The sequence below is a fragment of the Collimonas sp. OK412 genome (assembly GCF_900112135.1).
GTDB lineage: Bacteria > Pseudomonadota > Gammaproteobacteria > Burkholderiales > Burkholderiaceae_D > Collimonas > Collimonas rhizosphaerae.
The window spans coordinates 1-51,207 of sequence record NZ_FOLC01000030.1; the positions used below are offsets into that span (position 1 = coordinate 1).

General features: G+C 58.2%; 49 protein-coding genes, 1 tRNA gene and 2 pseudogenes. 16 read left to right on the forward strand and 36 right to left on the reverse strand.

The window, feature by feature from the left end; all coding sequences use genetic code 11:
- The 3 genes and pseudogenes from BM062_RS25810 to groES all read right to left on the reverse strand — a co-directional run.
- A pseudogene (locus tag BM062_RS25810) lies at nt 1-251 on the reverse strand (IS110 family transposase); the annotation flags it as partial.
- Nucleotides 252-541: 290 nt separating this feature from the next.
- Nucleotides 542-2,197 (reverse strand): chaperonin GroEL, encoded by a 1,656-nt coding sequence (gene groL, locus BM062_RS21745; protein WP_092400799.1) that lies wholly within the window; start codon nt 2,195-2,197, stop codon nt 542-544.
- A 101-nt stretch (nt 2,198-2,298) separates the two neighbouring features.
- Nucleotides 2,299-2,592, reverse strand: a complete 294-nt coding sequence (gene groES, locus BM062_RS21750; RefSeq protein WP_092400802.1) for a co-chaperone GroES — start codon at nt 2,590-2,592, stop codon at nt 2,299-2,301.
- A 499-nt stretch (nt 2,593-3,091) separates the two neighbouring features.
- On the opposite strand from groES, the gene BM062_RS21755 reads away from it, so the two are divergent.
- The 4 genes from BM062_RS21755 (at nt 3,092) to BM062_RS21770 (ending at nt 10,073) form a co-directional block, all read left to right on the forward strand.
- Nucleotides 3,092-3,868, forward strand: coding sequence for an APH(3') family aminoglycoside O-phosphotransferase (locus BM062_RS21755; protein WP_092400805.1), 777 nt, complete (start codon nt 3,092-3,094; stop codon nt 3,866-3,868).
- A gap of 471 nt (nt 3,869-4,339) precedes the next feature.
- Entirely contained in the window at nt 4,340-5,824 is a 1,485-nt protein-coding gene (locus BM062_RS21760; protein ID WP_092400808.1) for an efflux transporter outer membrane subunit, read from the forward strand.
- Between the two features lie 24 nt (nt 5,825-5,848).
- Nucleotides 5,849-6,991, forward strand: coding sequence for an efflux RND transporter periplasmic adaptor subunit (locus BM062_RS21765; protein WP_092400810.1), 1,143 nt, complete (start codon nt 5,849-5,851; stop codon nt 6,989-6,991).
- Between the two features lie 13 nt (nt 6,992-7,004).
- Nucleotides 7,005-10,073: an efflux RND transporter permease subunit gene (locus tag BM062_RS21770; RefSeq protein ID WP_092400813.1), complete on the forward strand. Its 3,069-nt coding sequence runs from the start codon at nt 7,005-7,007 to the stop codon at nt 10,071-10,073.
- Between the two features lie 72 nt (nt 10,074-10,145).
- Here the strand turns inward: BM062_RS21770 and cynR are convergent, their stop codons facing one another.
- Complete coding sequence (gene cynR / locus BM062_RS21775) at nt 10,146-11,036, reverse strand: transcriptional regulator CynR (protein WP_092400816.1); 891 nt, start codon at nt 11,034-11,036, stop codon at nt 10,146-10,148.
- A gap of 113 nt (nt 11,037-11,149) precedes the next feature.
- On the opposite strand from cynR, the gene BM062_RS21780 reads away from it, so the two are divergent.
- The 3 genes from BM062_RS21780 (at nt 11,150) to BM062_RS21790 (ending at nt 13,144) form a co-directional block, all read left to right on the forward strand.
- On the forward strand, nt 11,150-11,812 hold the full coding sequence (locus BM062_RS21780) for a carbonic anhydrase (protein ID WP_092400819.1): 663 nt from the start codon (nt 11,150-11,152) through the stop codon (nt 11,810-11,812).
- 52 nt (nt 11,813-11,864) lie between these two features.
- Nucleotides 11,865-12,335 (forward strand): cyanase, encoded by a 471-nt coding sequence (gene cynS / locus BM062_RS21785; RefSeq protein ID WP_092400821.1) that lies wholly within the window; start codon nt 11,865-11,867, stop codon nt 12,333-12,335.
- A gap of 155 nt (nt 12,336-12,490) precedes the next feature.
- Entirely contained in the window at nt 12,491-13,144 is a 654-nt protein-coding gene (locus BM062_RS21790; protein WP_092400824.1) for a DUF1345 domain-containing protein, read from the forward strand.
- A gap of 105 nt (nt 13,145-13,249) precedes the next feature.
- Here the strand turns inward: BM062_RS21790 and mgtA are convergent, their stop codons facing one another.
- Nucleotides 13,250-16,012, reverse strand: a complete 2,763-nt coding sequence (mgtA, locus tag BM062_RS21795; protein ID WP_092400827.1) for a magnesium-translocating P-type ATPase — start codon at nt 16,010-16,012, stop codon at nt 13,250-13,252.
- A gap of 702 nt (nt 16,013-16,714) precedes the next feature.
- Between mgtA and BM062_RS21800 the strand changes: the two genes are divergently transcribed.
- Both BM062_RS21800 and dacB read left to right on the forward strand, forming a co-directional pair.
- Nucleotides 16,715-16,897, forward strand: a complete 183-nt coding sequence (locus BM062_RS21800) for a hypothetical protein (RefSeq protein ID WP_092400927.1) — start codon at nt 16,715-16,717, stop codon at nt 16,895-16,897.
- Between the two features lie 175 nt (nt 16,898-17,072).
- Nucleotides 17,073-18,500, forward strand: coding sequence for a D-alanyl-D-alanine carboxypeptidase/D-alanyl-D-alanine endopeptidase (gene dacB, locus BM062_RS21805; protein ID WP_371326621.1), 1,428 nt, complete (start codon nt 17,073-17,075; stop codon nt 18,498-18,500).
- A 103-nt stretch (nt 18,501-18,603) separates the two neighbouring features.
- Here dacB and BM062_RS21810 read toward each other — a convergent pair whose 3' ends face one another.
- From BM062_RS21810 to BM062_RS21820, 3 genes are read right to left on the reverse strand one after another with little or no spacing between them, the layout of a single operon-like run.
- The gene (locus BM062_RS21810; protein ID WP_175501124.1) at nt 18,604-19,107 is read right to left on the reverse strand and encodes a TPM domain-containing protein; all 504 of its coding nucleotides are present in this window, start codon (nt 19,105-19,107) and stop codon (nt 18,604-18,606) included.
- Nucleotides 19,107-19,967, reverse strand: coding sequence for a TPM domain-containing protein (locus tag BM062_RS21815; RefSeq protein ID WP_092400833.1), 861 nt, complete (start codon nt 19,965-19,967; stop codon nt 19,107-19,109). Before BM062_RS21815 ends, BM062_RS21810 begins: the two co-directional genes overlap by 1 nt.
- A complete protein-coding gene (locus tag BM062_RS21820) occupies nt 19,967-20,566 on the reverse strand; it encodes a LemA family protein (protein WP_061541520.1) in 600 nt (199 codons plus the stop codon). Before BM062_RS21820 ends, BM062_RS21815 begins: the two co-directional genes overlap by 1 nt.
- A 141-nt stretch (nt 20,567-20,707) precedes the next feature.
- On the opposite strand from BM062_RS21820, the gene pyrF reads away from it, so the two are divergent.
- The gene (gene pyrF, locus BM062_RS21825; protein ID WP_092400836.1) at nt 20,708-21,535 is read left to right on the forward strand and encodes an orotidine-5'-phosphate decarboxylase; all 828 of its coding nucleotides are present in this window, start codon (nt 20,708-20,710) and stop codon (nt 21,533-21,535) included.
- 22 nt (nt 21,536-21,557) lie between these two features.
- On the opposite strand, the gene BM062_RS21830 is transcribed toward pyrF, so the two are convergent.
- The 8 genes from BM062_RS21830 to BM062_RS21865 form a co-directional block, all read right to left on the reverse strand.
- Nucleotides 21,558-22,067, reverse strand: coding sequence for a CinA family protein (locus tag BM062_RS21830; protein WP_092400838.1), 510 nt, complete (start codon nt 22,065-22,067; stop codon nt 21,558-21,560).
- An 80-nt stretch (nt 22,068-22,147) separates the two neighbouring features.
- The gene (locus tag BM062_RS21835; RefSeq protein WP_092400841.1) at nt 22,148-22,666 is read right to left on the reverse strand and encodes a phosphatidylglycerophosphatase A family protein; all 519 of its coding nucleotides are present in this window, start codon (nt 22,664-22,666) and stop codon (nt 22,148-22,150) included.
- On the reverse strand, nt 22,663-23,658 hold the full coding sequence (gene thiL / locus BM062_RS21840) for a thiamine-phosphate kinase (RefSeq protein ID WP_092400844.1): 996 nt from the start codon (nt 23,656-23,658) through the stop codon (nt 22,663-22,665). The genes BM062_RS21835 and thiL overlap by 4 nt, the downstream gene beginning before the upstream one ends.
- Nucleotides 23,659-23,904: 246 nt before the next feature.
- On the reverse strand, nt 23,905-24,459 hold the full coding sequence (locus tag BM062_RS21845; protein ID WP_092400847.1) for a hypothetical protein: 555 nt from the start codon (nt 24,457-24,459) through the stop codon (nt 23,905-23,907).
- Nucleotides 24,460-24,486: 27 nt separating this feature from the next.
- Nucleotides 24,487-25,194, reverse strand: coding sequence for a tRNA (guanosine(46)-N7)-methyltransferase TrmB (gene trmB, locus BM062_RS21850; RefSeq protein WP_092400850.1), 708 nt, complete (start codon nt 25,192-25,194; stop codon nt 24,487-24,489).
- Nucleotides 25,195-25,332: 138 nt separating this feature from the next.
- Nucleotides 25,333-25,406 (reverse strand) — tRNA-Gly (locus tag BM062_RS21855).
- A gap of 225 nt (nt 25,407-25,631) precedes the next feature.
- Nucleotides 25,632-26,801: a suppressor of fused domain protein gene (locus BM062_RS21860; RefSeq protein WP_092400854.1), complete on the reverse strand. Its 1,170-nt coding sequence runs from the start codon at nt 26,799-26,801 to the stop codon at nt 25,632-25,634.
- A 434-nt stretch (nt 26,802-27,235) separates the two neighbouring features.
- Nucleotides 27,236-28,117, reverse strand: a complete 882-nt coding sequence (locus BM062_RS21865; RefSeq protein WP_092400857.1) for a LysR family transcriptional regulator — start codon at nt 28,115-28,117, stop codon at nt 27,236-27,238.
- A gap of 354 nt (nt 28,118-28,471) precedes the next feature.
- Here BM062_RS21865 and BM062_RS21875 point away from each other — a divergent pair, with 354 nt between their 5' ends.
- Nucleotides 28,472-29,245, forward strand: a complete 774-nt coding sequence (locus BM062_RS21875) for an SDR family oxidoreductase (protein WP_092400863.1) — start codon at nt 28,472-28,474, stop codon at nt 29,243-29,245.
- Nucleotides 29,246-29,528: 283 nt separating this feature from the next.
- Here BM062_RS21875 and BM062_RS21880 read toward each other — a convergent pair whose 3' ends face one another.
- Nucleotides 29,529-29,939, reverse strand: coding sequence for a transcriptional regulator (locus BM062_RS21880; protein WP_092400866.1), 411 nt, complete (start codon nt 29,937-29,939; stop codon nt 29,529-29,531).
- A gap of 190 nt (nt 29,940-30,129) precedes the next feature.
- On the opposite strand from BM062_RS21880, the gene BM062_RS21885 reads away from it, so the two are divergent.
- On the forward strand, nt 30,130-30,477 hold the full coding sequence (locus BM062_RS21885) for a hypothetical protein (RefSeq protein WP_139220158.1): 348 nt from the start codon (nt 30,130-30,132) through the stop codon (nt 30,475-30,477).
- 243 nt (nt 30,478-30,720) lie between these two features.
- Here the strand turns inward: BM062_RS21885 and BM062_RS21890 are convergent, their stop codons facing one another.
- The 4 genes from BM062_RS21890 to BM062_RS21905 form a co-directional block, all read right to left on the reverse strand.
- Complete coding sequence (locus tag BM062_RS21890) at nt 30,721-31,026, reverse strand: DUF4359 domain-containing protein (RefSeq protein ID WP_092400871.1); 306 nt, start codon at nt 31,024-31,026, stop codon at nt 30,721-30,723.
- 36 nt (nt 31,027-31,062) lie between these two features.
- Nucleotides 31,063-31,563, reverse strand: coding sequence for an SRPBCC family protein (locus BM062_RS21895; RefSeq protein WP_092400874.1), 501 nt, complete (start codon nt 31,561-31,563; stop codon nt 31,063-31,065).
- 27 nt (nt 31,564-31,590) lie between these two features.
- Nucleotides 31,591-31,878, reverse strand: a complete 288-nt coding sequence (locus tag BM062_RS21900) for a putative quinol monooxygenase (protein ID WP_092400877.1) — start codon at nt 31,876-31,878, stop codon at nt 31,591-31,593.
- Nucleotides 31,879-32,070: 192 nt separating this feature from the next.
- Complete coding sequence (locus BM062_RS21905; RefSeq protein ID WP_371326622.1) at nt 32,071-32,580, reverse strand: nuclear transport factor 2 family protein; 510 nt, start codon at nt 32,578-32,580, stop codon at nt 32,071-32,073.
- Between BM062_RS21905 and BM062_RS26020 the strand changes: the two are divergent.
- Nucleotides 32,507-32,680, forward strand: a pseudogene (locus BM062_RS26020) (IS21 family transposase); the annotation flags it as partial. The gene BM062_RS21905 and the pseudogene BM062_RS26020 sit on opposite strands and share 74 nt — an antisense overlap.
- A gap of 140 nt (nt 32,681-32,820) precedes the next feature.
- Here the strand turns inward: BM062_RS26020 and BM062_RS21910 are convergent.
- From BM062_RS21910 to BM062_RS21935, 7 genes are all read right to left on the reverse strand, one after another.
- Nucleotides 32,821-33,606: an alpha/beta hydrolase family protein gene (locus tag BM062_RS21910; RefSeq protein WP_092400883.1), complete on the reverse strand. Its 786-nt coding sequence runs from the start codon at nt 33,604-33,606 to the stop codon at nt 32,821-32,823.
- A 97-nt stretch (nt 33,607-33,703) separates the two neighbouring features.
- Entirely contained in the window at nt 33,704-34,735 is a 1,032-nt protein-coding gene (locus BM062_RS21915; RefSeq protein ID WP_092400886.1) for an isocitrate/isopropylmalate dehydrogenase family protein, read from the reverse strand.
- Between the two features lie 62 nt (nt 34,736-34,797).
- Entirely contained in the window at nt 34,798-36,147 is a 1,350-nt protein-coding gene (locus BM062_RS21920) for a 2-hydroxycarboxylate transporter family protein (RefSeq protein ID WP_305763972.1), read from the reverse strand.
- Between the two features lie 267 nt (nt 36,148-36,414).
- Nucleotides 36,415-36,594 (reverse strand): hypothetical protein, encoded by a 180-nt coding sequence (locus tag BM062_RS21925; protein ID WP_092400889.1) that lies wholly within the window; start codon nt 36,592-36,594, stop codon nt 36,415-36,417.
- Between the two features lie 106 nt (nt 36,595-36,700).
- Entirely contained in the window at nt 36,701-36,850 is a 150-nt protein-coding gene (locus BM062_RS25710; protein WP_175501126.1) for a hypothetical protein, read from the reverse strand.
- A gap of 531 nt (nt 36,851-37,381) precedes the next feature.
- A complete protein-coding gene (locus BM062_RS21930) occupies nt 37,382-37,894 on the reverse strand; it encodes a YybH family protein (RefSeq protein ID WP_175501127.1) in 513 nt (170 codons plus the stop codon).
- Nucleotides 37,895-38,034: 140 nt separating this feature from the next.
- Nucleotides 38,035-38,913, reverse strand: coding sequence for an aldo/keto reductase family oxidoreductase (locus BM062_RS21935; RefSeq protein WP_092400895.1), 879 nt, complete (start codon nt 38,911-38,913; stop codon nt 38,035-38,037).
- 113 nt (nt 38,914-39,026) lie between these two features.
- Between BM062_RS21935 and BM062_RS21940 the strand changes: the two genes are divergently transcribed.
- A complete protein-coding gene (locus BM062_RS21940; RefSeq protein ID WP_092400897.1) occupies nt 39,027-39,935 on the forward strand; it encodes a LysR family transcriptional regulator in 909 nt (302 codons plus the stop codon).
- On the opposite strand, the gene BM062_RS21945 is transcribed toward BM062_RS21940, so the two are convergent.
- Nucleotides 39,910-40,422: a GNAT family N-acetyltransferase gene (locus BM062_RS21945; protein WP_092400900.1), complete on the reverse strand. Its 513-nt coding sequence runs from the start codon at nt 40,420-40,422 to the stop codon at nt 39,910-39,912. The genes BM062_RS21940 and BM062_RS21945 overlap by 26 nt on opposite strands.
- An 829-nt stretch (nt 40,423-41,251) precedes the next feature.
- Between BM062_RS21945 and BM062_RS26190 the strand changes: the two genes are divergently transcribed.
- A complete protein-coding gene (locus tag BM062_RS26190) occupies nt 41,252-41,578 on the forward strand; it encodes a YajG family lipoprotein (protein WP_092400903.1) in 327 nt (108 codons plus the stop codon).
- Between the two features lie 25 nt (nt 41,579-41,603).
- Here the strand turns inward: BM062_RS26190 and BM062_RS21955 are convergent, their stop codons facing one another.
- From BM062_RS21955 to BM062_RS21980, 6 genes are all read right to left on the reverse strand, one after another.
- On the reverse strand, nt 41,604-42,443 hold the full coding sequence (locus BM062_RS21955) for a response regulator (protein WP_092400906.1): 840 nt from the start codon (nt 42,441-42,443) through the stop codon (nt 41,604-41,606).
- A 60-nt stretch (nt 42,444-42,503) separates the two neighbouring features.
- Nucleotides 42,504-44,588, reverse strand: coding sequence for a PAS domain-containing sensor histidine kinase (locus BM062_RS21960; RefSeq protein WP_254785206.1), 2,085 nt, complete (start codon nt 44,586-44,588; stop codon nt 42,504-42,506).
- A gap of 123 nt (nt 44,589-44,711) precedes the next feature.
- Nucleotides 44,712-45,437 carry a Crp/Fnr family transcriptional regulator gene (locus BM062_RS21965; protein WP_092400912.1) on the reverse strand — a complete coding sequence of 242 codons (726 nt, stop codon included), beginning with the start codon at nt 45,435-45,437 and terminating at the stop codon, nt 44,712-44,714.
- A 364-nt stretch (nt 45,438-45,801) separates the two neighbouring features.
- Nucleotides 45,802-46,704 (reverse strand): hypothetical protein, encoded by a 903-nt coding sequence (locus BM062_RS21970; RefSeq protein WP_139220159.1) that lies wholly within the window; start codon nt 46,702-46,704, stop codon nt 45,802-45,804.
- 382 nt (nt 46,705-47,086) lie between these two features.
- Nucleotides 47,087-48,469, reverse strand: a complete 1,383-nt coding sequence (locus tag BM062_RS21975) for an NCS2 family permease (RefSeq protein ID WP_092400918.1) — start codon at nt 48,467-48,469, stop codon at nt 47,087-47,089.
- A gap of 302 nt (nt 48,470-48,771) precedes the next feature.
- On the reverse strand, nt 48,772-49,023 hold the full coding sequence (locus BM062_RS21980; RefSeq protein ID WP_092400921.1) for an energy transducer TonB: 252 nt from the start codon (nt 49,021-49,023) through the stop codon (nt 48,772-48,774).
- 147 nt (nt 49,024-49,170) lie between these two features.
- Here BM062_RS21980 and BM062_RS21985 point away from each other — a divergent pair, with 147 nt between their 5' ends.
- Nucleotides 49,171-49,599, forward strand: coding sequence for a DUF3574 domain-containing protein (locus tag BM062_RS21985; protein ID WP_092400936.1), 429 nt, complete (start codon nt 49,171-49,173; stop codon nt 49,597-49,599).
- Nucleotides 49,600-49,624: 25 nt separating this feature from the next.
- Here BM062_RS21985 and BM062_RS21990 read toward each other — a convergent pair whose 3' ends face one another.
- Entirely contained in the window at nt 49,625-50,677 is a 1,053-nt protein-coding gene (locus BM062_RS21990) for a M29 family metallopeptidase (RefSeq protein WP_092400924.1), read from the reverse strand.
- Nucleotides 50,678-51,207: the final 530 nt, after the last annotated feature.

Consider the following 51,207-nt stretch of genomic DNA (forward strand, 5'->3'; position numbering starts at 1 on the left):
TATTGCTTGATGGCCGTGGTATTGGCCAGGTGCAGAGAATAACCAGCCTCGATGAGACTGTCGACAAGCCAGTACCAGTTATAGGTCGATTCCACAACAACGCCAGAGAGCTCTGACCGATACGGTTCCAAGGCCGCACAAATCTCGTCCAGATTATTCGGTAATCGCCTGGAATACACGACTTTGTCCGTGTCATCGGAAATGACAATAAAATTGTTGTTCGAATGGAGGTCTATGCCGCAAAATAACATGCCGTTCTCCTTGATAAAGTTGGGTTCGCACCGTTACTTTATCGCTTGGCGTTTGCCAAGGGGAGGACGGCTAGATGATTATCAGAGTTTTTTTCGCGTCCTTTGCGAAAATTACTCTGACCCCATTTAACGGACTACGGAGCGCGGTGCGCGCGCAACAACCATCCTGTCGTCGATCACCGCCAATTGCCCGCACAATGAAAAAAGCCCACGACGGATAACCATCGCAGGCTTTTTCAAAACATGAGAACAGATGTTTTGTCAGGGCCGGAATATCCCGGCCGCGTCAATTACATCATGCCGTCCATGCCACCCATGCCGCCCATACCACCCATGCCGCCTGGCATGCCGCCGCCAGCCGATTTGTCTTCAGGCAGTTCAGCAACCAGTGCGTCGGTAGTCAGGATCAGACTGGCAACCGATGCGGCGTTTTGCAGCGCCGAACGGGTAACCTTGGCTGGATCCAGGACGCCCAGTTCAACCAGGTCGCCGTAGGTGCCGTCGGCTGCGTTGTAACCGTAGTTACCCTTGCCAGCCAGGACTGCGTTGATCACAACCGATGGCTCGCCGCCAGCGTTGAATACGATTTGGCGCAGCGGCTCTTCGATCGCGCGCAGCACGATCTTGATGCCGGCTTCCTGGTCGGCGTTGTCGCCTTTCAGGTCCTTGACTGCAGCACGTGCGCGCAGGAACGCCACGCCGCCGCCTGGAACAACGCCTTCTTCAACTGCTGCGCGGGTAGCGTGCAGAGCATCTTCAACGCGTGCTTTCTTTTCTTTCATTTCCACTTCGGTTGCAGCACCAACGCGGATCAGCGCAACGCCGCCGGCCAGCTTGGCAACGCGTTCTTGCAGTTTTTCACGGTCGTAGTCCGAAGTCGCTTCTTCGATCTGCGCACGGATTTGCTTGACGCGCGCTTCGATGGTGATGGCTTCGCCGGCGCCGTCGATGATGGTGGTGTTTTCCTTGCTGATTTCGATACGCTTGGCTTGGCCCAGTTCTGCCAGGGTAGCTTTTTCCAGTGTCAGGCCGACTTCTTCAGCGATCACTTGGCCGCCGGTCAGGATGGCGATGTCTTCCAGCATGGCTTTACGACGGTCGCCGAAGCCTGGAGCCTTGACGGCCGCGGTCTTCAGGATGCCGCGGATGTTGTTCACAACCAGGGTAGCCAGCGCTTCGCCTTCGACATCTTCCGCGATGATCAGCAGAGGACGGCCAGACTTGGCGACTTGTTCCAGGATCGGCAGCAGGTCACGGATGTTCGACACTTTTTTGTCGAACAGCAGGACGAACGGGTTTTCCAGGGCAACAACCTGTTTTTCCTGGTTGTTGATGAAGTATGGCGACAGGTAGCCGCGGTCGAATTGCATGCCTTCGACGATGTCCAGTTCGTTTTCCAGCGATTTGCCGTCTTCGACGGTGATCACGCCTTCTTTGCCGACTTTATCCATTGCCTTGGCAATGATGTCGCCGATGTCGGTGTCGGAGTTAGCCGAGATCGAACCAACTTGAGCAATTTCCTTGCTGGTGGTGGTTGGCTTCGACAGGGTCTTGATTTCAGCAACGATAGCCACAACAGCCTTGTCGATGCCGCGCTTCAGGTCGGTAGGGTTGAAACCGGCGGCAACGTACTTGAAGCCTTCGCGCACGATGGCTTGTGCCAGCACGGTAGCGGTAGTGGTACCGTCGCCGGCGTTGTCGGAAGTCTTGGAAGCAACTTCTTTCACGAGCTGCGCGCCCATGTTTTCCAGCTTGTCTTTCAGTTCGATTTCTTTAGCGACCGAAACACCGTCCTTGGTCACGGTCGGCGCGCCGAAGCTGCGTTCCAGGATGACGTTGCGGCCCTTAGGACCCAGAGTTACCTTGACGGCGTTAGCCAGGATGTTGACGCCGTTGACGATCTTGGCGCGTGCTTCATCGCCGAAAACTACTTGCTTTGCTGCCATGTTTGATTCTCCTGAATAAGGTTGAATTCGATTGTGTGGTGCGCGGACCTGATTAGAAGCGCCAGGCGCCGATCAATCAGGGAATTCCGGTTTAACCGAAATTACTTGCCTTCGACTACGGCAAACAGATCTTCTTCGCGCATAACCAGCAGTTCCTGGCCGTCGATCTTGACAGCTTGACCGGAGTATTTGCCGAACAGAACGCGATCGCCAACCTTGACTGCCAGCGCACGGACGTTGCCGTTTTCCAGAATCTTGCCGTTGCCGACGGCCAGGACTTCACCTTGATCCGGCTTTTCAGCAGCAGCTTCCGGCAGCACGATACCCGATGCGGTTTTAGTTTCTTGGTCGAGACGCTTGACGATGACGCGATCGTGCAAAGGACGAAGATTCATATGTGACTCCTTAAGATTCAACAGGTTATTTGTATTTGCAGCAATATCGCAGCAAAGTGAACTGACCGCTCTGCATTGCCTTGTTATTGCATGCGAGTGACTAGGTCGAGGAGATTGTTAGCACTCTCTCCTAACGAGTGCTAAGTATAGGGACGCTCTGTCGATTTTTCAAGCCCGCATTCGGGTTCGCCGGATAATCTGTCGGAATTCACTCAAGTTTGGATATTGTTCATCTGATCCTGAATTTCCCCATGGCTAGCCCTTGAACAACGTCCTTCTATCTAGGTGCGGCAGCTAGCAACACTAAACATCCACGAAAATATTTGAGTAGCCGCACCGGACAAATCCTGGATCAATATTGTTTTTTTATAACTATTGATGTTTAATTGCCACCACGGATTTCTTTCCTGTTCATTGAAAATAATTTTGCGATTGTGATTTCGAGCTCATGTTTAATAGGAGACGGCGATCAAAATCGACTAGATTTCTTGATCTGCGCATGAGCCTCGACCTGCCTTCCACCATTCGCCGCTTCATCGGCAATGCCGACTTGATAATCGACAAGATCGGAGAGTCTCCCTGTGCGGTGCACGAGTTCCGGCGCGGCGGCGAGCGCTTCTTCCTGAAGTCTTCGCCGACGGCCTATGCCAATACCACCTACAGCGTGCGTCGCGAAGCACAGGTGCTTGATTGGCTGTCTGGACGCCTGCACGTTCCAGAGGTGGTTGCCACTGCCGAGCGCGACGGCGAGGCGTTCATGATCACGCGGGCAGTACCGGGGCGGCCACTGGCTACCTGTATCGCTGCCGGGCTGCCTGTTTCGGCGCTGTTCGGTGAAGCGCTGCGCAATCTCCAGCAAGTGTCCGTGTCCAATTGTCCATTCGATGCCAGTGTGGCAATGCGTCTGCGAGAACTGGACATCTTGTTAGCGAAGAACCTGATCGATCCCGACCACGACCTTGATGCCTGGCCGGGACTGGGCACGCCAGCCAAACTGGTCGCCCATCTGCATGCCCACGTACCGCATCAGGATCCAGTGTTCTCGCACGGTGACCTGTGCGGCAACAACGTTTTCGTTGATGTACGCGAACGGCTGTTCTTCATCGATCTTGGCCGCGGTGGCATTGCCGATCGCTGGCTGGACATAGCCTTCGTCTACCGCGAGCTGCGCGACCGGGTCGCCGAAGCCAAGGCCGAGACGATCATGGCCGCGCTGGGTGAGCCCGACCAGCCGGACAAACGCCGTTATTTCGAGCAGTTGGACGAGCTGTTCTAATTCTCCAGTCTTCATGATCGGTTAATGGTCGTGCAAAAAAATCGGGCATCATGCATGGCGCTGCCCCGAAGCACCTGCCTTCCACCGAATTCCCGGCAGCCGTCGGCGCCTGGTTCCACGCGGCGAAAGTGGTATGGCACTTACTAAACAGGGTGGAAGCAAGTTATTATTGCTGCGCAGAAATTTGACGACGTATCTGTAGTAGATAAATTGATATTTTTTTGCTGTTATTTCTTGCGATTCGGTCCGATTGCATTTCATCCCGTGTTTTAGTCGATTGATTCCCTCGATTCTGCAGCTTGTCGCAATCGCATACCCGGCAGCAATTTTCCTCTTTACAGTGTCGATACACACTGTACATTGGAGAGTTACAGCAAATAATCACAGACAGCGCCATACCCAGTAAAGCAGCTAAAACAATTAAAAATCCCGCATTTGGGAGCCCCTCAAAAAATCATGTAAGGGAAAAGGATGCGTTTATTCAAGATGCTCGGCAGCGTACCCCTGCTGTCGGTGATCGCCGGTTGCGTTGTTGGGCCTACCTACCAGGTGCCCACGCCAGCTACCTCATCACAAGCGGTGCTGCCGCAATTTCAAAGCGCTTTGCCGAAGCCGGCGGAAGCCGATGGCGCTACTGACCTGACGCGCTGGTGGTCGCAATTCGACGATCCGCTGGTAGCGGAACTGGTCGCCACGGCCGAGGCCAGCAATCCCAGCGTGGCGCAGGCGCTGGCGCGCATCACCCAGGCACGCGCCACGGCGGGTTCTGCCGGCAGCGCGCTCTATCCTTCGGTGGCCGCCGACGCCAGCAGCACACGCAGCAAATCCCTCTCGGGCCTGACCTCAAACCTGGGCAGCGTCGCCACCGTCGCCACCAGCAGCACCGCTACCCTCGACGCCAGCTGGGAGCTTGACCTGTTCGGCGGCAAGCGCAAGACCGCGGAAGCCGCCAACGCGCGCGTGTTCGCCCGCAACGCCGACTGGTATGGCGCCAAGGTGTCGCTGGCGGCGGAAGTCGGCAGCACCCTGGTGAACTACCGTGCCTGCGTGGCCACCGCGGCGATGCTGACGCAGGACCTGAAGTCGCGCGAGCAGACCGCCCAGCTTACGGCGCTCAAAGTCAAGGCTGGATTCACCGCGCCGGCAGACGGCGCGCTGATCAACGGCTCCACCGCGGACGCCCGGCAAAAACTGGTGGTGCAGCGTACCGAGTGCGACCTTGATGTCAAGGCGCTGGTGGCGCTGACCGACATTCCCGAACCCGCCTTGCGCACCAAGCTGGCTGTCAATGAGCGCCTGCCGACGCCGCGCGGTTTTGTGGTCGAGAGCGTGCCGGCGCAGGCTTTGTCGCAGCGGCCTGACATCGCTGTCGCCGAGCGCGAGCTGGCAGCGGCCAGCGCCGAGATCAATGTCGCCCAGGCCAATCGCTATCCGAGCATTTCGCTGCTGGGCAGCATCGGCATCGGCGGCTTGCGCTTCGACGGCGGCAGTTCCCGGTCCGATACCTGGTCGTTCGGTCCTTCGCTCAAGTTGCCGCTATTCGATGCCGGACTGCGCAGGGCGCAGGTAGACCTGGCGCGCGGCCGTTACGACGAGGCGTATGCCGGCTACCAGTCGCAGGTGCGCAGCGCGGCGCGCGAAATCGAAGAAGCGCTGGTGCGCCTGGATGCGGCGGCGCGGCGTGAAGACGATGCGGCGCTGGCGGCGCGCGAGTATGAAAGCTACTTCCACGCCAACGACGACAAATTCAAGGCCGGCAGCGGCAGCCTGTTTGAACTGGAAGATGCGCGCCGCACCTTCCTGGCTGCGCAACAGACCCAGATCAGCGTGCAGCGCGATCACGTGGCGGCCTGGATTGCCCTGTACAAGGCTTTGGGCGGCGGCTGGCGCAACCAGGCGGAGCAGGTGGCCTTGCCGGCCGCGCCTGCCGCAGCGTCAAACTCCGAACGTTCTTAATATAGAAATGTAAAGAAGAGAGTCATGAAAAAGCCATCTTTGAAACTGACAGCAATCGCGGCGCTGGTCGTCGTCATCGGTTCTGCCGCGGTCTGGGCCACTACAGGAAAAAGCGGCAAACCTGCCGACAAAGAAACAAGCAAGCCTAAAGCTTCGCTGACCATCACTACCACCAAGGCGCAAAGCGCCGACTGGCCGCTGACCTTGTCGGCCAACGGCAGCGTCGCCGCCTGGCAGGAGGCAGTGGTCGGCAGCGAACTGGGTGGCTTGCAGCTGGCAGAGGTAAGGGTCAATGTCGGCGATATCGTCAAGCGCGGCCAGGTGCTGGCGCGTTTCAGCAACGACAGCGTAGAGGCCCAGGTGGCCCAGCAGAAGGCTGCCGTGGAAGAAGCGCGCGCGGCCTTGTCGGAAGCAGACGCCAATGCCGAACGGGCGCGCTCGCTGGTCAACAGCGGCGCCTTGAGCGGCCAGCAGACTACCCAGTACGAAGTCGCCGAGCGCAGCGCCAAGGCGCGCCTGCAGTCCGCCCAGGCCAGCCTGGAAATGCAGCAGATCCGGCTGCGCCAGACCCAGGTGCTGGCGCCTGACGACGGCGTGATTTCTTCACGTACCGCAACGGTTGGTTCGGTGGCGTCGCAAGGACAGGAACTGTTCAAGCTGATCCGCCAGAACCGCCTCGAATGGCGCGGCGAAGTGAACGCCACCGACCTGCTGCAGATCAAGGTCGGCCAGGCGGTCAAGCTGCGCGTCACGAACGGCGTGGTGGTGGACGGCAAGGTGCGCATGGTGGCGCCGACAGTCGATCCGCTCACGCGCAACGGCCTGGTGTATGTCGACCTGCCGGCGCCGGGCAACGTCCATGCGGGCATGTTCGGCACCGGCCAGTTTGCGCTGGGTTACGCCACGGCGCTGACCTTGCCGCAGAGCGCGGTGGTGATGCGCGACGGCTATAGCTACGTTTACCAGCTGGGCAAAGATGACAAAGTGACTCAGACCAAGGTCACCATAGGGCGCCGCATCGGCGACCGCATCGAGGTTGCCCAGGGCGCGAACGGGATCACGGCGGCGATGACGCTGGTGGAAAAGGGCGCGGGCTTCCTGGCCGACGGCGACACCGTGCGGGTAGCGCCGGAAACCAAGCCGGCGGCACCGCTGGCGATGAAATAAGCGAGGACCGGCCATGAATTTTTCCGCGCTATCAATCAAGCATCCGGTTCCCGCGATCCTGCTGTTCATCATGCTCACCGTCATGGGGCTGATGAGCTTCAAGGACATGCTGGTGCAGGATTCGCCCGATATCGATTTTCCCTTCATTTCGGTGACCACCAGCCTGCCGGGCGCTTCTCCTTCGCAGCTGGAAACCGAGGTGGCGCGCAAGATTGAAAATTCGGTCGCCACCGTCACCGACATCCGGCATATCTACACCACCATCAACGACGGGGTAGTCAATACCCAGATCGAATTCCGCCTGGAAAAGGATATCCAGGAAGCGATGGACGATGTGCACGACGCGGTCAACCGCGTGCGCAGCGATTTGCCCACCGACGTCCGCGATCCGGTTTACGGCAAGGCGAGCACCTCGGGCCGGCCGATCATCACCTACACCGTCAAGTCCGACCAGCTGGATGAAGAAGCGCTGTCCTGGTTTGTCGACAACGATGTTTCCAAGGCCTTGCTGTCGGTCCCCGGGGTCGGCAAGATCGACCGCGTCGGCGGCGTCAACCGCGAAGTGCTGGTGGAACTGGACCCAGTACGGATGGCGGCCCTGAACGTATCGGCGGCGCAGATTTCGCGGCAGCTGCAGCGCGTGCAGCAGGAGGCGCCGGGCGGCAAGGCCGACATCAGCGGCGCGCGGCAATCGGTGCGCACCATCGGCACGGTCGGCAACGTGGCGGAAGTCGCCGCCTTGCAGATGGCTTTGCCGGACGGCCATGTGATCCGCCTGGACCAGGTCGCCAAGGTAACCGACGGCATCGGCGAGCGCACCGCGCTGACGCTGCTCGACGGCAAGCCGGTGGTCGGCTTTGAAATCACGCGCAGCAAGGGCGCCAGTGAAATCACGGTTTCCGACGCGGTGCAGAAAGCCGTCGCGACGCTGAACCAGAAGGCGAGCCACGTCAAGATCGAGGAAGCGTTCAACAACGTCGATGCGGTCAAGGAGAACTACGCAGGTTCGATGTCGCTGCTGTATGAGGGCGCGCTGCTGGCGGTGCTGGTGGTCTGGTTCTTCCTGCGCGACTGGCGGGCGACGCTGGTGGCGGCGGCGGCGCTGCCGCTGTCGATCATCCCGACCTTCATGGTGATGAAATTCCTCGGTTTTACCCTCAACGGCGTGACCTTGCTGTCGCTGGCGCTGGTGATCGGGATCCTGGTGGACGATGCGATTGTCGAAATTGAAAACATCGTGCGCCACCTGCGCATGGGCAAGACGCCGTACCAGGCCGCGCTGGAAGCCGCCGACGAAATCGGCCTGGCGGTGGTGGCCACGACCTTTACCTTGGTCGCGGTATTCCTGCCGACGGCGTTCATGAGCGGCATCGTCGGCAAATACTTCAAGCAGTTCGGCTGGACCGCGGCGATCGCGGTGACCACTTCGCTGGTGGTGGCGCGTTTGCTGACGCCGATGATGTCGGCCTACCTGCTCAAGCCGCTGATGCACAAGGAAAAAGAAAGCCGCATGATGACGACCTATATGGCGGTCGCTTCGTGGTGCATGCACCACCGGCTCAAGACCATGGGCATGGCGGCGGTGTTCTTTATCCTGTCGCTGGCCATGATCCCGTTCCTGCCGACCGGCTTCATCCCGCCCAGCGACCGCGGCCAGACCCAGGTCACGCTGGAACTGCCGCCTGGCAGCATCCTGGCGGAAACCCGCGCCAGCTCTGAACAGGCGCGCCGTTTGCTGATGACCAACAAGAATGTGGCCCAGGTCTACAGCGCCATCGGCGGCGACGAGGCGCGCCGTTCGACCTTGACCGTGCTGCTCAAGGATCCGCCGGAGCGCAAGCAGAAGCAGACCGAAGTCGATAGCGAATTGCGCAAGCTGCTGACACAGTTGCCTGGCTTGCGGTTTACCGTGGGCGGCGGCGGCAACGGCGAAGAATTGCAGCTGCTGCTGTCAGGCGACGATCCACAGGCGCTGGGCGCCGTGACGCGCGCCATCGAACGCGAAATCCGCACCATTCCCGACCTCGGCAACATTACGTCCAGCATCAGCCTGGTGCGGCCGGAAATCATTGTTACGCCTAACTTCGCCAAGGCTGCGGATCTCGGCGTCACCGCTTCGGCTATCGGCGATACCTTGCGCATCGCCACCTCCGGCGATTACGACCAGTCGGTCGCCAAGCTGAACCTGCCGGAGCGGCAGATTCCGATCCGCGTGCGTTTGCCGGAAGATGCGCGGCATGACATGAGCGTGCTGGAGCGCCTGGCGGTGCAAGGCAAGAACGGCAATGTGCCGTTGAGCTCGGTGGCCGACATCCGCTTCGACAGCGGCCCGGCGCGCATCGACCGCCTCGACCGCAACCGGCGCGTGATCATCCACGTCGAGCTGAACGGCCATGAAATCGGCGAGGTGATGTCGAAGATCAACGAGCTGCCGAACCTGAAGAACCTGCCGCCCAACGTCAAGCGCGGCGAGCTGGGCGACGCCGAAATCATGAAGGAACTGTTCTCCGGCTTTGCGCTGGCGATGCTGACCGGCGTGCTGTGCGTGTACATGGTGCTGGTGCTGCTGTTCAAGGGCTTCCTGCAGCCGGTGACGATCCTGGCGGCGCTGCCGTTGTCGATTGGCGGCGCGTTCGCGGCCTTGCTGATCACGCATAATTCGTTCTCGATGCCGTCGCTGATCGGTTTGCTGATGCTGATGGGGATCGCGGTCAAGAATTCGATCCTGCTGGTGGAGTACGCCATCGTGGCGCGCCGCGACCATGGCATGAGCCGTTTCGAAGCGCTGATGGATGCCTGCCACAAGCGGGCCCAGCCGATCGTCATGACCACCATCGCCATGGGCGCCGGCATGCTGCCGATCGCCCTCGGGCTGGGTGCGGATTCCAGTTTCCGCGGACCGATGGCGATCGCCGTCATCGGCGGCCTGGTGACATCGACTTTCCTGAGCCTGCTGGTGATTCCGGTGGTGTTCACCTATGTCGACGACCTGCTGGTCTGGGCCGGCCGCAAGTTCCGGCGCAAGCCGGGAGAGAGCATGGTGCATATGGTGGCCAGCAAGCTGCACATTACCGAAACCTGATCGAAACATGATCCAGAAAACGCCCGCAAGGGCGTTTTTTCATTGCGGCGTGTTTTTGCGGCGTCTGCAGCTTTATTCAGCGGCAGCCAGATTGCCGGCGAGCTCGGCGAAAGCGCTGGCCGCAGCGCTTTGATAACTGTCCTTGCGCCACAAAAGCGAGACCGTGCGGTGCGGCAAGGCAGGGTTCAGCGGGACTTCCCGCAGCCCGGGATGTTCGCGTGCAATCGCATCCGGCAAGATGGTGGCGACGCCACCGCGGCGGACGATTTCCACGATTGCGCTAATGGTATTGGCTTCGATGGCGATGTTGGGCGAGATACCCTGCTGCTGCAGGTAAGCGTCGACAAAAGTGCGGGTGGCGAAGTCGCTGCTGAGCAGCGCCAGCGATTGCCGGCCAAGCTCGCCGGCTGCCAGCGCCGCAGCAGCCGGGCGCTTGGCCAGCGGGTGCGTCAGTCCGACCATCACGCATAGCTTTTCCACGAACAGGGGCCGGCTGCTGATTTCCTGCGAGCGGACCTGGCTGAAGGCCAGCCCCAGGTCAACCTGGTCCGCCGCCAGCGCCGTTTCAATGGCATCCAGGGTCTTTTCAATCACCTGCAGCGCGATGCCGGGGTAGCTGGCGTTGAAGCGCGCGATCAACGGTCCTGCCAGATAAGAAGTCAGGCTGGGCGTCATGGCCAGCCGCAGCGTGCCGCGCGACAGGTCGCGCACGTCGTGGATCGCCCGCTGGCCGGCTTCCAGCTCGCGCAGCGCCCGGCGGGCGTAGGCGACATAAGCTTCACCGGCATCGGTGGCGCGCACCACTCTGCCGCTGCGGTCCAGGAGCTGCACTCCCAACGTCTCTTCCAGCTGCCGTATCTGCTGCGACAAAGTCGGCTGCGAAACATACAAGGCTTCCGCCGCCCTGGTGAAGTTTCCCTGTTCGACGACGGCGAGCAGGTAGCGGATATGGCGTAATAGCATGTTTGATAACTATAGGAAATTCTTATTGAGATTATTGTATATCGGTCTTGGACCAAATAGTTCGACGCCTTCATCATGGCGCCATTACTTCAACAGCTACAAGGAGAAACGCCATGAAGTCCATCGTCGATGGGGTCTTGAAATTCCAGAAGCACACCTTCCCGGGCCTGTCCGGGCTGTTCAAGGAACTGGCCACCGCCCAGAACCCGAGTGCATTATTCATCACCTGTTCCGACAGCCGCGTCGTGCCGGAATTGCTGACCCAGCAGGATCCGGGCGACATTTTCGTGATCCGCAATGCCGGCAACATCGTTCCATCCTATAGCTCGGCGCCGGGAGGCGTCACCGCCACGGTTGAATATGCGGTCGCCGTACTGGGCGTGAGCGACATCGTGGTCTGCGGCCATTCCGATTGCGGCGCCATGACGGCTATCTCCAGTTGCAAATGCCTGGATCACTTGCCCGCGGTGGCTGGCTGGCTGCGCCATGCCGATTCCGCCAAAGCGGTGAATGCAGCCCGTATCCATGCCTCGCCTGCGGCCCGGCTGAGCTCGATGGTGCGTGAAAACGTCATCGCCCAGCTAGTCAACATCAAGACTCATCCTTCGGTCGCGCTGGCGCTGGAGCAGGGCAGCCTGAACCTGCATGGGTGGGTGTACGACATTGAAACAGGCTCGATCGTGGCGCTGGACGGCGCAAGCAATCAATTCGTCTCGCTCGCCGAATTTCCCCAAACCGTCGCTACGCCTGCCAAGCGCAGCGTGCTCGCTGCTTAACGCTTAACCATTGGCGGTTCTTCATCCGTTCTCTCACTGAAAAGGAAACATCATGCAACAAGCAAACGTATATCAAGACAACCGCGTCGCCCTCACTTCTCGCGTCATCGCCGCCAAGGCCCTCAAGGATTTGTCCTGGAAACAGCTGGCCGAAGGCAGCGGCCTGAGCGTGGCCTATGTCACGGCAGCGCTGCTGGGCCAGCATGCCTTGCCGAAGGCCGCCGCCGAAATGGTTTGCCGGCGCCTCGGCCTGGAGCCGGAAGCCGCGGCGGAGCTGCAGACGATCCCGTTGCGCGGCAGCATCCCGGGCAGCATTCCTACCGATCCGACCATTTACCGTTTCTACGAAATGCTGCAAATCTACGGCACCACCTTGAAGATGCTGGTGCATGAAGAACTGGGCGACGGCATCATCAGCGCCATCAACTTCAAGCTGGACCTGAAACGGGTAGAAGACCCTGAAGGCGGTTCGCGTGCGGTGATTACCCTGGACGGAAAATTCCTGCCGAATAAACCGTACTGACCGGGCTGCGTCGCCGTGTGTTTTCCTTAAAGCGAAAACACACGGGAATCCGCAGTTGCAATATGCTATCGATTAAGAAACGGCGAGGCTGCTCCAATGCGGCCTCGTTTTTGCAATTTCGTCTTGCATCGACACCGGATTCAAAAAGGACAAGCATGAATAATTTTCGCCGCCTGGTTTTCCATACCCACCCGCGCCTGATGATTGCATTGATCGTTGGCCTCGCGGTATGGCTGGTCCAGCCCACGAGCTCGCACCTGACGCGCCTGCTGATCGGCTGGAACGCCGGCGTCTGGACTTACCTGGCGATGCTCTGGTGGATGATGGCCAGGGCCAGCTCGGGGCAGGTGAAAAGGCGCGCCGCCATCGAGGACGAGAACGATACCGTGATACTGGTCCTGATCTGCGTCGCCGCTGTCAGCAGCATCGGCGCGGTGGTGCTGGGGCTGGCGCACACCCAGGATTTCCTGCCGGGCCCGAAAGAGCTGCGCTACATGTTTACCGGCATGACGGTGCTGGGCTCCTGGTTCCTGGTGGGCACCATCTTCGCGCTGCATTACGCGCGCCTGTTTTATGCCTGCGCGGGCGACAAGCTGCCGCTGCGTTTTCCTGACGATGAAAAAAATCCCGACTATTGGGATTTCCTGTATTTCTCTTTCACGATGGCGGTCGCGGTCCAGACTTCCGACGTCAGCATCATGACGCGCTCCATGCGCAAGATCGTGCTGATGCAGTCGGTGCTGACGTTCCTGTTCAATTCGGCCATCCTGGGCCTGTCGATCAACATCGCGGCAGGCCTGGTCGGATAAACATCGCGCCAATGCCGGGACGAAAAAAAAGCCAATCGCGATGATTGGCTTTTCTTTTTGCGGGGGCCGGGACGATGACCTGTCCCGTTCCCTTGGCGCCGCGGTTTATTGCCAGCCGTAGCGGCGGGCGTACCAGCCTTTCATTGCCTGCGTCAGCACCGCGTAAGCCACCAGGATCAGCAGCAGCCACGGGAAGTAGGTCAGCGGCAAAGCTTGCAGCTTGAAGTAATGGGCCAGCGGCGACATCGGCAGCAGGATGCCGACCAGCATGATGATCAGGGTCATGCTCATCAAGGCCCACGAAGCGCGGCTCTGGAAGAACGGTATCTTGCGGGTGCGGATCATGTGCACGATCAAGGTCTGCGACAGCAAGCCCTCGATGAACCAGCCGGACTGGAACAGGGTCTGGTGTTCCGGCGTGTTGGCGCCGAAGATGTACCACATCAAGGCAAATGTCGTGATGTCGAAAATCGAGCTGATCGGACCGAAGAACACCATGAAGCGGCCGATTTCGGCGGCGTTCCAGCGTTGCGGTTTCTCCAGGAATTCCTTGTCGACGTTATCGAAAGGAATCGTGATCTGCGAGATGTCGTACAGCAGGTTCTGCACCAGCAGGTGCAACGGCAGCATCGGCAGGAACGGCAGGAAGGCGCTGGCGACCAGCACCGAGAATACATTGCCGAAGTTGGAGCTGGCGGTCATCTTGATGTACTTCAGCATGTTGGCGAAGGTCTTGCGGCCTTCCAGCACGCCTTCTTCCAGCACCATCAGGCTCTTTTCCAGCAAGATGATATCGGCCGCTTCCTTGGCGATATCGACCGCGGTGTCGACCGAGATGCCGATGTCGGCTGCGCGCAATGCCGGCGCATCGTTGATGCCGTCGCCCATGAAGCCGACCACGTGGCCCTTGTCATGCAGCACGCGCACGATGCGTTCCTTGTGGGTCGGGCTGAGCTTGGCGAAGACGGTGGTGGTGTCGACCGCGACGGCGAGCTCGGCGTCGCTCATTTTCTCGACGTCGTTGCCGAGCAGCATGCCGTCCACGGCCAGGCCGACCTGGCGGCAGATCTTGGCGGTCACCAGTTCGTTGTCGCCGGTCAGGATCTTGACCGTGATGCCGTGTTCCCGCAGCGCGTCCAGCGCCGGCTTGGTGGATTCCTTCGGCGGGTCGAGGAAGGCGATATAGCCGATCAGGACCAGGTCGCTTTCATCGGCGACGCCGTACACTTCCTTGGTCGGCGGCAGGTCTTTGGCGGCGACCGCCACCACGCGCAAGCCTTCGGCGTTCAGGCTGGAGGTAGTCTCGTAGATTTCCTGCAGCAGTTCCTTGGTGAACGGCACCACCTGGCCGTTGTGGCGGGCGTGGGTGCAGACCGAGACGATTTCTTCGACGGCGCCTTTGCAGATCAGTTCATGATGGTCTTCGCGTTCGCTGACCACCACCGACATGCGGCGGCGCTGGAAGTCGAACGGGATTTCATCGACCTTGCGGTAGGCCGAGGCCAGCGCCATTTCGCGCTGCAGCTCGGCGTGTTCGAGGACGGCGACGTCCAGCAGGTTTTTCAGGCCGGTCTGGTAATGGCTGTTGAGGTAGGCGTATTCCAGCACCAGGTCGTCCTGCTCGCCGAGGATGTCGGTATGGCGTTCCAGGAAAATCTTGTCCTGGGTCAGGGTGCCGGTCTTGTCGGTGCACAGGACGTCCATGGCGCCGAAGTTCTGGATCGCGTCCAGGCGCTTGACGATCACCTTCTTGCGCGACAGCGCGACCGCGCCCTTGGCCAGGGTCGAGGTAACAATCATCGGCAGCATTTCCGGCGTCAGGCCGACCGCGATCGACATCGCAAACAGGAACGCTTCGACCCAGTCGCCCTTGGTGTAGCCGTTCAGCAGGAACACCACCGGCGTCATCACCATCATGAAGCGGATCAGCAGCCAGCTGACCTTGTTGACGCCGGACTGGAACGCGGTAGGCGTGCGGTCGGATGCGGTGACGCGCTCGGCCAGGGCGCCGAAGTAAGTGCGGTTGCCGGTGGTGACCACGATCGCGGTGGCGGAACCGCTGACCACGTTGGTGCCCATGAAGCACAGGTTGTCCAGTTCCAGCGGGTTGCTGGTGGCGGCGCCGCGGTGGGTGACGAATTTTTCCACCGGCAGCGATTCGCCGGTCATGGCGGCCTGGCTGATGAACAGGTCCTTGGCGGTCAGCAGGCGCAGGTCGGCCGGGATCATGTCGCCGGCGGACAGCTGGACGATGTCGCCCGGCACCAGCTTCTTGATCGGCAGTTCGATGCGGCGCGCGCCCTTCGGATGCAAGGTGACGTCGAAGTAGCGCAGGGCTTCCTCGGCGATGTCTTCGGCCAGGTCGTGGCGCAGCACCGTGGCGGTGTTGCTGACCATGGCCTTGAGCTTGTCGGCGGCGGTATTGGAGCGCGACTCCTGGATGAAGCGCATCAAGGTCGACAGCACCACCATCGAACCGATGACGATGGTGGCTTTCATGTCTTCGGTGAGGTAGGAAACGGCGGCCAGCACGGTCAGCAGCAGGTTGAACGGGTTTTTGTAGCATTGCCACAGGTGCGTCCATTTCGAGATCGGCTTTTCGTGCTCGACCTCATTCGGGCCGGCGCTGGCGCGGATATCGTCCGCCTCGGCTTCGGTCAGGCCGTCGGCGCGGCTGTGCAGAGTCTTGAACAGTTCGCTGATATCGACATGGGCGGCAGAAGACAGGTTTTCCGCCAGCGAGGGCGGCACATCCTTGGTGACCGGGGTGCTGCGGAACATGTCCGCGCCAAGGCGGCGGAAGTGGCGGTCCATGCCGTGGGTGCGGACAAAGCTAACGAATGTTTCTTTGAGGATGTTCAGATTCATGGTCTTCTTCTTTTTTCATGCAATGCGGTCGGCTGTCGTCGATCAGTGTGTCGCTTGTTGCGTGCTGTTGCGTGCTTTTAGCTTTATCGCCTTTAACTTTATCGCCTTAACTTTGTGTTAACGACTGGCAACCCATCCGGATGACAGCCTGTCGGCAAAAAGAAAAAAGTTCTAGAACGGCACCAGACTGTAAATTCGATCGGTGACATCTTGATGACAATCTCGGATCTATCTCAAGCGCTGGATGCAAGTGTTCGATGGCCGCGACAACGGCGCTAGCCATGGTCAGGGCCAGATTCAGCCAGGCGCGCTGCCGGTGCGGCGGCGCAACGCTGGATGAAACAAGATCAGGTGGTGGAATACTGCGCGCCCGGGAAAGGATTCCAGGCGCTGGGATACCATCATCCGCCGGTGGCGAGATGACGGCAGGGGAAATCCTGCGTTATCTTGCCGAGGCGGAGCCAGAACGGGTCTGGCTACAACTGTCACTCGAACAAGTGCCCATTAAAGGGACTCCATAAAATTTAGACTGGTGGATAGTAGCCGCGCGGCGGATGGCGGTCAAGAAAATTGTGCAGGACAGCACAAGTTCGATTGCATCCTGTTTCAGCTATGCCCGGCCTGTTGTCAATCAATTATTCGACCTTGTCATTGAGCATGAGAAAACTATACTGAAATTACAAGTAGACAAAGGAGATGACCATGGTCAACCTGGTGATGAACAACCTGCTGTTTTTCATACCGGCAGCCATCGCCGGCGTGGTGTTGTGCGGCGAAGTGCCGGTTGCATCCAGGTTTGCCCGCGGCAGCCTGCGCGCCATCGGCGCTGTGTGCGGCGCGCTGCTGGCTTTGATTATCCTGGAAGCCATACCGGCATTGCTCTGAGGCCGCAGCCTGGCAGTACACATCGGGATCGCCGGTGGCATCCCGCAGCGGCTCCATTTTCTGATTTTTCCAACCCTTGCCGGCGCTATTCGGCTGCCGGCTGCAGTTCCTTCCTTTGCATCGTGTGAACGCGTGGGATAATCCTGCGCAAACCTTCTTTTTCACCGGTGCCGACTTGAATAAACTCCACGCGATCAGTGTCCTCCTGTTGTCTTCCTTCCTGCTGCCCGGCGTCCAGGCGCAAGAATCCGCCGCGGCGCCGCCGCCGTCGTTCGGCAAGGCTTTGCAGCTTGCCGGGATCCCGGCCCAGAATGTAGGCGTCTATGTGCAAGAGGTCGACGGCGCCGGCAAGGTGCTGGCCTCGGCCAACGCCGGCACGCCGTTCAATCCGGCCTCGACCATGAAACTGGTGACCACCGACGCCGCGCTGGAGTTGCTGGGGCCGACCTATCGCTGGAAAACCCAGGCGTATACCAACGGCAGCCAGGTTGGCAATGTGCTGCAGGGCGACCTGATCTTCAAGGGCAACGGCGATCCCAAGCTGGTGCTGGAAAATTTCTGGCTGTTCCTGCGCCAGATCCGCGCCAAGGGCATCCGCGACATCCGCGGCAATATCGTCCTGGACCGCAGCACGTTTGACGAGAATGCCTACGATCCCTCCGAATTCGACGGCGATCCGATGAAACCGTATAACGTCGGCCCGGATGCCTTGCTGCTCAATTACAAGGCGCTGACATTCCAGTTCGTGCCGAATCCGGAAACGCGCCAGGTCAATGTGCTGATCGATCCGCCGATGAGCGGCTACCCGGTCACGCCGCCGCGCCTGGGCAGCGGCAGTTGCGACGACTGGCAGGGCAAGCTGCAGGCCGCGGTGGACGCCGACGGCGCCAGTTTCAACGGCGCGCTGCCAGCGTCCTGCGGTGAAAAGACCTGGTACGTCAATCCCTACAAGATGAGCAGCACCCAGTACTTCGGGGCAGTGTTCCGGCAAATGTGGGGCGACCTCGGCGGCACGTTCAGCGGCGTCGTGAAAAACGGCCTGGCGCCGGCCGGCAGCACCCTGGTCAGCGAATGGAGTTCGGTGACGCTGCCGGAAGTGATACGCGACATCAACAAGTACAGCAACAACGTGATGGCGCGGCAAGTGCTGCTGACCATCGCCGCCGATATCCTGAAAGTGCCGGCCACGCCCGAGCGCGGCGCGCGCGCCATCCAGAGCTGGCTCGGCAACAAGGGCATCGACGCCAGCGGCCTGGTGATCGAAAACGGTTCGGGACTGTCGCGCAACGAAAGGGTCTCGGCCCGAACCATGGGCCGCATGATGGCCGCAGCCTTCCAGTCACCGGTCATGCCGGAATTCGTCTCCTCGATGCCGCTGGTAGGCTACGACGGCACCATGCGCAAACGCCTGAAAAACCAGAGCGTCGCCGGCCAGGCCCACGTCAAGACCGGCACCCTGAACGATGTCAGGGCCATCGCCGGCTACGTGCTGGCCGCCTCCGGCAAGTACTACGCGGTAGTGTGCCTGATCAACCACCCCAACGCCCCCCGCGGACAAGCCGCACAAGACGGCCTGCTGCAATGGGTCTACGAAAACGGCTAAAGCCGCAGCCCAAAACAAATCGACTCTGACCCTAAATAATCAATTAGGGTCAGAGTCGATTTAATTGGAGTAATTAGGGTCAGAGTCGAATTAATTGAAGCGGTTACAGTACCAGCGGCTTGTCCGACAGCTCGTTTTTCTTGCGGCCTTCGTCGGGGAAGTGCTGGGTCAGCAAGCCGTTCATTTGTTCCAGCGCCGCCAGCGTGCTGTCGTGGAATGCGCCGTTGGCGAATTCCTTGGTCATGGTCTTGCACACGGCTTGCCAGTCGGCAGGCTTGGTGGCGCGGCCGATGGCGCGGTCGACGATGATTTCGACCTTGTGGTCGGCCAGGTTGACGTAGAGCAGCACACCGACGTTTTCTTCCGTGTCCCAGATCCGGTAATGCGAGAACAGTTCATGGGCGCGGTTGCGTGAAGTCACGCCGTTGAGCACGGCGGGCAGGCTGAGCGATCCTTCGACAATCATTTTGACTTCGGCTCGGTGCGTGACTTCGCCGTCGGCGATTTTCTGCTGGATAGCCTTGAGCGTGTTTGCCGGAAACGCCCGTCGCGCGTTGCGCCGGGTAGTCAGCAAATGACGCCAGATGCGTTGCAGGGTATGTGCCATCACCAGTCTCCCGAGGCGCCGCCGCCGTCAAAGCCGCCACCGCCGCCGGAAAAGCCGCCGCCGCCACCGCCGCCAAATCCGCCTCCACCTCCAAAACCGCCGCCGCCACGCCCACCCTGGCTTAGGATGCTGCCGATGATGACGCCGGCGGCGTTGCCCCAGACATTGCTGTTGAGCGAACGGCCGGAACCGGCGCTGCCGCCGCGCGCGCGGGAAATGATGGTGATCAGGATGAAGAAGCCGAAGAACAGCAGCGGCGCCAGGGCGCCCAGCCAGTCGGAGGAGGGCTCTTGGGCCGGCCCGGATTTATGGCTGGGCGGCGCAAAATTTTCCTGGTCCAGCAGCGGCATGATGGCCGAGATGCCGGCGTTCAAGCCGCCGTAATAGTCGTTCTTGGAAAAATACGGGGCGATGATGTCCTGCAGCACGCGCTTGGACTGGGCATCGGTCAGCGTGCCCTGGACGCCGCGTCCGGTCAGTATCATCATGCGCCGCAAGGCTTTCGGATTGTCTTTCGCCACCAGCAGGATGACGCCGTCGTCGATCCCTTTGCGCCCCAGCTTCCAGGCATCGGCCACCCGCACGGCATAGTCCTCGATGCCTTCCGGTTCGGTTTTGCTGAGCAGCAAGATGGCGATCTGGCTGCCGGTGCGCGTTTCGTATTCGCTCAAGGTGCTGTCGAGTGCATCGCGCTGCGCCGGCTGCAGCATGCCGGCCAGGTCGGTGACATGCGCTTGCAGGGGCGGCACCGCCACCTGCGTCTGCGCCGCGGCGGGCGTTGCCGATAATCCGGCCAGCACCAGCCACAAGGCCAGCGCCGGCAGCCAGGCGCGGATTGCCGGAATTGCCTTAAGCGACATTATTTTTTGCCGCCGAAATCGACATCGGGTGAGGTCGAGATCGCTTTTTCGTTATCCACGGTGAACGATGGCTTGACCTTGTAGCTCATCGCCATCGCAGTCAGGTTGGTCGGGAAACTGCGCGCCAGCACGTTGTAGTCCTGGACGGCGACGATGTAGCGGTTGCGCGCCACCTTGATGCGGTTTTCTATGCCTTCCAGCTGCGACTGGGCGTCGCGGTACAAGCCGTCGGCTTTCAGCTGCGGATAATTCTCGGACACCGCCATCAGGCGCGACAAGGCCGAAGACAGCTGGCCCTGGACTTGCTGGAATTTCTCGAAGGCGGCAGGATCGTTCAGCACTTCCGGCGTGATCTGGAAGCTGGTCGCCGCGGAGCGGGCCTTGGTCACGGCTTCAAAGGTTGCTTCTTCATGGGTGGCGTAAGCCTTGACGATCTGGGCGATCTTCGGCACCAGGTCGGCGCGTCCCTGGTACTGGTTGACGACTTCGCCCCAGGCAGCCTTGACGGCTTCATCCTTGGTCTGGAAATCGTTGTAGCCGCAGGCGCTGAGCAGCGAGGCGAAGGTAACAATTGCCAGCCATTTGGAGAAAGTTTTCATGGATATCCCTGATAAAAGAAACAATGTCATGCACGTTAGCAAACTATCGATAGCCGCTCAAGTGTTAAATAGCGACTTCTCCGCTTATTCCCGGCTAAATTGGAATTACAATGCGGGGGTTTGCATTATTAAGGCTTCACCGTGACTTTTATTGAAAAATTATCCGCCGCCTGGAGCGCCAACAATTCCCTGCTGTGCGTCGGGCTGGATCCGGATGTTGCCAGATTCCCATCGCATCTGCAGCAGCAACCGGACGCGATCTTTGCCTTTTGCAAGGCAATCATCGACGCCACCGCCGCCACTGCCTGCGCTTTCAAACCGCAAATCGCCTATTTCTCGGCAATACGCGCGGAAGACCAGCTGGAAGCGATCTGCGAGTACCTGCGCAAGAACTACCCGCACATCCCGATCGTGATGGACGCCAAGCGCGGCGACATCGGCGCCACGGCAGAGCAATATGCGCGTGAAGCCTTCGAGCGCTACGGCGCCGACGCCGTCACCGTCAGCCCGTACATGGGCTTCGATTCAGTCGCGCCGTACCTGGAATGGAAAGACCGCGGCGCCATCGTCCTGTGCCGTACCTCCAACGCCGGCGGTTCCGACCTGCAATTCCTGAAGGTCGATGGCGTGCCGCTGTACCAGCATGTGGCGCGCCTGGTGGCCGACAAGTGGAATACCAACGGCCAGTGCGCCCTGGTAGTGGGAGCAACCTTTCCGCAGGAGCTGGCGCAAGTGCGCAGCATCATCGGCGACATGCCGCTGCTGGTGCCGGGCGTAGGCGCCCAAGGCGGCGATATCGAGGCAACCGTGAAAGCCGGCAAAACGGCAAACGGCATGGGCATGATGATCAACTCGTCGCGCGCCATCCTCTACGCCAAACCGGACCAGGCCGCCGGCGAAGACTTCGCCCAGGCCGCGCGCCGCGTGGCCGAGGAAACCCGCGACGCTATCAATCGCTTTCGTACTTGATTGTGTTTGATCGTAGTTGAGTTTATTTCAAGAAGCGCAACAAGCCTTGCAACGCATGGATCACGGTTTGTTCGCGCACCGCGCGACGGTCGCCCGCGAACACCAGGCGCTCGGTGTGGGTGCGATGGCCGACTGACCAGCCGAAGCAGACCGTGCCGACCGGCTTGCCCGGCACCGCGCCGCCCGGGCCGGCGATGCCGGTGGTGGAGACGGTGACGTCGGCATTGCTGTTGGCCAGCGCCCCTTCGGCCATGGCGGCGGCAATTTCTTCGCTCACCGTGCCATGCTGGGCAATCTCGGCTTCAGGAATATCCAGCAGTTCTGTCTTGGATGCGTTAGAGTAAGTGACGAAGCCGCAGTCGAACCATTCCGAAGAACCGGCGATTTCCGTGATCGCTTGCGATACGCCGCCGCCGGTGCAGGATTCGGCGGTCGACAGGAACCAGTTCTTGGCTTGCAGGGCGCGGCCGACTTGGGCCGCCAGGTCGACGATTTGCTCGGTGTTGTCTTCAACTACAGTGCTGGTGTTCATGTCTCAACTCCTGTTTGCTGTTCTGCCGGCTGGGTCAGTACATACTGCCACTTGTTACGGGCAGATGCAATCGATCCATCCTAGATCACCCGCCATAGAGCCAGCGCCAGCAACGTATAAAACGCCGCCACGATGTCATCCCACATGACGCCGAAGCCGCCCTTGAAATGGCGGTCGAAATAGGCAATCGGCGGCGGTTTCACCATATCGAAAAAACGGAACACGATGAAGGCGCCGAACTGCGCCGGCAGGGTGGCCGGGGTAACCAGCACCAGCACCAGCCAGAATGCGATGATTTCGTCCCACACCATGCTGCCATGGTCCGGTGCGCCCAGGTGGCGGCCGGTGCTCTGGCAGGTCCAGATGCCGACGATGAAACCGGCGGCGATGATCACCAGCCAGTTCAGCGGCGTAAAAATTTCCGGCCAGCGGGTGGTCATCACCACATACGACAGCCAGCCGAACAAGGTGCCGAACGTGCCCGGCATGATGGGCGAGAGTCCGCTGCCAAAACCCTGGGCAATGAAATGCGCCGGATGCGACAGCATGAAACGGGCGCTGGCCTTGATCGGTTGAGGCGGGGGAGTTGTTTCTGTCATGTTGAGCGAAAGTGGTCGAAGGAAGCCAGTTGCAGGTTAAGCGGGTTATTGCCGGCGTCGTGCAGGCGCAAGCCTGGCTCGGCGTCGATGCTGCCGATGCGGGTGACGGCGGTGGCGGCAGCCTGGGCCGCGGCCAGCACGGCGCCGCGCTGGCCGGCGGCGGCGGTGAAGCACAATTCGTAGTCGTCGCCGCCGGCCAGCGTGAAATGGCGGCGGATCGCCTGGTTTTGCCGGCTCAGCACCGGACCGGCCGGCAGGCTGTCGACCGCCAGCGTGGCGCCGACCGCCGAGCGCGCCAGGATATGGCCGAGATCGCCGGCCAGGCCGTCGGAAATATCGATCGCCGCATGGGCGATGCCGCGCAGGGCCTGGCCTAGCGCGACCCTTGGCGTCGGCTGGTGCATGCGCGCCGCCGCCAGTTTGAAACTGTCGCTGCCCGGAATCAGGTCAGCGCTCAGCTCGGCGCCGAGTTCCTGCCGGTAGACCGCCAGCGCCAGGCGGGCGTCGCCCAGCGTGCCGGAGACCCAGATGTCGTCGCCGGCCTGGGCGGCGTCGCGGCGCAAGGCTTGTCCGGGGACGGTTTCGCCAAATACCGTGATGCAGATATTCAAAGGGCCTTTGGTGGTGTCGCCGCCGATCAGTTCGCATTGATGCAGGTCAGCCAGCGCCAGCAGCCCGCCTGAAAACGCCGCCAGCCATTCCTCATGCACCGCGGGCAGCGCCAGCGCCAACGTAAACGCCAGCGGCCGCGCGCCCATCGCTGCCAGGTCGGACAGGTTGACTGCCAGGCATTTGTGGCCGAGCGTGAACGGATCGGCATCGGGGAAAAAGTGGCGTCCTTCCACCAGCATGTCGGTAGAGATGGCCAGCTGCTTGCCGGCGCCGGGCGCCAGCAGCGCGCAATCGTCGCCGACGCCGAGCGCAATCTGGTCAAGATGGCTGCGCGGCGCGCGAGTGAAGTAGCGGGAGATCAGGTCGAATTCGGACAACATAGGCAGATTGTACCGAATGGCAGGCCGCTAGTGGACTGTAACAGTCAAATCAAGAGCGCTTGTCACGTATCCGACGCGCATGGCGGCGTTGCACATGCTCGCAATAGTCTCGCTATTGCTCCGCTGTGCACCTTGCCCTGCACGTCGGATACGCGCCCTTCACTCTCGATTTGACTGTTACAGCCCACTAGACGGGCATTTCGGTCATTTTGCTGAAATTGCTTACCGGCCCTGGCCGGGCTTGCTTCAAAACCCCGCGCCGCAGGAAGTGGTGCGCGAAATCGCGCCTTTCTGCATGATGTCTTCACCCTTGGTATTGCCGACCGAGATCTGGGTGACGCAATAGGTGCCGTTCGGTCCGGTCACCTTGGTGACGCGCTGGCCGTTCGGCAGCGTGATGTCTTCCATGGTGGTGTCCTTCGGCGAGCTTGGCGGCGGCGGGGCCGGAGGGGCAAGGCCCATTTCCAGTTTCTGCTGCATGGTCGGCTCGGCCGCCTTGGCGTCCTTGGGTGGCGCATCCTTGCGCAGTTCGCGGTCTATCTTGCCGATATCGCGTTTTGCGGCATCGACCATGCCCTCGGCCGACGGCCGGCTGGACGTAGCCGGCACCTGCGGCGCCGTCACGCCGGGAGCGACTGGCTTGTAATGGGTTTCCTCAACCGTTATCGTCCCGGGCGGCAGCGGCGGCGTTTGTTCTCCCGCCTGCGCCAAGGATAGATGGGCCAGGGCCAGCAGCGCCGCCGAGGCGGCAAAGCTGGCAAACCGGTTGTCGATGCGGGAAAAAAATCGGGTTATCAACATGTTGCAGGCTTCCTATGGCAATGCAGGTCAAACGCGCGTGAACACCAGGTCCCAGACGCCATGTCCAAGACGCAAGCCGCGGTTCTCGAACTTGGTCACCGGCCGGTACTCCGGCCGTTCCGCGTAAGTCTCGGCGGTATTCTTCAGCAGCGGCTCGGCGCTCAATACTTCCAGCATCTGTTCAGCATACTCCTGCCAGTCGGTCGCGCAATGCAGGTAGCCGCCCGGCGCGATGCGCGAGGCCAGCAGGCTGACCAGCGGCCCCTGGATCAGGCGGCGCTTGTTGTGCCGCGCCTTGTGCCAGGGATCGGGAAAAAACACATGCGCCCCGGCCAGCGAGCCGGGAGCGATCATGTTGGTCAGCACTTCCACCGCATCATGCTGGACCAGGAGCAAATTGCCCAGCTGCTGCTCGCCGATCAGCTTCAGCAGGCTGCCGACGCCGGGCGTATGGACTTCGACCCCAAGGAAATTCTTTTCCGGCATGCCGGCGGCAATCTTGGCCGAGGTTTCACCCATGCCGAAGCCGATTTCCAGGATGGTCGGCGCATTGCGCCCGAAAACCTGGCCGAGGTCGACCACGGCCTTGTCGTAAGGCACGCAAAAACGCGGCCCCAATTCTTCGATGGCCCGCGCCTGCGCCGTCGACAAGCGCCCGGCGCGCGTGACAAAACTGCGGATCCGGTGTTCGGTCGGATCGTAAAAAAGGGGTTTGCCGGATTTGTTTTCTGACATGCTTGATAGACGGTTAGGGTGAGGCGGGCGCTCAATTGCCATGCAACTGCCATGGACCATGGCGTCATTGTAACGCCAGGCAATCGATCGCCTCAAAAATACAAATGGCGCCCGGAGATGCTGGCGCCAACGCTGGTCTGGAGCGGGTAGAGGGGATCGAACCCTCGTCTAAAGCTTGGGAAGCTTTCGTTCTACCATTGAACTACACCCGCGAAGCCCATATTCTAAGCCATTTCTTCTTTGAATTTCTGACAATTTCGCTCCGCAAAATTGCGGATTGCTCTGTAAATCGACTCTATAGGTCTCACAACATTGTCTTTGTTAAGAAGACTTCGATTTCTATCATTGAAAGCTATCCCGCGAAATCGTCTTTCACACCAATCATGTTTTCATTAGCATTAATAGTAGTTAGCTCTACGCGCTTTGCATCAAGCGCATTACCAAATCTCAATTGTTTGCTCAAAAACATTCCCGTTTTCTGAGTGACTAGCCTTCACATGAATTCGCGATGGGACAAAGCTTGTACCTTTGTATTCTGGTTGCACATTCAAATTATTAATGAGCCCATCTTTTAATGATTTGGCTAAGGAGCTCGTGACTTGATGCTTGATTTCAACCGCGCCGGCTGGGACATACACGGTGTTTGGGAGAACATCTTGACCTCCAAACTCAGCCGGGAAAAGTAAGATTTTGACTAGTTTCCCCTCTGCTGCCAAATTCATCATCGCGTCACGCGAGTTGATATCAGAAAAGTCCAAAGCTGGATCAATCGCCGAGGTTTGTTTAGCATTGGGAGAGGTGATCTCAGTGGAGGTAACGACCGAATTTCGATTCAGAATACTGAACTGCCCGATTTCGGCAGCACTAAGAGCATTCAGTAATGCATCACGGCCGTTTTGCATTGACCATTGCATTTCATCGTCGGTTATCACCGTGGCAACGAGAAGTTCCAGCGCGCCATTGGGAAGGTCCGCAGTGGCGGCTAGGGGAGCTTTGGCCTTTGAGATTAATATATTGACTGAAGATCGATCTCCAACTTGAATTTTTTCAATCGTAAGCCCTTGATATTTTTCTACCCTACCAAGAAGATCTGCATCGCGCAGTAGCTCGGCCTTTACAGCCCACTGGAGTAACCAAAGAGGCCATTCGGCTTTCTCCTTCGTCACTACCATGATTTCGTATCCGTAACCTGGTCTATCAGAAGCTGGCCGAATATTATCTTTTTTGTTGAGTGTGCTTTGTGTTCGCACGATGCGTTTACCGTCGCTTTCCGTTTTCAGGTCGGTAACGGTAATGTCTGTTGGCATGTCAGGATTGGATAGGCCAAATGTCGTATAAACCATAGCGCCATCTCCAAACTTATTTGCGGGAATCGCAAATAGGCCACCACCTGGCCAAACGCCAAATAGATCTCCGAGTTTTAGAATGTCTTGCGGTAATTCACCAAAATTTTCTTCAAAAATTTTTACTCTAGCGTCGTATACTTGCTGCCATAAAATACTGGCAGATTCGTCGACAGATTTGACATCCGCCGATATTTTTTCTTCCGCTGTCGTGCGCTCAGACAAATCTGCTTGTTTACCAAACAAGCGACTAAAGATGCCCATCCGATTTTCCTTGGGTTAGAGCTTCAAAAAAATTATTGAAAAACTTAGATTCAAGTTCTGAGGGACGGAATATAAGTCACTCGGGACTCTTGTGAACGACGCTTTCCGTTTGTTGCCATGCAGCTATTATAAAGGCGATGCCAAAGCTGCTCCGCAAAAATATTTGGATAGACGCAATTATGGGGATGCACGGGGATAGAATTTTGTCTTTTTGCGGAGCGGAAATCGGCTGTAAAGCCGCACCACACATGGAAAACTAGATGAGCTTGGGAAGCTTTCGTTCTACCATTGAACTACACCCGCGATACCCGCATTTTACGCGGGATTTGACGGGGTTTGCAAACTTGAAAGATGTTTGATGGGATGGGGAATGTGATGGCCGACCATCCCTTCGCATAAACGGAGATCGGCATGGGCTATTTGCGTCATGGTACTCAAACACGCTGAGAGAGCGTCGTCACGAAGAAATCAGTTACCAGCCGCACACGGGCAGGTACAAACCTACGCTTTGGCCAGACGAGGCTGACGTCTCTGGCTTCATTCAGAAACCGGTCGAGTACAGTAATGATGTCTGGATGCTGGAGTTCGTCGACCAACGACGCCCGGGAAAACATGCCAATGCCCACACCGGCAAGCACCCCGGAAAGAATCGTTTCCATACTATTGGATGAAAGATTGCCGCTCACTGGCACGGTGAATTCTCCTTTTGGGCCGACAAAAGCCCAATTCGTCATCTCGTTGTAGACAAGACAATTGTGATTGACAAGATCGTCCGGGACAGTGGGCGCCCCGTGCCGATCAAAATAACGGCGAGACCCGACACATGCCAATGAAGTGCCCGTCACTCGTTTGACCACAGCATCCGGATCGTGCACCGGACCGACTCTAACCGCCAAATCAATCCCGTCCGCAAGCAAATCCCGGACGCTGTCCGAAAGACCAAGGTCCAACTTGATCTTCGGATGAAGTGACAACAATTGTGGGATGAGCGGAAGGACATGAAGCCGGCCGAATGTGGAGGGTGCCGCGATCCTGACGAGACCGGAGACCTCCAGGGTGCTGCTGGTTAGCTCTCCGTCGGCTTCGTTCACCTCCTCAAGAAGCGGCTTGATACGGTCATAGTATTTCCGCCCTTGCTCGGTCAGCGTCACGCTGCGCGTGCTCCTATTGAATAGCAGCACACCGAGCCGCTTTTCCAATGCACTGATGGATTTGCTCATTCCAGATTGTGAATCGTGAAGCCGGCGCGCGGCAGCGGAAAAACCACCCGCTTCTACGACCGTGATAAAAGCGGTCAACTCATGAAATCGATCCATTGCGTTTCCTCGGCGAGCTCAGTGCGGCTCGCATGAACCCTGTCAGAAATCAGCTGCGCAACCTCCGCAACAGGCACATCGACCTATTCTTTTTAAGAATAGTACTATGAAATATTTGCTCATTATCAATCTTGATCAATCAAATTAGTATGGATGCGTTCCTGATCGACCGGCCGGATAGTGGCAATAGCGAACATGGCGACACGTTTGAACGAAACAGGGCGTCACAGCGGCCCAGAGCCATTTCGCAACTTGAAACCTTGGTGGACGGAACGACGCTGATCGAGTTTTGGCCGCTATGTAACGGCGATTCTTCGGTCTATAACGAAACTACTGACCAATAGGACTAGAGCTATGAGCACAGCAACGAATGTTCGAGAACAACCGTCACCGCCCTTACTGAGCCTTTCAGGAAAAAAGGTGGTGGTGGTCGGCGGAAAAACGGGAATCGGCCTTGGAATTGCGCGCGCGGCGTATGCAGCGGGTGCGTCCGTGACGGTCGCTAGTCGGCGTATCACCTCGGTGGAGGAACGCCCAGATCTGGCTAATTTCGAACAAGTGACCTTGGATATTTGCGATGAGGCAGCAGTGAGAGAGGCCTTTGACGGCATAGGACCATTCGACCATCTCGCCGTCACGGCAGGGCCCGACCTGGGGACCTGGGGGACTTTCATGGACGACGATATGCGCGGCGTTCGAAGCTATATCGAAAATAAGTTCTTGGGCAGTTGGGCCTGTGCGCGTTATGCAGCGCCCCACCTGAGAGCCGGCGGCTCGATTACCTTCCTTACAGGTGGCACGGGAGCGCGACCAAAAGTCGGCTTCAGCGCTGTCACTTCGGCGTTTGTCGCAGTGGAGTCCTTATCGGGCTCACTCGCACTCGAACTGGCGCCTACCCGTGTAAACACGATACGTCCAGGCTATGTCGACACAGACTTGTGGCGCGTTATGTCCGATAACGAGCGCGAGGCCTTGAGAGCAAAAGTACGTGAGACCTTTCCGGCGCGACACGCGGGCACGGCGGATGATATTGGACACGCCGCGCTGTTCCTGATGACCAACCCCTATGTAACCGGCACCGTCATCGAGGTATCCGGTGGTGAGAACCTGGTTCCGAGCGTTTTCTAACGAGCGCCACGGCTTCTTTAGCTCCGGTAAACGAAGATCTGCGGCCCTATCGATAGCGGACAGGGCCGCTTTGCGGATAACAGTAGACGTTCGCTCGGACAATTCGACGGACCGCTTTGGTCGAAGAGACGACATCTGCGTTAGCACTCGAACGACCGCATTTGTGAGCGGAGCGATCGCTGGAATGTCTGCTGCCCGTAGCTGTTTAGTTTAGGGTTTGTGAATGCCAATAATCTTACAATCGATACCATTACAATGACTGATGCTGGCTTCATTCTTGCATCTATCCAATTTCCTGCTGCAACTGTTCCACCAGCTCTTCAACCAAATATCTACGGTGTGGCGGCAACTCCTGAATCTTTGCCGCGAGATTGATCAGTTCTGAGGGCGGCTTTTTCACATTTTTCGCGGCCACATCTTTTGCCGCAGATGCTGGTTTCAATGGCGCAGGTCCATAGTGCAGCCAATGCTGATCCACATTCAGCCATTTCGCTATTGTCGCCAGCTTGTCGTTGGTTGGGATTGCCCGTCCTGTCAGCCACTTGTGCGCTGTCTGCGGCGAGATCGCATTGCCTTGGTGCCGAAGATTGAATCGGAGCGCGAGTTCAGTCGCACCCTGGACCGATTCGGGGCTACGTCGTAATGCAAATTCAAGACGTTTCGTGAACGCCGCTTTCTCTGTGGTGGTAGGCATGATCGCATTCTGCGATATCTCTTATAGCACGGCGTCAACCATTTAAGATAATATTATCTTAAATGGTTTAATAATATCTTGAGTTGAGCGGCAGTGTCCTCGGGGAATGGCTCTTCATGAATGTGACCAAAGGGTGGGAAAGAGCCACGTAGTTTTAGACAAAACTTAGCGCATTATCAAGGAGCATCCTATGACCAGTATAAGCAGCCCATCCATTCAACATCCCTCGAAAGCCAAACATCAACCATTTTCGTGGCTAGTCGAAGATTTACACATGAACACACCGGCTCAATTCATGGCAATCACGTTGGATATCAGTCGAGGCATTCAAACCTGCCTATCACTGATTTACGCCAGTGATCTCGCGCGTGAGCAGCGCGACGATGCATCTCCACCGCCGCTGAACGTAGCCGACACCGAAAGCCTGACGCGCATGGCGATGGCCGCCGCACGTATGCTGTCGGAGCGCGCGCAGGGCCATATCGATGTGCTTAACGACATGCATGCGAGCAAAGGGGATTGCGAGCTCAGTGGGTGATGCAGTACAAATTCATCTTGTTTTTCTTGTGGCGCAATAGGTGGGGCAGTGCATGACCCCAGCCATCGAAAGTCTAGGTTGAAATAGCGTCTGCTTCATCGCCATGGCTTATTTCACTGTCCATCCACGTGGTGGCAGGTGAAAAATCTACACCATTACGGAGTGGGACCGAAGTGATGCGATCAGACATGAGCTTCATGCTGATGCGCATCAATTTCATATGAGGATTTCTCGTAGCGACAATCAGCGATTTGTTGAAGATGTCTGAAAGAAATTGCCAAGGATGCCTACAAATTTCACATGCCGAGTCCCCAGGTTCGAATCGTAAGTGCTAAACAGAACATAGTTATTCCTCACCGTGCTGCTGGCTATGAAGCTGCTAGCCACCCCGCCAAATAGCGTTCCCAGTGTCCGCGTCACGTCATCCCGTTTGTCGGCTTCCTGGGTGATTATTTGATGAATGTGTTGTTCATAGCTGTCCAGCTTGGGGTTTGTGAACGCCAGCAGCCCTACAATCGATAGCACTATGATGGTTGGGGATAGTTTCATTCTTCTCGGTCAAAAAATATAAATTCAATGTGGCTTCTAGAGGGACATCTGTTTTTCTTCAAGCACGGCCTTGATATTTCGAAGTGCCTGGGCTGACTGGCGGACCAGTATCCAGCGCGTGAAGGTCGAGTCCAGCAATCGCCACGGCCAGCGCTTTGAGCGGAATTCCAGGGTGCGATGGAAGCGGCAGCCGCTGTTTGTGGGCATGATCGTGTAGGTGATGTGCGCTGCGCCATTCTTGGTGTCGGTGGCAATTTCCCAGGACCGGGGCGGCGAGCAGGCAGTTACCGTCCACAGCGCCTGGTCGCGGCGGCCTGCAACCGCGATCAGTTCCAGCATGGTCTCGCCGGTAACTAATGGACGATTCGGGACATCGCGCACTTCCACCGTGGCCGGATGCCAGGTGCGCCAGAGCGCCGGCGTGGTCACGTAATCGAAGACTTCCTGGTGCGGCCGGTTGATGTCGATCTCTGTGTCAATTCTGATGCAATGCAGAGAGAAGGTTTGCCATTCGTTTTCGGCGTTATGCGCGTACATCGCTGATACCTCCGGTATTGTATTTTCTCAGGCGAGTTGCGTGTAGCGATGGATGACGGGCGGCTGCGCCAGCAACGGAGTCGCTTTGGCGATTGCCGCGGCAACATGGGGTGTAGCCATATGCGCGTCGGCCGCTGCCTGCTCTGCCCAGTGCTCGATGGTCACAAATTCGAGCGGATTTTCTTCATCCTGAAACAGCTCGTAACTCTGGCATCCCGCCTCGTTGCGGCTGGGGCCAACCAGATCCTGCAATATGTTTTTCATTGACGATTCCGCGCCTGATTGCGATGAAATCCGGGCCATGATCTTGATCATTTTATTTTCCTCCCGTTGCGGCAGATGAGAGTGGGGCTGGCAACGCCTGAAATCCGAGGACAATTGCTCGTGTCTGCCGCCAGCTCCTGTGAAGATAATGATACGCCCGTTAATACTAAAGAACTGAGGAATCGTCAAAAGCCAGCTCAGTTAGTTCTTGATAGGCCAATCCTTGCAGTTTCCCAACATTTTTCACCTCACGGCATACAGTTCGCTGACAATTTTCCAGCGCCCCTGGACTTTCAGCAACTGCAGGATTTTCCAGCCTTGGGTACTCTCGCCGGATTCGACGAGCGTCGTTTCAAAGTCTAAAGACACCTGGGCCAGATCGCCGTTTTGTTCAATCCTGATATTCGAAATTTTTTGACTATATTTTTTACCGCTCTCGAAGACCGCCTTCCGAAATCCTGCATAACCTTGCAAACTTTGCGAAATGGGCTTGAATGACGGACTTAATTTTTCCCCAAGGCCGAAGAAAGGTATTTTCTCGTCCAACAGCTGGGATTCGAAAAGCGCGCGGTCTCCAGTCGTCACGCTCTTGGCATAGTTATCCAAAACTTCCTGGATCTGTCGTTGGCTCTCTTTACTCGGAATATGGTCGGTTTTTCCGTTCAATGATGGAAGTTCTTCGCCCAGCGCAATCGACAAATATGCGTTCCAGTTATCGGCTTTGCTAAAGACTGAGGCGGCCAAATCACGCAAGCAACGGCGTACATTGAAGCTGATCCATGAAGACCTGAAGAGATTGGGTTTTGAGGGGTCTTATGACAGGGTGGCTGAGTTCGCGAGGGTATGGCGAGCGGGTCAAACTGACAGGGTCAACTCAGCAAGAAAACGAACACGGAGTGTCCTATAAAAGGCACGCGCTATCGGTTGAAAATCACCGATCCAGCGCATCGGCAATTGCCTCTCTAAACAATCTTCGAATTCTAAGCAAAAAACCTAACTCTGCCGGACCTTCTGAGCGTCATCGATGATGTAACGTTCGCTCCATGCTGCAATCACGTTTGCTGCGTACAAAGCATCGCTTTTCCGGGTCAGGAGATGATCTGCATCATCTAGGGATACGAAGCTTTTCGGATGTTTCGCAACGCTGAAAATATGACTCGCATTCTGCATCGCGACTGTCTCATCTTGCGGCGAGTGCATTACTAGCAACGCGCCGTCAAACTCCGAAACCTTGTGCAGCAATCGATGTTTCTCTGCATCGATAAGAAACTGCCGCTTGATTCTGAATGGGCGCCCGCTGAGCTTTACTACGGCTTCGCCATTAGTTTGAATCTCGTCGATATACCCACGGAACTGTTTCTTGACATGTGCTGGGTCGCTTGGTGCGCCGATCGTGACGACACCGCGCACCTCCGGTATCTTTGAAGCGGCGGCAAGTACTGCCGCGCCGCCCAGGCTGTGCCCGATCAGCATGGACGGCGCCCGATATGTCTGCCGCAAATAATCTGCCGCTGCGGTCAGATCAGCCAGGTTTGAGGAAAAATTGGTATTGGCAAATTCCCCCTCACTTGCACCCAGGCCGGTAAAGTCGAAGCGCAACACAGCTATGCCGCGGGTCGCGAGCGCCTGTCCAATCCGACTGGCTGCGAGAATGTCTTTACCGCCTGTGAAGCAATGCGCGAACAGAGCGTAGGCACGTGTTTCCCCCTCCGGCATATCGAGGCGAGCGGCAAGTTTTTGCCTTTCCGTCCCTAAGAACTCGAAACGTTCCGTTGGCATTTTTGTTCTCCGCACATATTAAAAATGAAAACCATGATCGTGCCAACTTGGGGAAGCATATTCCGCCGCTGCACAGTTCGGTGAATCACAAGTCAGATCACCCAAGCCGACGCACGATGGCATCGGTAAATTCTTGGGTCGACGCCTTGCCCTTGAGATCACCAGTGGCAATGTGATCCTTGTTAATGGTGTCGTTGATCACGGTGCGCAGTCGCAGCGCCAGGTCATCGTGGCCGACATGGTCCAGCATCTGCCCCGCAGCCAGCAGCAGGGAAATCGGGTTGGCGATGCCCTTGCCGGCAATGTCCGGCGCCGAGCCATGCACTGCTTCGAAGATCGCGACGTCATCGCCGATATTCGCGCCGGGCGCCATGCCCAGTCCGCCCACCAGGCCTGCCAGTTGATCCGACAGGATGTCGCCGAACAGATTGGTGCATAAGAGCATGTCGAACTGCCATGGATTAAGCACCAGCTGCATGGCGCAGGCGTCGACGATCATGTCGTTCATCTGCACTTTACCTTCATACTCGCGCGCTACTTCCCGTGCGGCTTCCAGAAAAATGCCGGTCAGCGCCTTGAGGATGTTGGCCTTGTGGACTACGGTGATTTTCTTGCGGCCGTTCTTTACTGCGTACTCAAATGCAAAGCGCGCGATCTTCTTGCAAGCTTCACGGGTATTGATGCCGGTGGAGACCGCAACCGCGCGCGGATCGTCGCCGACCGGGATGTAGTATTCGTGCGCCACATAGAAGCCGCCGATGTTTTCACGGATCAGGACGACGTCGATGTCTTCAAAGCGGCCTGGAACAATCGTTCTTGCCGGCCGCACATTGGCATATAGCTGGAATTCTTCGCGCAGGCGCACGTTGGAGGAACGGAAGCCGCCGCCGACAGGCGTGGTCAGCGGGCCCTTGAGGGCAAGCTTGTTTTCGCGGATGCTGGACAGGGTTGCTGCCGGCAGCGGGTCGCCGCAGCTGTTGACGCCGGCCATGCCTGCTTGCTGTATATCCCAAGAGAACGGGGATCCCAAAGCAGCCAATACCTGGACTGTTGCATCGACCACTTCAGGGCCAATGCCGTCGCCGGGGATCAGCGTCGCTGGAATTTGGGTAGTTATTGCGTTTTTCATGAGATATTTTTTAAAAAATCTTTAATCGAATAGATTGATTGATCAGTGTATTTGTCAGGAAATTATTTCAACTGGGACATGGCAATCAAGGTGAGCGTTACGGTAATCGCGCCGCCAATGCGTGTCGCAATCTGCGCAAATGGCATCATTTGCATGCGATTCGCGGCCGTCAGGATAGCGACGTCGCCGGTGCCGCCCTGGCCGCTGTGGCAGGCATTTACAATTGCCGTTTCAATCGGATACATGTTCAGCCAGCGCCCGACCATGAAGCCCGTCGCCATCAACGTCGCGACGGTCGAAACGATGGTGACGAGATTGAGCACGTTGAAGGCGGACACCAGTTTGTCCCAAGGCGTCATGGATACGCCGATGGCGAACAGCAAGGGATAAGTTACAGCTGTCGAAAAGAACTTGTAGACGACGACAGAGCCTTGTTGCAATTGCGGCGATACTGCGCGTGACAGCTTGAAAATCACGGCAATGAACAGCATGGCGACCGGCGCCGGAAAGTCGAACAGCTTGTAGCACATCAATCCAAACATATACAGCGAGATCGCCGTGATGCCTGCGGCCGCAATATTGCCGACATCCGTATGGCCAGCGACTGCTTCCGCCGCCGGTTGCATTTCGTCATGTTCGCCCGGTTGCAGCCGGCCCTCGCCAGTCAGGTGGGGGTATTTCTTGCCCACAAAATTCAATGCCCCGGCCAGCATGATTGCGGTCAGGCTGCCGAGCATTACAGGAGGCAAGACCAGCGCAAAGACGTCGCCTTGAGCCTGGTGCAATATTCCGGAGTAACCAATGGATAAGGGAATGGCGCCTTCGCCCACGCCGCCGGCCATGATAGGAACGACGATGTAGAAAAAGGTATGGTAAGTACCCAAGCCCAGCAAAGTGCCGACGGCCGTGCCGACAATAGCCGCTGCGACAGAACCGGCGGCAAGCGGCACGAAAATCTTGATGAAACCCTTGATGAGAACCGCTCTATCCATACTCAGGATGCTGCCGACAATGATCGAAGCAATGAACAAATAGAGAAAATTGGTCGACTTGGTGAAATCCACGACGTTCTTTAAAACCATGGCAGGCAAAAGATGCTTGAATGCCAGGTAAGAAGGAATGAAGGTCGCAAAAATCGCTGCGGCGCCTATGTTGCGCATGACAGGAAGCCGCTTGCCCAATTCCGCGCAAGAAAAGCCCCCCACCGCCAGCAATGCGATCGATACCGATATATCGGACGGCACTTTGCCGGTGGCGACAAATCCCGCAACCAATGCCAGCAACAACAAGTACACCGGCAACGGTATGATGCCGATACGCATTTCCATCAATTTCCACCAGCCATACGGCCAGAATTTTCCGGATATCTGTTCCGTGATCGGCATGAGCTGTTCAGCAGGGATAGGTTTCATTTCGTTCTCCTTTGATTCTATTTTTAAATTTAACGCCCGTGCCACGTGAAGCGCAGTGCTGAATCTCACGACGAGCGCTTGCGATCATGGTTTTCCGGCCAAGTTGCAATGCTGGCAGGTACGCCATCCATCCAGCATCTGTATTGCGGGTAGTGTTCATTCACGAGCGTGCAACATGCAGATTGGAGGCCGAGCCCGGATCGCCGGGCGCCTTGATCGAATCGTCGATCGTGCGGATTTCGATCCACGTTGTTTCATCAGGTCCCGCTATCCTTCTTTGCAATCACGAAACTGTTTTGTCAGCGTTGCCGGCAAATGCATCATTTCGACAATTCCGTAATCATGAAGGCTATTTTTTGATGGGTCGACAGCCGTGCCCTGAGCCAATGCTGTCAGGACGATATGCGCAGGCATCGCTGCGCCGCAGTCGAATTCATCGATCGGCAAGAAAAATCAGGCATTAATTTTTGTCTCCATCATTTGAGGATCGCGATCTGCGGCCTACACGTAGCGGCGGCGATCCTCTTCAATTATTTATTAATGTTGACGCATTCTAGAACGGCGTAACTTTCATCCAGCTTTCCAATTTTGCGTTATTTAATTTGCCGTGCGACATGAAAATCAAGGCTCTGGCGGGTTTTTCAGGCAGTTGCGCCATGGCTGCAACGCGCGCGACCATGGCGATATGCTTATCGACATGCATGCGAGTTGAGAGAAATGCAAACTCAGTGTGCGAGGGGCCTGTCGCAACCACCAGAAAATAATCGGTCGGCGTGTACGCGTGACTGGATGGTTGCCATAACAGAAAAGGAAGGCCACGCGGTGCGCGTAGGGTGTGGGAGCTACCAGTGGCACTTTGCACCGGATTCGTTTTTGATCGTCCGTCTATTCATCACAATAGAAATAATGGAATTACTGCCACCGCAAGACGTCGACGACGCGATGAACCGGGTTTCCGCTCTTCCGTACCCATGGTGTCCTGCTGGATCCTTGGCGCGTTGTGCACCAAATCTAGGCAGCATGAGCAGTCTCCTCACCAGCATTGGCCGAAAAGACATATAAACTATTTGAAATGATGCTTACGTAATTCGTTGCAGTGAGGGTGGAGGATTTTGTGTGAGTGATGCAGTACAAATTTATCTTGTCTTTCTTGTGGCGCAATAAGTAGGGTCAGTTCATGACCCCCTGCCATCGACGGCCCAGGTTGAAATAGCACCCGGTTCATCACCATGGCTCATCTCACGGTGTACAGTTCGCTGACAATTTTCCAGCGCCCCTGAACCTTCAGCAACTGCAGGATTTTCCAGCCTTGCGCACTCTCGCCGGATTCGACGAGAGTCGTTTCAAAGTCTAAAGACACCTGGGCCAGATCGCCGTCTTGTTCAATCCTGATATTCGAAATTTTTTGACTGTATTTTTTACCGCTCTCGAAGACCGCCTTCCGAAATCCGGCATAACCTTGCAAACTCTGCGAGATGGGCTTGAATGACGGACTTATTTTTTCTCCGAGTCCGAAGAAAGGTATTTTCTCGTCCAGCAGCTGGGATTCGAAAAGCGCGCGGTCTCCAGTCGTCACGCTCTTGGCATAGTTATCCAAAACTTCCTGGATTTGTTTTCGGCTATCTTCGTTCGGCATATGACCGGTTTTTCCGTTCAACGACGGCAGTTCTTCCGCCATTGCCGGGTGGCCAAGCGGTGAAAGTGCGAAGAGGGCGATGACAAGTGCGTAGCGGCTGAATGTGGTCATGGCTGACATGGTTGGGAGCGGGATTATTTGCATGGGGCGAATCTTGATCCGCTTGCAGAATATCCCGGATTTCGTCATCGCACACGGGAGACCGCCAAATGCGCGCCGTTTGAATTTTCCAGGCGCGCATTTGTTACGCCTTAAGTGGCGCTGATAGTCGCCACGCTGTCCAATTCCTTGACTGCATCGTCCGGCAGCGCCAGTTCGGCCGCGGCCAGGTTCTCGTGCAAGTGGGCGATAGACGAGGTGCCCGGGATCAGCAGGATGTTGGGCGAGCGCCGCAGCAGCCAGGCCAGCGCGACCTGCATGGGCGTGGCGCCGAGGCGCGCTGCGACGCCGGACAAGGTCGACGATTGCAGCGGGTTGAAGCCGCCGAGCGGAAAGAAGGGCACGTAGGCGATGCCGTCCCGTGCCAGCGCGTCGATCAGGGCGTCATCTTCCCGATGCGCGACGTTATAGTGGTTTTGCACACAGACGATCTCGCAGATCTTGCGTCCTTCCGTGACCTGCGCCGGGGTGACGTTGCTCAGCCCGATGTGACGCACCAGCCCTTGCCGCTGAAGTTCGGCCACAACCGTGAGCGGCTCTTCGATCGATCCTTCGACCGGTCCGTGGATGCCGAGCATGCTGCGCAGGTTGACCACATCGAGCACATCCAGGCCCAGGTTGCGCAGGTTGTCGTGGACCGCCTGGGTCAATTCTTCGCGCGACATGGCGGGAATCCACGATCCGTCGTCGCCGCGCCGGGCGCTGATCTTGGTGACGATGGTGAGATCGTCCCGGTAAGGATGCAGCGCCTCGCGGATCAGCTGGTTGGTGATGTGCGGGCCGTAGAAGTCGCTGGTGTCGATGTGGTTGACCCCGCGCGCGACGGCTTCGCGCAACACGGCCAGTGCCGCCCCGCGATCCTTGGGTGGGCCGAACACGCCTGGCCCTGCGAGTTGCATGGCGCCGTAGCCGACGCGCTTTACGCTGCGGTGGCCAAGTGCGAATGTGCCGAATTGTTCGATGCTGGACATGATTACCTTCTTTTAAATGAAAGACGACCCATGGTAGGCGTCTTCCGCCTTCATGATAATTGGGTACAATCGGTACGGGTTGTGCGGATTGGCGAACAGTGGAGGTGCCGGCAATGAAGGTCAATCTGGAAGATCTGAATGCTTTCGTGGCAGTGGCGCGCGCCAAGGGCTTCCGCGAAGGCGCGCGTGCCAGCGGCAGCAGCGCGTCTGCGCTGAGCGAAGCGGTGCGCCGCCTGGAGGCGCAGCTCGGTGTGCGGCTGTTCAACCGCACCACGCGCAGCGTGGTGCCGACCGAAGCGGGCGAGGGTTTGCTGGCGCGGCTCAGCCCGGCCTTGAGCGAGATGGAGGCTGCGCTCGACGTGGTGAACGGCTTTCGCGACCGGCCTGCCGGCACATTGCGCCTTAACGTGCCGGTCAGCGCAGCGCGGCTGGTGCTGGGCAGCATCGTGCCGCCATTTCTCGCCGCCTATCCCGATATCCAGCTGGAGATATTCACCGAAGACAGCTTTGTCGACGTGATCGCGGCCGGCTGCGACGCCGGCATCCGTTACGACGAGCGGCTGGAACAGGACATGATCGCGGTGCCGATCGGGCCGCGTGTCCAGCGCTTTGCCGCCGCCGCTTCTCCTGCCTACCTTGACCGGCGTGGCCGGCCAGAGCATCCGCGCGAACTGCTCGGCCATGCCTGCCTGCGCGGCCGCTTTTCCAGCGGCTCAATGCCGCCGTGGGAATTCGAGCGGAACGGCGAGACGGTGCGGGTAGAGCCGACGGGACCGTTGATCGTGCAAGCGGGCGGGGGCGCCGATCTCGCCGTCGAGGTGGCGATCGCAGGCAGCGGCATCGTCTATCTCTTTGAAGACTGGCTGCGCCCACATCTTGACAGCGGCGCGCTCGAGCCCGTGCTCGAACCATGGTGGCCGCATTTTTCCGGGCCGTTCCTCTATTATCCCGGGCGCCGCCTGGTGCCGGCGCCTTTGCGCGCGTTCATCGATTTCATCAAGGCGCCTGCCGGCCATCCTTGACGCCGACCGCCAGCGATTTATGGAACAGGACGCGATGCTGTCCTGCGCCGGCATAATCGAGCGCAACCGGGACGCCGTCGATTTCACCGGATCCGGGAAGAAGCGTAAATCCGAGTTTGCGATGGAATGTGATCGAGCCGGTATTGACCACGGAGGTGATGCTTCGCACCTCCGTGCAGCCCTTGGCGCCGACCACATTGAAAAAATGTTCGTACAGCATGCGGGCCAGGCCGCCAGTGCGCGCAGCAGGGCTTACGCCAACGAAATGGATGTAGGCGACTTTGGGATCGGCCTGCGATACGAAGCCGATCAGGAACGCCTGGACGGCGTCCGACGGTCCTATGGCATAACTGGTCGCGTTCAGGTGGTCGAAAAATATGCGGTGGACCAATGCCCGGACAGGACGGCCGCCCCACCAGTCATCGACTGCGGAGGAGACGAACGCGTAGTCCTGGGATTCAAGTGTGCGGATAGTGGGGGCATTCATCGGTCATGATTTCCATTTGTTGAGCAACTTTTATTTTACCCGTGGATAGCACAATCCTCGATGACCGCAACGGGACGGCTGCGCAGGCGGACAGCTTGCATCGAAACGCGAAACTGCTCCCGTCCCATATATAACCCAATGCCCTTGCCCGGTTTTTCTGTGCGATTAATAAACGCAGCTAACTGGGGTCAGAGTGAACTTTCTGCGCGCCTTTTGCAGAAACTTCACTCTGACCCCAGTTAGCGGGCCACGGAGCATCTGCCTCATCGTTGAAAAAGAACAAAACCGCGCTGTGCGCTCTGTCTTTCTCCGAATCCGTCATGTGGGGTCAGAGTCAAGTTTCGCGATGAGGCGCTGCGAAAGTTGACTCTGACCCCAGATGACTCTTGCCGTGGCGATGTCGTGAATTATGAAGCTCTCAATAATTCAGAATCCATGGCTCCAGGCGCGGCTGGCTCGTTTCATCGCTGGAACAATATGGTAGCCGCCACGCCGGTAATAACGGTACAAATGCACGAATGTTTTCATGTCAATTCTTGGTGAGTGGAAATAAAAGTCGGTCGGTTTTGTAGCGTGACATTCCACGTTATAGGCTTGATTCCGGCCATGATCCGTGCGGCCGCGCACATAGCGCCGGCAAGCGGGCGGACGGCATTGAAATGCCTGTTTCATGCATCCTGAAAAAAACCGTGATCCGTGCGCCAACACACAGAGAAGCCTGGCGCTTTCGCTTAATCTGCGAACAGACGAATCTCAGAGCCAATTTTTATAAAGGGATTCGAATAGCGCATTACCGTGCGTTTTTTCTCTTGCTACCTAAAGGATCGATATGAAACATGCATTGCTATTGACGACGCTGGTCGTCACGTTTGGCCTTGCCGCTTGTGACAAGCCTGCAAGCAGTAGCCCTACGCCATCCGTGGTGGTGGTTCCCGGCCCGGCGGGAGCGCCTGGTGCGACCGGAGCGACCGGTTCCGAGGGCGTGGCTGGCGCGACAGGTGCGACTGGCGCCGGGGTGGCTGTTCCTGGCCCGGCTGGCGCTACAGGCGCCACTGGGGCGACGGGAAGTGATGGCGCTGCTGGCGCTGATGGCAGCAAAGGCGATACCGGAAAAACCGGCGGCGAAACGATCGTCGTCGTGCCTGCCCAGAAGTAAGGTCTTTACTCCGGCTGCGTCGGGACTATTTTTCCTGGTCGCGACGCATGCGCTCGGTGACATCCATGCCGATTCCGCGGTAGCCGATGAAAAGGCTGGCTGAATCGAACATCGGTTCGCCGCTGACCTGAAGGTATTGCAGGGTGCCGTCGGCGTTGCTGCGGCTGTAGATGAAGTCGAGGAAGGGGCGGCGGTTTGCAATGTTGTCCTCCAGCTGCGCCCGCTCGGCCTCATTCCAGTGTGCGGTCGGTGCGATGTTGACAGCGCCGCCGGCGCTGTCGGCATCGATCCCGAGCATGTCAAAAACCGGGCCCGAGACCTTGGTGAATTTCCCTTGCTGATCCTGTTCCCAGTACCAGTCTGAAGACAGCTCCGTCAAACTCTTGAAGCGGGCTTCGCTCTCGCGCAGTTCAGCCGTGCGTTCCAGCACCGTCTGTTCCAGCACCTTGTTGTAGTGCTCCAGTTTCTGGTACAGCAGCCGCACTTCCAGCATGTTGTGGATGCGCGTCTGCACTTCAACCAGGTCGAACGGCTTGCTGACGAAATCCTTGGCGCCTGCCTGCAACGCGCGCAGCTTGTGGGCCGGCTGCGCCGTGATGACCAGCACCGGCAGATATCCCGCCGTTTCGATTTCCTTCAATCCTTCCATGACCTGGAATCCATCCATTTCCGGCATTTGCAGATCGAGCAGGATCAGGTCGTAGCGATGCGTCAGGTGCAAGGAAACCACGGCGCGCGGATCCATCGTCGATGTGATGTGTGCGTAACCGGCATTGCGCAGCATTTGCTCCAGCAGCATGACATTGGCTTTCTGGTCATCCACGATCAGGATGCTGGCTTTTAGAATTTCAGTTGCTTCAAGCATTGCGTTGTTCCTAAAAAAGTCGTTCACTTGCCAGCAAGCCAGGCGGTATTGCGTCGTTATCTATACGCCGCTCGGCAAGCCATTTTTTTCTGCATGGCGCAACGCGACGTCTAGGGCGTCCATGAATTCGACGACCTCGATCGGTTTTGTCAGGTAACGGAAGAAGCCGGCATCGATGCCCTTCTGGATATCGCGCGGGACGGCATTGGCTGACAGCGCCATGATCGGGATGTGGGCCGTTGCCGAATCTTCGTTCAGGACTTTCAGGACGCCGTAGCCGCTGATGCCGGGCAGGTTGATATCCATCAGGATCACGTCCGGCTGGTGCGCACGCGCCATCTGGATCCCCAGGTGGCCGTTGATGGCGGTCAGCAGCGTCAAATCGCCGCGCCGGGCAATCAATTGCTCGACCAGGACCAGGTTGGCCGGATTGTCCTCGACATAGAGCAGCGTGCGCCGGGACTGCAACGGGTCTGCCGCGGCATCTCCTGGTTTATCCGCGGCGACCTCGTGCATGTCGTCAAACGCCAGTTCCGGCGCGTTTGCCGCCGGCAGTTCCACCCAGAATACGCTGCCGCTGCCGACACTGCTTTCGACGCCGATGACGCCGCCCATCAGCTCGACCAGCTGCTTGGTCACCACCAGGCCGATGCCGGTGCCTTCTTCGATGCTGCTCTCTTGCCCGAGACGGTTGAATGGCTGGAATAGCTGCGCCAGCTGTTCCGGCGTCAGGCCGGCCCCGGTATCTGTCACGCTTACGCGGACCCGGTCGCTGCCGTGCATCGCGCATTTGACAACGACGGTGCCTCCAACCCGGTTATATTTGATCGCGTTCGACAGCAGGTTGACCATCACTTGCTTGACCCTGGTGCGGTCGGCATGCACATAAAAAAGATCGTCCAGCACGGGGAAGGTCAGCTGCACCCCGCGCTTTTGCGCCTGCGGCTCGATCATTGCCTGGCAATCCTGTATCGCTTCGGTGAGCGACATCGATTCTTGCGACAAGGTTACCTTGCCCGATTCGATCATCGCCAGGTCGAGGATCTCGTTGATCAAGCGCAGCAGATACCATCCGGCTTGCAAAATCTGGTCGATCGACAGTTTCTGCGCCGACGACGGCGGCGGCGTATCGGACGCCATCAGCTGCGCGAATCCGAGAACGGCGTTGAGCGGAGTGCGCAGCTCATGGCTCATGCTGGACAGGAAATCCGATTTCGCCAGGTTGGCTTTTTCCGCGGCCGCCTTCGCATTTTCCAGTTCGATATTGTTTTCTTGCAGTTTGTGCTCGAACTGCTTGCGGTCGGTGACGTCGCGGGCCGCCGCGAACACGCCTTGCAGCTGGTTGTCGCGGTTATGGAAGGTCGTCGCGTTGTACGAGACTACCGTCTCGGTGCCGTCGCTGGCGTGGGCGGTCAGCTCATAGTTGGTCACCTTGCCTTCGCGCAGCACCCGTGTGATGGCGGCCTCGGCGCGCTCTGGATCGGTAAAGTAATTCTTGAACGGCGCGCCGATCAATTCATCGCGCGTGCAGCCGGTCAGGGCTTCCATCTGCTGGTTGACGTCGCTGATGATGCCGCGCGGATCGGTGGTCATCAATGCGTCGATGTTCGATTCGATCAGTGAACGCGTGTAGAACTGCTGGTCGCGCAGGCGCTGGTCGAGCAATGCCTGCTCCGCTTCGACCCGTTTGCGCGCCGTGTTGTCGGTGCCGATCAGGAGGTAGCCGATGACCTTGTCTTGCGCGTCGCGCAATGCAGTGACCGACACCATCGCCGGGAAGCGGCTGCCATCCTTGCGGATATAGGTCAGCTCATAGATATCTTCAATGCCGCGCGAGGCCTTGAACACCAGCGCTTCGAAGCCCGGAGTGATCTTGGTGTCCAGCTCGAGGCTGAGGGATGCGGCCCGCGCGATCAGTTCCTGCGCGTCCGAAATCCCGGCCGGCGTGATCTTGTCGACCACATCCTCGGCCTTGTAGCCGAGCATGCGTTCGGCGCCGACGTTGAAAATCTGGATCACGCCTTGGGCGTCGGTGGCGATGCAGGAAAAATTGGCGCTGTTGAAAATGGCGTTTTGCAGCGCGCCGGCTTTCAGCAGCGGTTGCCGTACGGCTTGCGATGCATGTTCGGCAGAGGTGTTTTCCATGGCGGGCATAAATCCAGATGTGATTGGCAGACAACTGAGCGCTAGCCTCGGCTCAAACAAGGTGGTTGCGAATCTGTAATGCTGCAAGTACTTGGCTGCTCGGGCCGGCGCGGCTGGCGCCGGTTAGCCTTGCCGCTGGCGCACATCGGACAGCAGGCGCGCAAATTCTTTCTTGACGACGTCATAACATTCGCAGACGTTGTTGTTCAGGCCGGCCCGGTCCAGCACCGTGATATGGCCGCGCCGATAACGTATGAAACCGAGGTTCTGCAGTTTTCCGGCGGCTTCGGTGACCCCTTCGCGCCGCACGCCCAGCATGTTGGCGATCAATTCCTGGGTCATCGTCAATTCGTTCGAGGGCAGGCGGTCCAGCGTCAGCAGCAGCCAGCGGCACAATTGCTGCTCCAGCGAATGATGGCGGTTGCACACGGCGGTCTGGCTCATTTGCGTGATCAGGGCCTGGGTGTAGCGCAGCAGCAGGCGCATTACAGGCCCGGCGCGATTGAATTCTTCCATCAATATCTGCGACTTGAGCCGGTAGCCGTGGCCGCCGGTCTGCACCACTGCGCGGCTGGGCGTGGTATTGCCGCCCATGAAAAGAGAAATCCCCAATATGCCTTCATTGCCGACCCCGGCAATTTCGGAAGAGCCGCCGTTTTCCAGCACGTAGAGCAGCGAGACGATCGATGTGGTGGGAAAGTAGACATGCTGCAGCTTGCCGCCGGAATCGTAGAGCAGGTCGCCGAGCCGCATCGGGATCAGTTCCAGGTGCGGCGCCAGGCGGTCGAATTCAGCGTCGAGCAGCGCTGCCAGCAGGTGGTTCTGGTTTGGGTCGGGTGCGCTGAACATGGCCTTCTTCCTGCTCCCGGTCTTTAGCCAGCTGATTGTCAAAGCGGAGTCGAAAGAATGGCCGCGTTAGCCAAGGTAACATACCTGATCCGTCCATTCGGACTGATTGTGTTTAGACGTAGCCGAATCAGCGTTATTGTCCGTAAGGGGGTGGAATGCTGCCAAAAAACAACGTTGGCGGCAGTTTGAACCGGATTTGGAAAAAATGGCGAATGAACAGTGTGACGGGAAATGCGATATGCGGCGTTTGCCGCTCAGGTCGAACGGATCATTTGATTGATCAGGTGTGATCGACACGATGGAGGGCAGGCTGCGCTGCCCCCCATCTGTCAATGATGCGCAGACTGCTTGATTTTCACCGGTGCTATGGCGTGACGGTAAGGGTCAGGCCAAGGCCGTTTTGCGAGCCATCCGGAAGCATTCCAAGAATTGTCGTGCTATTCCCGCTCGTGCCCAAACTGACCGATCCTTGCCAGGTAGTCGATGTGGTTGACGTCGGCGTGACTTTGGGTTCTCCGGGATTGTTCGGGTAGTTCCATTGGATAGGCAAATTGGAGTCCATTTCAAGGGTCTGCCCAGCCCGAATCGTATAAAACCCCGGTTTCGTTGCCTTCAAGGGTTGTGGCTGGATAACGCCATTGATCTTGATTGTCGCAGTCAACTGAGGCGTGACGGTAATCACATAAGGCAAGGTCGCGCCGGTTAATGGATATTGCGCACTGCAAGCTTGGTCCTTGCATAACATCAGGGTGAGTGTTCCTTTGTATACGCCAGGGCTGAGCGTGACGTCAGGCACCAGGGTGGCGGTAAAGTTTGTGCTCGAATTCCGCACCACGACGGTGCTGCCGGTGAGGAACACCGCCTTGTCTTCGGCAACAACAGGGTAGGCGGTGCCAGACGGTAAGGTACTTAATGTAGCCGTGATGCTAATCGTCGGGTCTGCAGCTTGCGTCGTCGCATATTGTTTCTGGTTTTGAAAAAAACTGACCGACGCGGTGCTCATGTTATATGTCACGGCAGTTGCTGCATTGCCGGCAGGAGCGCTTTTGTCGCCGCTGCCGCCTCCGCCGCAGGCCGCCAGCATGACGGAGAAAAAAACAGCAATACATGTTCGAATGTTAAGGCGCATTTTATTAACTTCCCTGAGTAATATTATTTTATTGGTGCGTCTGGATGGAAATGGTGAATAGAGGCTGCTTTGGTCTTGATACCCTGGTCTCCTTAAAATATTGAAACGGGAACGCAGCGCCACGTCTTGCAATGGCACACTTTATTTTCTATTTATCAAGGAAAGCATGCGGCAGCTGCTGCCACCCGGACCAAAAAGCACGGGATCATCTGCCCCTTTTTTGAATTTTTTAGTTTTTAATCAGGTCGTTTAGGGCAGAAGGAGTGTCAGTTTTCCTTCAACTTCAGCCCGCCGCATCGTAGCAGAGAAAATTTCTTGATTGGAATATTGTCGAGTCAATATTTTAAGTTGTGTTTAATTTCATACATCAAGATTTGATGAATCGGAGCCGATACAAGTCAATACGAGTCAATACAAATAAGCGAAGAAAAAACAAAAAGGCAGCGCCCGCAGGCGCTGCCATGAATCGACTGTCCTAGGAGATCCAGACAGCCGAGATTACTCGGATGGATGTACTGTCTTAAATCGCCCAGCCGCCTGCATAGAAGACGGCCAATGCGACGGCGATGGCGACGGTGCCGAAGTTCAGCTTGCGGAACTCGCCGGAGACAACCCGGCCGATCACCAGCGTGCAGAAACCAAGCATGATGCCGGTCACGATATTGCATGTGAGGACGATGAACACTGCGCACAGCAAGCCGGCCAGCGCGTCGACCGTATCGTCCATGTGCATGCGGCTGACGCTGCCCAGCATCAGCAAGCCGACGTACATCAGCGCCGGTGCGGTTGCGTAGGACGGCACCAGGCCGGCCAGCGGCGAAAAGAAGATGACCGCCAGGAACAGCAGGCCGACCACGACCGCAGTCAGGCCGGTGCGGGCGCCGGCGGCGGTGCCTACCGTCGATTCAATGTAAGCAGCAGCAGGCGCGCCGCCGACCAGGCCGGCGAAAATCGAGCTGAGCGAATCGGCCGTCAACGCTTTGCCGCCGTTGTTGATATAACCTTTTTCGTTGACCTGTCCGGCCTGTCCGGCCACCGCGCGGATCGTGCCGGTGGCGTCGAACACCGCGGTCATCACCAGCGCCAGCACACTCGGCAACACGGCCATGCTGAGTGCGCCCTTGATGTCCATCGCGCCGATCAGCGAAGCATGGCCGGGAGCGCTCAGCGCCGGCATCGCAAATATGCCGGTGAACTTGACGGCAGGATCGAAGATCAGGCCGATGATCGACAGGACCACGACGACCAGCAGGATGCCACCCGGAACGCGGCGCCGCTCAAGGCCGAAAATGGCGGCCAGGCCGACGATGCTCATCACTACCGGAAACGCGGTAATGTGGCCGAGCGCAACCGGCAGGCCGGGGCCGGCGTTTTTCACCACCAGGCCGACGTCGTTGGAGGCGATCAGCAGCAGGAACAAGCCGATGCCGACGCCGGTGCCGTGCGCCACGCCGGACGGCAGGTTTTGCAGGATCCAGGAGCGCACGCCGGTGACGGAGATGGCGGTGAACACAAGGCCCATCAGGAACACCGCGCCGAGGGCGACCGCAGGCGACAGGCCTTTGCCGAGCACCAGGCCGAAGGCGGTGAAAGCGGTCAGCGAAATCGCGCATCCCACGGCGATCGGCAAACGCGCCCACAAGCCCATCAGCAGGGAACCGAAAGCGGTAGTCAGGCAGACCGCGACAAACACCGCGCTGACATCGAAGCCGGCCTTGCCCAGCATGCCGGGCACGACAAACACCGAATAGACCATGGCCAGGAAAGTGGTGATGCCGGCGACCACCTCGCGGCGCTGGGTGCTGCCGCGCGCGGTGATCTGGAAGTACTGGTCGATTTTTCCTTCGGCGACGGCGATAGGTTCTCCCAGACCCGCGGAGGGTTGGAGTTGTTGTTCCATCATGATCGAGCTGCTCCTTATATGTCCTTGAAGCGGCCGTCACTCGACCGTCATCAGGGTGTCTCGTGTTATGTTTTTGAATAGCCAGCAACCGAATGCCGAACCCTGGCTGCTGGGCTGCTCGTCATGTGAAAGGAAAATGAGCTCGGCGAAGACAGCTTAGGGTATGGACGGCAGCGAACCCATCATGGGAGCTTAATAGCCGCCATTTGCATTTCCATATGCGGGGAATGGGCGGCGCAGCCGCGGCGCTGCTTGCGGGAAACGTACTGGAACAAGGCGGACAGGGCGCGCCGGCGCACTGTTTATTCGTGAAAGGTGTAGGTCAGGTCATGCCAGTTGTGCGACGTTTTTGCGCCTTTGCTCTTGCTCGCGAAACGCATGCCCATGATTTCCCGCTGCGCATGCGCATCGCGCTCCGGGTCGCCGCAGCTTTTCCTGATCGTGACATTGGTGACGTGGCCGCCGGTGTCCAGGTAGACGCGCACCTGCACCTTGTCTGTCGAGGCCGGCGCGGATTTCACCGTGCCCGCTAGCAGTTTGTCGATGAGGCTCATGGGTTCTTGTCTGGAATGGTTGGTCGAGGCGTCGCAGGGAAATTATACGGTGCCGGCGGCTGTTGTTGAATGCCGGCGATTGACATTGATTCCCAGTGGCAATATTTAAGATAGCATGTGGCATTCCCAGCCATCGAGGATGCCGCCATGCGCCTTCAACTGATCTGCAGCCTGGCCTGCGCCGTAACGCTTTCCGCTTGCGCTGCTTTCCCTGACGGCGGCAGCGCCGGTGTATGCCGGCAGGTGCACGGCAGCACGCAGCTGCAGGCCGAGCTGCTGTTCGGGCGCGACATCCAGGGGCGAGGGCAGGTCACCGATGCGGAGCGAAGCGCCTTCATGGCGGAGGTCGTGACGCCGCGTTTCCCGGACGGCCTGACCACCTGGGACACGCACGGCCAATGGCGCGATGCGGCCACCGGCCAGACTATCCGCGAGGATAGCTTCGTGATCCGCATCGTCGCCCCGGAAACGCCGGATACGCTGGAGCGGCTGGCGCAGATACGCAGCGCTTATACCAGCCGGTTCCATCAGGATGCGGTGGGTTTGCTGGTGTCGCGCCTGTGCGCATCGTTCTGAGTCCCTGCCGGCCTGCCGGTTTTGCTCAGACCTGCCAGGCGCCGTTGCGGTAGACCAGTTCGTCATCCAGGTAGACCGCCTCGGTCACGGCAAAAACATCGATGTGATAGCGGGCGCTGGTGCGCTTGATGTTGGGTTTGCTGTAGACGCCATGCTTGGCGCCCAGCGACAGGTGGATGCCGCACATGCGCTCGTAGGTGCCGATGTCGCTCACCATCCGCTCCCGCGAAAACGCGCGGTTCATGCCGAAACCCAGTTCCCGCAGCCACACTTCGCCTTCGTCGGCACGGATATTGGCCAGCACCTGGTCGAAATCGGGCGTGGAATCGAGTACGTCGCTGACCCGGCCCTTGCTGATGACCAGCGTGATGGGATGCTCCGGCCGGTTGACCCGGAACGCGGTATCGCCGAAAACAAAAATACGCACGCGCCCGTTCACGGCTTCCAGGTCTTGCGCTTCGGTGAACACTTCGCCGATGGGGAACTGGCCGCCGACGTTGTTCATCTCGCTGTAGTCGCCGATGTTCAGCTTGGCGGGTTCGAACGGCGAGGCAAACACCAGGCGTTCGCCGCCGCTGTCGACCACGCCCATGCCGGCCTTGTCGATGCGGGCCTTCAATGCATAGCCGACGCCGCGATAGTAGCCCGGGTCGTAGGCCAGCGATTCGATATAGTGGAGCGCCTGTGCGCCCGGCATGCGCGACAGGTGCGGATGTTCAATTACCTTGAGCCTGCGCTTGAATAGCTCGACGCGGATGCGGAACGCCTCAAGGCGGAAATTGGTGGACTGGACCAGGATCACCAGGTCGTTGGCCTCGAGCGTCGCAAAGGCAGCGAGCACGGCCTCCGGCGCGACGGCGTCAAAGTCGATGAAGGTGGCCGCCGGCAGGCAGCGCCGGTAGGCTTCGGTGAGCGCGACGGCGAGCGCACAGCGTGTGTCCGACACCACCACGGCGGCGCGCGGCGGCGCGTACCGGATGGCCAGGGAAAGGATGTCGCGCAGGTGCTTTTGCGCAGCATCGATCGCCTCCTTGGCTATCGTGCCGGCGGCTGCTGCGTTCGCTGTTGAAGTGGTCATCAATTTATCGTATGGGAAAATGCCGGCCGCAAGACGGGATCCTGCCGGACCGACATTTTAATCGACAACCGGGATGGCGGCCGGTTATGGGGGCAGCCTGGCGGGGGTTATTAAGAGTTTCATGAAACATGACAATGCCCTTGCCCGGGTTTTCTGTGTGATTAACAAACGTAGCTAACTGGGGTCACCCATTAGCCGCCCCTTGTAAAGGGTACGAATTTAATACTCGCGATGTTCTGCGATAGGTCGATTCAATCGTGCCATCGCTGTGACGTCCGGTCGCTGAATTCGTGCCCTTTGCTTCGTAGTGTGGTTGCGTGAATCGCACCAGTCACCCATATGGATCAAGTGGATGCGTTGTTGCATTGCTCCACCCTGGCAGCGCAGCTGCCCCAGAAGCATCTCGGTACCGTCTTGCGTCCAAATGATGGGCAGATCTATGGCTCCCGCGTAGCGGCTCCAACCCTTGGTGGCTCGCAATCCGGACGACTCATTTCGTAACCGCGTACAACGATGGCAAACGACACAGT

Bases quoted from the DNA above. Each gene is read 5' to 3' on its own strand.
- BM062_RS21915 (WP_092400886.1), bottom strand. From the start codon at position 34,735: ATGAAAAACGCAATAACTACCCAAATTCCAGCGACGCTGATCCCCGGC.
- BM062_RS21985 (WP_092400936.1), top strand. From the start codon at position 49,171: ATGCGCCTTCAACTGATCTGCAGCCTGGCCTGCGCCGTAACGCTTTCC.
- BM062_RS21810 (WP_175501124.1), bottom strand. From the start codon at position 19,107: ATGGCACATACCCTGCAACGCATCTGGCGTCATTTGCTGACTACCCGG.
- BM062_RS26190 (WP_092400903.1), top strand. From the start codon at position 41,252: ATGAAACATGCATTGCTATTGACGACGCTGGTCGTCACGTTTGGCCTT.
- BM062_RS21885 (WP_139220158.1), top strand. From the start codon at position 30,130: ATGACCAGTATAAGCAGCCCATCCATTCAACATCCCTCGAAAGCCAAA.
- mgtA (WP_092400827.1), bottom strand. From the start codon at position 16,012: ATGAATCTGAACATCCTCAAAGAAACATTCGTTAGCTTTGTCCGCACC.
- BM062_RS21820 (WP_061541520.1), bottom strand. From the start codon at position 20,566: ATGAAAACTTTCTCCAAATGGCTGGCAATTGTTACCTTCGCCTCGCTG.
- BM062_RS21780 (WP_092400819.1), top strand. From the start codon at position 11,150: ATGAAGTCCATCGTCGATGGGGTCTTGAAATTCCAGAAGCACACCTTC.
- groL (WP_092400799.1), bottom strand. From the start codon at position 2,197: ATGGCAGCAAAGCAAGTAGTTTTCGGCGATGAAGCACGCGCCAAGATC.
- groES (WP_092400802.1), bottom strand. From the start codon at position 2,592: ATGAATCTTCGTCCTTTGCACGATCGCGTCATCGTCAAGCGTCTCGAC.
- BM062_RS21965 (WP_092400912.1), bottom strand. From the start codon at position 45,437: ATGTTCAGCGCACCCGACCCAAACCAGAACCACCTGCTGGCAGCGCTG.
- BM062_RS21945 (WP_092400900.1), bottom strand. From the start codon at position 40,422: ATGAATGCCCCCACTATCCGCACACTTGAATCCCAGGACTACGCGTTC.
- BM062_RS21860 (WP_092400854.1), bottom strand. From the start codon at position 26,801: ATGGGCATCTTTAGTCGCTTGTTTGGTAAACAAGCAGATTTGTCTGAG.
- BM062_RS21920 (WP_305763972.1), bottom strand. From the start codon at position 36,147: ATGAAACCTATCCCTGCTGAACAGCTCATGCCGATCACGGAACAGATA.
- BM062_RS25710 (WP_175501126.1), bottom strand. From the start codon at position 36,850: ATGCATGTCGATAAGCATATCGCCATGGTCGCGCGCGTTGCAGCCATG.
- BM062_RS21755 (WP_092400805.1), top strand. From the start codon at position 3,092: ATGAGCCTCGACCTGCCTTCCACCATTCGCCGCTTCATCGGCAATGCC.
- BM062_RS21910 (WP_092400883.1), bottom strand. From the start codon at position 33,606: ATGCCAACGGAACGTTTCGAGTTCTTAGGGACGGAAAGGCAAAAACTT.
- BM062_RS21960 (WP_254785206.1), bottom strand. From the start codon at position 44,588: ATGGAAAACACCTCTGCCGAACATGCATCGCAAGCCGTACGGCAACCG.
- BM062_RS21930 (WP_175501127.1), bottom strand. From the start codon at position 37,894: ATGACCACATTCAGCCGCTACGCACTTGTCATCGCCCTCTTCGCACTT.
- BM062_RS21880 (WP_092400866.1), bottom strand. From the start codon at position 29,939: ATGCCTACCACCACAGAGAAAGCGGCGTTCACGAAACGTCTTGAATTT.
- BM062_RS21955 (WP_092400906.1), bottom strand. From the start codon at position 42,443: ATGCTTGAAGCAACTGAAATTCTAAAAGCCAGCATCCTGATCGTGGAT.
- cynR (WP_092400816.1), bottom strand. From the start codon at position 11,036: ATGCTATTACGCCATATCCGCTACCTGCTCGCCGTCGTCGAACAGGGA.
- BM062_RS21900 (WP_092400877.1), bottom strand. From the start codon at position 31,878: ATGATCAAGATCATGGCCCGGATTTCATCGCAATCAGGCGCGGAATCG.
- BM062_RS21830 (WP_092400838.1), bottom strand. From the start codon at position 22,067: ATGAACACCAGCACTGTAGTTGAAGACAACACCGAGCAAATCGTCGAC.
- BM062_RS21875 (WP_092400863.1), top strand. From the start codon at position 28,472: ATGAGCACAGCAACGAATGTTCGAGAACAACCGTCACCGCCCTTACTG.
- BM062_RS21890 (WP_092400871.1), bottom strand. From the start codon at position 31,026: ATGAAACTATCCCCAACCATCATAGTGCTATCGATTGTAGGGCTGCTG.
- trmB (WP_092400850.1), bottom strand. From the start codon at position 25,194: ATGTCAGAAAACAAATCCGGCAAACCCCTTTTTTACGATCCGACCGAA.
- BM062_RS21990 (WP_092400924.1), bottom strand. From the start codon at position 50,677: ATGACCACTTCAACAGCGAACGCAGCAGCCGCCGGCACGATAGCCAAG.
- BM062_RS21760 (WP_092400808.1), top strand. From the start codon at position 4,340: ATGCGTTTATTCAAGATGCTCGGCAGCGTACCCCTGCTGTCGGTGATC.
- BM062_RS21770 (WP_092400813.1), top strand. From the start codon at position 7,005: ATGAATTTTTCCGCGCTATCAATCAAGCATCCGGTTCCCGCGATCCTG.
- BM062_RS21835 (WP_092400841.1), bottom strand. From the start codon at position 22,666: ATGACAGAAACAACTCCCCCGCCTCAACCGATCAAGGCCAGCGCCCGT.
- BM062_RS21980 (WP_092400921.1), bottom strand. From the start codon at position 49,023: ATGAGCCTCATCGACAAACTGCTAGCGGGCACGGTGAAATCCGCGCCG.
- BM062_RS21895 (WP_092400874.1), bottom strand. From the start codon at position 31,563: ATGTACGCGCATAACGCCGAAAACGAATGGCAAACCTTCTCTCTGCAT.
- BM062_RS21845 (WP_092400847.1), bottom strand. From the start codon at position 24,459: ATGTTGATAACCCGATTTTTTTCCCGCATCGACAACCGGTTTGCCAGC.
- BM062_RS21815 (WP_092400833.1), bottom strand. From the start codon at position 19,967: ATGTCGCTTAAGGCAATTCCGGCAATCCGCGCCTGGCTGCCGGCGCTG.
- BM062_RS21790 (WP_092400824.1), top strand. From the start codon at position 12,491: ATGAATAATTTTCGCCGCCTGGTTTTCCATACCCACCCGCGCCTGATG.
- BM062_RS21935 (WP_092400895.1), bottom strand. From the start codon at position 38,913: ATGTCCAGCATCGAACAATTCGGCACATTCGCACTTGGCCACCGCAGC.
- thiL (WP_092400844.1), bottom strand. From the start codon at position 23,658: ATGTTGTCCGAATTCGACCTGATCTCCCGCTACTTCACTCGCGCGCCG.
- BM062_RS21800 (WP_092400927.1), top strand. From the start codon at position 16,715: ATGGTCAACCTGGTGATGAACAACCTGCTGTTTTTCATACCGGCAGCC.
- cynS (WP_092400821.1), top strand. From the start codon at position 11,865: ATGCAACAAGCAAACGTATATCAAGACAACCGCGTCGCCCTCACTTCT.
- BM062_RS21765 (WP_092400810.1), top strand. From the start codon at position 5,849: ATGAAAAAGCCATCTTTGAAACTGACAGCAATCGCGGCGCTGGTCGTC.
- BM062_RS21865 (WP_092400857.1), bottom strand. From the start codon at position 28,117: ATGGATCGATTTCATGAGTTGACCGCTTTTATCACGGTCGTAGAAGCG.
- BM062_RS21940 (WP_092400897.1), top strand. From the start codon at position 39,027: ATGAAGGTCAATCTGGAAGATCTGAATGCTTTCGTGGCAGTGGCGCGC.
- BM062_RS21975 (WP_092400918.1), bottom strand. From the start codon at position 48,469: ATGATGGAACAACAACTCCAACCCTCCGCGGGTCTGGGAGAACCTATC.